At 49.0% G+C, this 57,671-nt stretch carries 38 protein-coding genes (1 of these 38 running past the window's edge); 24 read left to right on the plus strand and 14 right to left on the minus strand.

Annotated elements, in window-relative coordinates; all coding sequences use genetic code 11:
• The 7 genes from GX135_01215 to thrS form a co-directional block, all read left to right on the plus strand.
• Positions 1–623: carbohydrate ABC transporter permease (locus tag GX135_01215; protein ID NLN84707.1), on the plus strand; the 623-nt coding region annotated here is incomplete at its 5' end.
• Between the two features lie 13 nt (positions 624–636).
• The gene (locus tag GX135_01220) at positions 637–3,429 is read left to right on the plus strand and encodes a DUF2723 domain-containing protein (GenBank protein ID NLN84708.1); all 2,793 of its coding nucleotides are present in this window, start codon (positions 637–639) and stop codon (positions 3,427–3,429) included.
• A 103-nt stretch (positions 3,430–3,532) separates the two neighbouring features.
• Positions 3,533–4,261 carry a copper homeostasis protein CutC gene (locus tag GX135_01225; GenBank protein NLN84709.1) on the plus strand — a complete coding sequence of 243 codons (729 nt, stop codon included), beginning with the start codon at positions 3,533–3,535 and terminating at the stop codon, positions 4,259–4,261.
• Positions 4,258–5,679 carry a M81 family metallopeptidase gene (locus GX135_01230; GenBank protein ID NLN84710.1) on the plus strand — a complete coding sequence of 474 codons (1,422 nt, stop codon included), beginning with the start codon at positions 4,258–4,260 and terminating at the stop codon, positions 5,677–5,679. Before GX135_01225 ends, GX135_01230 begins: the two co-directional genes overlap by 4 nt.
• Before the next feature lie 77 nt (positions 5,680–5,756).
• On the plus strand, positions 5,757–6,116 hold the full coding sequence (locus tag GX135_01235; GenBank protein ID NLN84711.1) for a helix-turn-helix transcriptional regulator: 360 nt from the start codon (positions 5,757–5,759) through the stop codon (positions 6,114–6,116).
• Positions 6,113–8,185, plus strand: a complete 2,073-nt coding sequence (locus GX135_01240) for a heavy metal translocating P-type ATPase (protein ID NLN84712.1) — start codon at positions 6,113–6,115, stop codon at positions 8,183–8,185. Before GX135_01235 ends, GX135_01240 begins: the two co-directional genes overlap by 4 nt.
• A 58-nt stretch (positions 8,186–8,243) precedes the next feature.
• Positions 8,244–10,145 (plus strand): threonine--tRNA ligase, encoded by a 1,902-nt coding sequence (gene thrS, locus GX135_01245; protein ID NLN84713.1) that lies wholly within the window; start codon positions 8,244–8,246, stop codon positions 10,143–10,145.
• A 309-nt stretch (positions 10,146–10,454) separates the two neighbouring features.
• Here the strand turns inward: thrS and GX135_01250 are convergent, their stop codons facing one another.
• Together GX135_01250 and GX135_01255 are read right to left on the minus strand one after the other, a co-directional pair.
• Positions 10,455–12,515: a CPBP family intramembrane metalloprotease gene (locus tag GX135_01250; GenBank protein ID NLN84714.1), complete on the minus strand. Its 2,061-nt coding sequence runs from the start codon at positions 12,513–12,515 to the stop codon at positions 10,455–10,457.
• Positions 12,505–13,266, minus strand: a complete 762-nt coding sequence (locus tag GX135_01255) for an ATP-binding cassette domain-containing protein (GenBank protein ID NLN84715.1) — start codon at positions 13,264–13,266, stop codon at positions 12,505–12,507. Before GX135_01255 ends, GX135_01250 begins: the two co-directional genes overlap by 11 nt.
• Before the next feature lie 545 nt (positions 13,267–13,811).
• Here GX135_01255 and GX135_01260 point away from each other — a divergent pair.
• Genes GX135_01260 through GX135_01280 form a run of 5 tightly spaced genes read left to right on the plus strand, consistent with a single transcriptional unit; the run spans position 13,812 to position 21,402 of the window.
• Complete coding sequence (locus GX135_01260; GenBank protein NLN84716.1) at positions 13,812–14,540, plus strand: class I SAM-dependent methyltransferase; 729 nt, start codon at positions 13,812–13,814, stop codon at positions 14,538–14,540.
• 20 nt (positions 14,541–14,560) lie between these two features.
• Positions 14,561–15,820 carry a transcription termination factor Rho gene (locus tag GX135_01265; protein ID NLN84717.1) on the plus strand — a complete coding sequence of 420 codons (1,260 nt, stop codon included), beginning with the start codon at positions 14,561–14,563 and terminating at the stop codon, positions 15,818–15,820.
• A 20-nt stretch (positions 15,821–15,840) separates the two neighbouring features.
• Positions 15,841–17,070, plus strand: coding sequence for a hypothetical protein (locus GX135_01270; GenBank protein ID NLN84718.1), 1,230 nt, complete (start codon positions 15,841–15,843; stop codon positions 17,068–17,070).
• A 40-nt stretch (positions 17,071–17,110) separates the two neighbouring features.
• A complete protein-coding gene (gene mutS, locus GX135_01275) occupies positions 17,111–19,705 on the plus strand; it encodes a DNA mismatch repair protein MutS (GenBank protein ID NLN84719.1) in 2,595 nt (864 codons plus the stop codon).
• Positions 19,702–21,402: a hypothetical protein gene (locus GX135_01280; protein ID NLN84720.1), complete on the plus strand. Its 1,701-nt coding sequence runs from the start codon at positions 19,702–19,704 to the stop codon at positions 21,400–21,402. The genes mutS and GX135_01280 overlap by 4 nt, the downstream gene beginning before the upstream one ends.
• A 261-nt stretch (positions 21,403–21,663) precedes the next feature.
• On the opposite strand, the gene GX135_01285 is transcribed toward GX135_01280, so the two are convergent.
• Together GX135_01285 and GX135_01290 are read right to left on the minus strand one after the other, a co-directional pair.
• Positions 21,664–27,057, minus strand: a complete 5,394-nt coding sequence (locus tag GX135_01285) for a T9SS type A sorting domain-containing protein (GenBank protein NLN84721.1) — start codon at positions 27,055–27,057, stop codon at positions 21,664–21,666.
• 104 nt (positions 27,058–27,161) lie between these two features.
• Positions 27,162–28,190, minus strand: coding sequence for a hypothetical protein (locus tag GX135_01290; protein NLN84722.1), 1,029 nt, complete (start codon positions 28,188–28,190; stop codon positions 27,162–27,164).
• Between the two features lie 205 nt (positions 28,191–28,395).
• On the opposite strand from GX135_01290, the gene GX135_01295 reads away from it, so the two are divergent.
• From GX135_01295 to GX135_01350, 12 genes are all read left to right on the plus strand, one after another.
• The gene (locus GX135_01295; protein NLN84723.1) at positions 28,396–29,700 is read left to right on the plus strand and encodes a hypothetical protein; all 1,305 of its coding nucleotides are present in this window, start codon (positions 28,396–28,398) and stop codon (positions 29,698–29,700) included.
• A gap of 433 nt (positions 29,701–30,133) precedes the next feature.
• The gene (locus GX135_01300) at positions 30,134–30,931 is read left to right on the plus strand and encodes a beta-ureidopropionase (GenBank protein NLN84724.1); all 798 of its coding nucleotides are present in this window, start codon (positions 30,134–30,136) and stop codon (positions 30,929–30,931) included.
• Positions 30,928–32,916: an NAD-dependent DNA ligase LigA gene (ligA, locus tag GX135_01305; protein ID NLN84725.1), complete on the plus strand. Its 1,989-nt coding sequence runs from the start codon at positions 30,928–30,930 to the stop codon at positions 32,914–32,916. Before GX135_01300 ends, ligA begins: the two co-directional genes overlap by 4 nt.
• Positions 32,913–34,241, plus strand: coding sequence for a YjgP/YjgQ family permease (locus tag GX135_01310; GenBank protein ID NLN84726.1), 1,329 nt, complete (start codon positions 32,913–32,915; stop codon positions 34,239–34,241). The genes ligA and GX135_01310 overlap by 4 nt, the downstream gene beginning before the upstream one ends.
• A gap of 4 nt (positions 34,242–34,245) precedes the next feature.
• Positions 34,246–35,334: a YjgP/YjgQ family permease gene (locus GX135_01315; protein ID NLN84727.1), complete on the plus strand. Its 1,089-nt coding sequence runs from the start codon at positions 34,246–34,248 to the stop codon at positions 35,332–35,334.
• 79 nt (positions 35,335–35,413) lie between these two features.
• Complete coding sequence (locus GX135_01320) at positions 35,414–37,219, plus strand: peptidylprolyl isomerase (protein ID NLN84728.1); 1,806 nt, start codon at positions 35,414–35,416, stop codon at positions 37,217–37,219.
• A gap of 7 nt (positions 37,220–37,226) precedes the next feature.
• Complete coding sequence (glmM, locus tag GX135_01325) at positions 37,227–38,600, plus strand: phosphoglucosamine mutase (GenBank protein NLN84729.1); 1,374 nt, start codon at positions 37,227–37,229, stop codon at positions 38,598–38,600.
• A gap of 468 nt (positions 38,601–39,068) precedes the next feature.
• On the plus strand, positions 39,069–40,265 hold the full coding sequence (locus GX135_01330) for an acetyl-CoA C-acetyltransferase (protein ID NLN84730.1): 1,197 nt from the start codon (positions 39,069–39,071) through the stop codon (positions 40,263–40,265).
• 15 nt (positions 40,266–40,280) lie between these two features.
• A complete protein-coding gene (locus tag GX135_01335) occupies positions 40,281–41,525 on the plus strand; it encodes an aminotransferase class III-fold pyridoxal phosphate-dependent enzyme (GenBank protein ID NLN84731.1) in 1,245 nt (414 codons plus the stop codon).
• 146 nt (positions 41,526–41,671) lie between these two features.
• Positions 41,672–43,255, plus strand: a complete 1,584-nt coding sequence (locus GX135_01340) for a CTP synthase (GenBank protein ID NLN84732.1) — start codon at positions 41,672–41,674, stop codon at positions 43,253–43,255.
• A gap of 172 nt (positions 43,256–43,427) precedes the next feature.
• Positions 43,428–44,429 (plus strand): ABC transporter substrate-binding protein, encoded by a 1,002-nt coding sequence (locus GX135_01345; protein NLN84733.1) that lies wholly within the window; start codon positions 43,428–43,430, stop codon positions 44,427–44,429.
• Entirely contained in the window at positions 44,426–46,336 is a 1,911-nt protein-coding gene (locus GX135_01350; GenBank protein NLN84734.1) for a SpoIIE family protein phosphatase, read from the plus strand. The genes GX135_01345 and GX135_01350 overlap by 4 nt, the downstream gene beginning before the upstream one ends.
• A 194-nt stretch (positions 46,337–46,530) precedes the next feature.
• Here GX135_01350 and GX135_01355 read toward each other — a convergent pair whose 3' ends face one another.
• From GX135_01355 to GX135_01400, 10 genes are all read right to left on the minus strand, one after another.
• Positions 46,531–47,274 (minus strand): 1-acyl-sn-glycerol-3-phosphate acyltransferase, encoded by a 744-nt coding sequence (locus GX135_01355; GenBank protein NLN84735.1) that lies wholly within the window; start codon positions 47,272–47,274, stop codon positions 46,531–46,533.
• A gap of 3 nt (positions 47,275–47,277) precedes the next feature.
• The gene (locus GX135_01360) at positions 47,278–48,720 is read right to left on the minus strand and encodes a hypothetical protein (protein ID NLN84736.1); all 1,443 of its coding nucleotides are present in this window, start codon (positions 48,718–48,720) and stop codon (positions 47,278–47,280) included.
• Positions 48,721–48,843: 123 nt separating this feature from the next.
• Complete coding sequence (lon, locus tag GX135_01365) at positions 48,844–51,195, minus strand: endopeptidase La (GenBank protein ID NLN84737.1); 2,352 nt, start codon at positions 51,193–51,195, stop codon at positions 48,844–48,846.
• A 96-nt stretch (positions 51,196–51,291) separates the two neighbouring features.
• Complete coding sequence (locus GX135_01370; GenBank protein ID NLN84738.1) at positions 51,292–51,870, minus strand: hypothetical protein; 579 nt, start codon at positions 51,868–51,870, stop codon at positions 51,292–51,294.
• Positions 51,871–51,906: 36 nt separating this feature from the next.
• The gene (locus GX135_01375; GenBank protein NLN84739.1) at positions 51,907–53,130 is read right to left on the minus strand and encodes a bifunctional 3,4-dihydroxy-2-butanone-4-phosphate synthase/GTP cyclohydrolase II; all 1,224 of its coding nucleotides are present in this window, start codon (positions 53,128–53,130) and stop codon (positions 51,907–51,909) included.
• Entirely contained in the window at positions 53,123–54,163 is a 1,041-nt protein-coding gene (locus GX135_01380) for an RluA family pseudouridine synthase (protein ID NLN84740.1), read from the minus strand. The genes GX135_01375 and GX135_01380 overlap by 8 nt, the downstream gene beginning before the upstream one ends.
• Complete coding sequence (locus GX135_01385) at positions 54,147–54,896, minus strand: hypothetical protein (protein NLN84741.1); 750 nt, start codon at positions 54,894–54,896, stop codon at positions 54,147–54,149. The genes GX135_01380 and GX135_01385 overlap by 17 nt, the downstream gene beginning before the upstream one ends.
• Positions 54,893–55,603, minus strand: a complete 711-nt coding sequence (locus GX135_01390; GenBank protein NLN84742.1) for a TrkA family potassium uptake protein — start codon at positions 55,601–55,603, stop codon at positions 54,893–54,895. The genes GX135_01385 and GX135_01390 overlap by 4 nt, the downstream gene beginning before the upstream one ends.
• A 12-nt stretch (positions 55,604–55,615) precedes the next feature.
• Complete coding sequence (locus GX135_01395; GenBank protein NLN84743.1) at positions 55,616–57,304, minus strand: potassium transporter Trk; 1,689 nt, start codon at positions 57,302–57,304, stop codon at positions 55,616–55,618.
• Positions 57,304–57,671: the 3' portion of a nucleoside monophosphate kinase gene (locus tag GX135_01400; GenBank protein NLN84744.1), read on the minus strand. 274 nt of this gene lie beyond the right edge of the window; only the last 368 of its 642 coding nucleotides appear in the window; its start codon lies beyond the right edge, outside the window — the gene reads right to left on this strand; the stop codon is at positions 57,304–57,306. The genes GX135_01395 and GX135_01400 overlap by 1 nt, the downstream gene beginning before the upstream one ends.

Genomic DNA, 57,671 nt, shown 5'->3' on the forward strand with positions numbered 1-57,671 from the left:
CCTATTTCGCAAACACGCTCTACGTCTCCTTCTTCACGCTCATCGGGGTTTTAATCAGCTCCGTTTTGGCGGCTTACGCCTTCGCGCGGCTGGAATTCAAAGGCAAAGACCTGCTTTTCTACCTCTTCTTGAGCATGATGATGGTGCCGGAACCCATCTATATCATTTCATCATATATTATGTTGGATAAATTCAACTGGCTGGACACCTACAACGCGCTCATCATTCCCTGGTGCGTGAATATCTTCACCATCTTTTTGTTCAGGCAACACTTTAAAAGCTTGCCTCAAGAGCTTTTCGACGCGGCTTCAATCGATGGCTGCAGCACTTTCGGAATGCTCACCCGTGTGGTTTTGCCACTTTCGAAAGGGGTGATGGCCACCGCTGCTGTTTTTTCCGTGATCGGTTCTTGGAACAGCTTCATGTGGCCATTGGTGATGACCGACCGCCCTGAATTACGCGTTTTACAAGTGGGTCTCAGCTATTTCAATCAGGAAGCTTCCACACAGACCACTCTGTTGATGGCTGCCTCCACATTTAGCATTGTGCCCATACTCATCATCTTTTTCCTGGCCCAAAAACAGATTATCGCCAGCTATGCCAAAGCTGGCTTGAAAGATTAAGAGGAATGTTTTAATGAACAAGAAAAAAACTGACGCTCGTCACATCAAAAAACAAATCCAAAAGCAGGACACTGAAAAGCAGAAGGAATACAAAGTCCCCGAAAGGGCAAAACCAATGGAAGACTTCAGGTTCCGTCCCCAGCCTTTGGAAAATCCGAAGCTGAACAACATTGTTGCCTGGGCGGTATTTGCAGTGGTGATGTTGGTTTATTTGCTCACCCAGGCACGCAGTACATCCTTTTGGGATTCAGGGGAATATGCCACCTGTGTGAGCATCCTTGGGGTGCCTCACCCTCCGGGAAACCCATTTTATGTGATTTTTGGACGTGCGCTGGTGACCCTCTTCGGAGGACTGTTTTCCCACGCCCAGATAGCCGCCTTCATGTCCGGTCTTTTTAGCGCTTTTGCCTCAATGTTCACCTATCTCATTACAGTTCAACTGGTCAGCATGCTGCGCGTTCGGGATTGGGAGGCAATGTTTGCGGGAGTTGTGGCGTCTTTGCTCACAGCGTTTTCTTTCACCTTCTGGATGAACGCCGTGGAGGCGGAAGTTTATTCCGGACTGGTCTTTTTTGTGAACCTCATCATCTGGCTCACCCTGCGCTGGGTGCAAAATTCAAGGGATTTTGATCGCCAAAACGACCTTCTGCTCATAGTCTATCTCTTTTTCGTGGCTTTCAGCACTCACCAATCCGCATTGCAAATCGCCCCTGCCATATTGTTCATCGTGGTTTGGCCGCTGCTGTTCCAAGGCTCCAAACAAAATAGCTTCTGGAAAAAATTTGTGGGTTATGGCGCTGCATTGGTACTCAGCTATGTGTTTTTCGGCCTCATTGGGAACGCAGTCAATTTGGACGTTTTGGACAAACTTGGCTTTGCCTTGTGCATCATCGTTTTGATGATCATAGAATTACGTGAAGTATTCGACCCCAAACTTTGGGTTCTGAGCATAGCTTTGGTGATTATCGGAGTATCTGCCCACATCTACATTCCCATTCGCGCTGCCGATACACCTTTCATAAATCTTGGCAATCCCAGCAATGTGGAAAGCTTCAACAAATATCTGGCGCGCGATCAATATGGCCAAACCTCCATGTTCGAACGCCGTGGAAGCGCAAAACACCAGTTGGGGCATCATTTGTTCCGCTATTTTGGCTGGCAATGGTTCAGAACCGAAGGTTTACCAAAAACCACAAAGCTGCCAACCTCCATGATATCTTTCTTTGGCATGTTGTTCGTGGCGGTCATCAGCTTGTTTGGCGCCTGGTTCCACTGGAAAAACAACAAACATAGCTTTGCCTACCTGCTCGCCATCGTGTTTTGCGTGACCCTGCTCTGGGCTTTTGTGCTCAACCTTTCAGATCAAGAGGTCCGCGACCGAGACTATTTTTTTGTGATTGCCTACAACATGTGGGCTATATGGATAGGCATCGGTGCTTTGGCTGTTTCAAGATTGGTAAACAACAAAACCATAAAAATGGCAATCGTGGCGGTGATGCTCTCCCTCCCTGTTTTAAATCTGGCACTCCAATATCGTGAACACGACCGCTCCAAAGAATTCATTGCTCTGGATTATGGGCTGAATTTCCTGAATTCGGTGGAGGAAAACGCCATCATTTTCACAAACGGGGACAACGACACCTATCCTCTCTGGTACGCGCAGGCGATGGCAGATCCTTACGCCAAGGAATATATCCACGAAGCTCGGGACATCTTCCCCACTTCGGAATCCGAAGCCGCCATCCAGCACGCCATGGAATATAAAAACAAGCACCTCAAAGGGATACGCAAAGACGTTACCGTGGCGAATCTTTCACTTCTAAACACAGCCTGGTACATCCGACAACTTCGTGACCGTGAAGGAGTTGTGATAAATTGGACCGAGGATGAGATTAATTCCCTGGATGAAGGTCCAAACGCCTTTCATCAATATTTGTGGCAGGATAGAGTCAATTATATTGCAGGTGACCCAGCCGGCGAGCAAAACTTTTCCATAAACTATCTGGAAAACGCGCAAAACAGCGAAACCACCGGCGCTTTCTACCCTCTCCGTGGTTCGGATTTTGCCGCCCTCAAGATTGTTCAAGACAACTTTGGTAAACGTCCCATCTATTTTGCCGTCACCTGCGAAACCAATGTTGGTTTTGATGATTACCTGCGCAGCGAGGGCATGGTTTACCGCGTCGTCAGCACCAAGGGCGAATATGAAGAACAGGTTGATATCAATCGTCTGCTCACAAACATCGACAAAGTATATCAATACCGCTCCATTCACGATGACAGAGTCTATAAAGACGACAATATGCAGCGCTTGGTAATGAATTATGGTTCTGGTTTCAACCGTGCCGCGATCTGGTTTGCCAAGCAGAGGAATTTTGAGAAAGCCCTTGAATATGCCCAAACCGCGAAAAAATTCATCGATAGTGACCTGCGTCTCTCAGAATTCTGGGTGAACTATTATGCCGGATTGGGACAGCTTGACAAACTTGACGATTTTATCGACCAAAACATCATGCAACACCCTGACGCCATTCGCATCTATAACAGCTATGTGCTGAACACGATGGCCAAAGATTATCCCCAGTATTTCCCGCGCTACATGAAAAAAATGCTCTTGGCTTGGCCCAATGAGATGGATTATGCGGATTTGGCAATCTACTATGGGAGCAACTACAACCTCATGCCCCAGGTGGAGGCTCTTCTGGATACTCTTTGGATTCAAAATAAACTTGGTTACAGTCTTCAAGACCTCAATCTACGCATGAGAGAACTATACCACGAAGAAGATATAAATCAAGGAATGTGATGCCCTGAACTGCTGTTTTCACCAAACACGGGAATGAGATACCTCGTTCCCGTGTTTTTTCCTTACTTGCTCTACATCAAACACATTTTATAAAGGAGCTAAAATGAAACTGGAAATATGCGTGGATTCTATGGAATCCGCCCTGATAGCCCAAGAAGCCGGTGCCGATAGAGTCGAACTTTGTTCTTGTTTGAATTGTGGTGGGCTCACGCCTTCCCTGGGTGCCATCACCTCAGCAAAAAGCTTATTGACCATCCCAGTCCATGTTCTCATCCGGCCACGTGTGGGAGATTTTTGCTATTCGGATTTGGAGTTCCAGCAGATGCTACGAGATGTTCGGCTTGCCAAGGACACCAAAACTGAAGGCGTGGTTTTGGGCATTTTGACCCCGGAGGGAAACGTTGACATATTCAGAACCGGCTTGCTGATTGAGGCTGCCAGGCCACTGAGCGTGACCTTTCATCGTGCCTTCGATTTTTGCGCCGACCCTCTGCAAGCCATGGAAGAGCTAATTTCGCTGGGTGTGGATAGGATCCTCACCTCCGGCCAAAAAAATACGGCAAAGGAAGGCACTGCCCTGTTGAAAGACTTAATCAAACAAGCTGATAACAGAATTATCATCATGCCCGGAGCAGGCATCAATTCGCAAAACCTGCTCGAATTGATTAAAGAAACCCAGGCCAAGGAAGTTCATCTCTCCGCGTCCAAATTTATTCCCAGCCCCATGCTCTTCAAACCGGGCTTGAACCCTCAGGGTTTTGGAAACCCCGAACTTTCTCTGCGCCAGGCCGATGGAGACGAAATCCGTAAAATAAGGAGGCTGCTGTCATGAAAAACATCGCCATCGGCGGCTTCTTTCACGAATCCAACAGCTTCAATCCCATCATCACTCCCAAAGAGGATTTTCTGATTTTTGAAGACGATGAGATTCACACCCAGGGTCAAAACTATCTTCAAGCTCAGGGCATCGTGGATTTTTTTGAGGACAAAAAGGATTGCCGACTCATACCTTTGGTTTTCGCGCGCGCCGTTCCCAACGGTTTGGTGGAGGAAGCTCTCTATTTAAAACTGAAAAAGAGGTTTTTTGAACTGCTGGACAGTGCGCCTCGTCCGGATATTTTTGTGTTGGCGCTTCATGGCTCCATGCGAGTGCAAAACATCGGTTCGGCAGAATCTGACCTTTTGGAATCCATCAAAACCCGCTATCCCGATTTGCCCATAGTTTGCGGACTTGATATGCACGCCACTATCACTCAGAAAATGCTGAATTGTGCCAACGCCATGGTGGGCTATAAAACCGCGCCCCATCTGGACGCTTGGGAAACCGGACAACACGCAGCGCGGATAGCCTGGAAGATTCTTTTTGAAAACATGAAACCCCAGATGGCGGCTGTGAAACTTCCCTATCTGATCGCAGGAGAAAAATCCGAAACAGATTATCCGCCCATGAAGGATTTGATTTCTGAGCTGTGCGAGTTGGAAAAACAGGATGATGTCTGCGCGGCTTCCTACCTGCTTGGTTTTCCCTGGGCTGATGCGGATGAAAATGGCGTCACGGCACTGGTAGTCACCAAAAACGATAAAAACAAAGCCACTGAATACGCAAACCTGCTGGCAAACAAATTTTCAGAACTAAAATCCCAGTTTTCATTTTCCGTTCCAGCGTATCCGCCCGAAGAAGCTCTGCGCCTGGCTTTGAGTGAAAACATCCGCCCCATTTTCGTGTCTGATTCTGGTGACAATCCCACCGCAGGTTCCACTGCAGATAACACAAATATAATCGCCCTTCTATCCGGAATTCTAAAAGAAAAAACCCGGGGGAAAAAGATTGTGGTCGCCGGCATCTTTGACCCACATGCCGTCACATTTTGCAAGGCCAATTTAGGAAAAAAGATAACCCTGAATGTAGGTGGATATTTCGACACAATGTATTGCCAGCCCGTGGAATTAAGCGGCACGCCGGTTAAATTGCTGGAAGGTTTTGGCCCCTTCCGCAGCGATCTCATCCTGTTCAGAACCACAGAATTTGATCTCATCATCACCTCAAAACACATCGGCTTCACCAGTCTGGATATGTTTAAAGCTCTAAAAATCGACTATATGCAGACAGATGTAATCGTGGTAAAACTGGGTTATCTCACCGAGGATTTCAAAGACATCGCGGCGAAATCCTTTCTGGCATTGACCCGCGGCTGTACCGACGAAGTTCTCAGCCGCCTTGATTACACAAATAAATATGAACTGCTCTGAGTTTTTGCGATGATTTAACTTGACAAAAACGCCGTCCTTACGATATGTGAACATATATTCATATAGATGAGGTTCACATGGACGTAACATACATATATAAAGGACTTTCGCAAGACGAAGCCGACACATTACAAGCCGCTCTACCCGATGAACGGACAATTGGCATTTTGAGCGATTTTTTTGGCGTTTTTGCCGATAACACCCGCCTGCGCATTCTCTGGTTTCTTTCCCAGCGGGAACTGCGTGTGGCGGATCTTGCCGCCTTGGTCGGGATGCAGCAATCCGCTGTTTCGCACCAATTAAAAACCCTCAGGCTGCAGCGCTTGGTAAAATTCCGCCGTGAAGGCACCACCATCCATTATTCTTTGGATGATGAACACGTGCGTCATGTTTTTGATGTGGCACTGGAACACATCCGCGAGGGACAACTGCCATGACCGTACGCGAATACGACATCCAAAACCTCGGTTGTGCCGGCTGCGCCAGCAAGATAGAAGAGCAAATCAAAGCGCTTCCGGAAGTGCATGACGTAAACCTCGATTTTGTGAACCGCAAATTGATTGTAAAATACCATTCCGCAGTGGATTCTCCTCTGCAAAAACTAAACAGCATCGCGGATTCAATCGAACCGGGTGTCAGTTTCACAACTGGAGGTGAAACCCAAGCAACAAGCAAGGATACTGCGTTTTGGCTCACTCTTGGCTTTGCCACCGCGTTCACAGTTGCCACTTTTTTCCTGCCCCAGCATTGGTTACCCTGGTTTGGCATCGCGGCATGGCTTTTGGCAGGCTACCGCGTTCTTATCAAAGCAGGGAAATCGCTGTTTTCCCGACAGGTTTTCTCTGAACACCTTTTGATGGCCATTGCCACCCTGGGCGCTGTGATTTTGGGTGAATATGCCGAAGCTGCCGCCGTGATGATACTTTATGAACTTGGTCAATGGCTTGAACACCGCGCTGTGGAACATTCCCGCAGCCTCATTCGCGGCATGCTTTCCCTGAAGCCGGATAAAGCGCATTTGCTCACAGAATCAGGCATTGAGGATGTTTCGCTGGACGACGTTTCCATCGGTTCCCTCATCCAGATCAGACCTGGTGAAAGAGTGCCCCTGGATGGCGAAGTTGTAAAAGGTGAAAGCTCTGTTGATAGTTCCACTCTTACCGGAGAGGCGGAACCGCTGTTTGTGGGACCCGGAGCAAAGATATTCGCGGGTTTTTTGAACCACAGCGGCTTGTTGGAAATGAAAGTTGGCTCCAGCGAGGCGGAAAGCACTGTAAACCGCATTTTGGACCTGATCGACAACGCCGGTTCCCGCAAATCCCAACAGGAAAAATTCATCACCCGCTTCGCCAGAGTTTATACTCCCGCCGTGGTCGCCATCGCTTTTTTGGTCTTTCTCATCCCCACTCTGTTGGGCCAATCCGCCGCTGAATGGTTCCACCGCTCGCTGGTTTTCCTCATCGTTTCCTGTCCCTGCGCTCTGGTGATTTCGATTCCACTTTCCTATTATATTGGCATCGGAGTTGGCGCCAAAAAGGGTATCATTTTCAAAGGAAGCGAATATCTGGATGTGCTTCGTCAGGTTAAAACGGTGGTTTTCGACAAAACCGGAACCCTCACCACGGGCGAGCTGAAGGTTGAAAAAGTGCTGGTGGAAAACGATACTGAACCCGTGGAATTGCTTCATACCATCTGGCTCTGCGAACATAATTCCTCCCATCCTTTCGCCCGTGCCATCCAAGCTGTTTATGATGGTGATTACGACCCCCAAAAAGTGAACGCCTATTCCGAATATCCCGGCAAAGGTGTTTTGTTGCTATATGGCAAAGACAGGCTGATAGCCGGTTCCGTGGATTTTCTTCGTGAACACGGCTTTGTGAGCCTCATCGATTCCGGCGCTCACAGCACCGTGCACGCCGCAAAAAACGACATTTATCTGGGCTGCCTCACTTTTTCCGATGCCATCAAACCCGGCATCCAGGACGCTCTCTCCCAATTGAAAAAATTGGGCGTGAACCGCATGGTGATGCTTTCCGGAGACCGTCTCGCCAAAGCTGAATTGATTGGCACAGAAACCGGCATGGATGAAGTTCAGGCGGAATTGCTACCTTCGCAAAAGCTCGACAGCCTGGAAAAAATTATGGCTGCACACCCCGGAAAAACCGCTTTCGTGGGAGACGGTATGAATGACGCGCCTTCTCTGGCTCGCGCGGACGCGGGTATTGCCATGGGTGGAATTGGAAACCAATCCTCTGTGGAAACCGCCGGCATTGTTCTATTGAACGACAAGCCTGAACAGCTTTCCGCGGCATTTCAGCTTTCCCGCCGAACCGGCGCCCTGGTCACACAAAATATCGTCTTCGCCCTGGGCGTGAAAGCCTTGGTGATGGTTTTGGGTGTCAGCGGCATTTCCGGTCTCTGGGAAGCCGTCATCGCTGATGTTGGCGTCACGCTGCTCGTCATTTTCAATTCCCTGCGCATGTTGCGTTCGGAACGCCGGACTTGACAAAATCCCGCCTCTGAACTGCTTTGACAAATCATCTTAAATTTTATTTGGAGAAACCATGTCCATAAAGATAACTTTGCCTGATGGCTCGATTAAAGAATACGCTCAACCTGTCAGCGCCGAAAAGGTTGCTGAGGATATAAGCCCCCGGCTTGCAGATGCTTCTGTAGCTGCGGAAATCGACGGAAAATTAGTTGACCTGAACCAAATCATCGACCACGACGCCAACCTGATTTTACACACCTTCAAAACTGAAACCGGAAAAGATATTTACTGGCACAGCACCGCCCACTTGATGGCGCAAGCGGTGAAACAGCTTTTCCCGGAAGTGAAGGTCACCATCGGCCCCGCCATCGAACAGGGCTTTTATTACGATTTTGATCGCGACAAACCTTTCACCGAAGAGGAATTGCAACAAATAGAAGGGCGCATGCAGCAGCTCAGCAAAGAATCTTTGCCCTACTCTCGCAAAGAACTTTCCAAAGCTGAAGCCATCGAGATTTTCAAAGCCCAAAACGAAGATTATAAAATCGAAATCCTCAGCGAAATTCCTGATGAAGACACCATCAGCACCTACACCCAGGGCGACTTCATCGATCTTTGCCGCGGCCCGCATATCCCCCACACCGGAAAAATTAAAGCGGTCAAACTGCTCAAATCTTCCGGCGCCTACTGGCGTGGCGATGAAAAAAACAAAATGCTGCAACGCATTTACGGCATCAGCTTTCCCAGCAACAAGGAATTGGAACAATACCTGGAATTCCTGCGCCAGGCGGCTTTGCGCGACCATCGCAAACTGGGCAAAGACCTGGATCTCTTTTCCATCAATGAAGACATCGGCCCCGGCCTGGTTTTATGGCATCCCAATGGCGCGATGATTCGCCACTTGATTGAAAATTATTGGCGCGAAGAGCATCTCCGCCGGGGATACAAATTGGTTTACACGCCCCACGTGGGACGCGCCCAGCTTTGGGAAACCAGCGGCCACCTTGGTTTTTACCAGGAAAATATGTATGCCGCCATGGACGTGGAAGGCCAGGATTACTATATCAAGCCGATGAACTGCCCTTTCCACATAGCGATTTACAATTCCAACCTGCACAGCTATCGCGAACTGCCCATCCGTTTGGCTGAACTGGGAACCGTTTACCGCTATGAACGTTCCGGAGTTTTGCACGGCCTGATGCGGGTGCGCGGCTTCACCCAGGACGACGCCCACATCGTCTGCACTCCCGAACAGCTCAATGACGAAGTGGAAAAGCTCATCGTGCTTTCCTTTGATATGCTTAAACACTTTGGTTTCAAAGAGTTCCTGGTTTATCTCAGCACCCGTCCCGATGAAGCTGTGGGCGACCCTGCAGATTGGGAAACCGCCACTCAAAGCCTGCGCGGTTCCCTGGAAAAAATTGGAGTTGATTACGAAGTTGACGAAGGCGGCGGCGCTTTTTACGGTCCCAAGATTGATATTAAAATCAAGGACGCGCTTGGACGCGCCTGGCAATGCAGCACCATCCAATTCGATTTCAACGAACCCACCCGCTTCAACATGAGCTACATCGGTGCCGACAACGCTCAACATCGTCCCTTCATGATTCACCGCGCCATTTTGGGTTCCGTGGAACGTTTTTTTGCCACGCTCTTGGAATATCACGGTGGAAACCTGCCTCTCTGGCTGGCACCAGTTCAGCTTATTCTGTTGCCCATCACAGAACAGCAGATGGACTATGCGCGCAAGATTGAGGAAGAATTCCGCCTGAAAGGCCTGCGCTGTGAAGTGGATACCCGCAACGAAAAAATCGGCTACAAAATCCGCGATGCCGAAATGAAAAAGATTCCCTACATGGCCATCATCGGCAAAAAAGAAGAAGAAGCCAAAGCCCTGTCCCTGCGCCAGCACACAGTTGGTGACCTCGGCTCCATGAGTTTTGACGAAGCCCTTGAAAAGATGCAGGAATCTTGAGCCCGCGTGTGGATTCTCACACAAGCCTTTTAATTACACTATTTTACGGATAAAAAAGAAGGCGCCAAAAGCAGACAAATTTGGCGCCTTCCAAGTCACTGCCCTTAGTCTTCCTTATGTTTCAAAAGCAAAGTTATGGTAGATAAAGGTTTACGGCCATCATCAGCTTTTTTCAACAGGCTCGTTCTAATCTATGAGGGCGCGATAATTTCTCTTGCTTGATCCCGTGGGCAAAAACCATCTCACCAATGAACCAGGAGCCGCAAAGCCAGGAATAGCTTTGCCTTGAGGCTCAAATCTTGGGTTTTTCTATCTGTTTTCCGCTTCCAGTCCCAACTCCAGGTTGTCAGGTTTTTCTGCCGTAACCCTGTGAAAAGCCCAAAGCGACAGCGCCAAAATCACCAATGCCGGTGCGATTACCCAATAGCGCAGGTTTTCAGCATCCACCACTATGAATTTCATCCAGCTTTGCTCCGAAAAAAGCCCGATGAACAGCGCCAGAGCGTTGTTGATGGTGTGTGAAAGCATGGAATTATAGATACTTCCGGAGCGTGAGCTGAGATAGCCCAACAAGATTCCCAAAATCAAAACCGGGATAAAGCGAAATAGATCAAGATGGAAAACCGCGAACAGCAGAGCGCTGATAATCACCGATTGCCAAAACTTTCCTTTTTCAAAAAAGCGGATTAAAAAGCCACGAAACATCAGCTCCTCACAGATTCCAGGCATCACCGCAATCACCAAAAACATCTGCCAGGTGGGCACATCCAGCTTGAAAAGCTTCCCCAGCCCTTCCAGATATTCCGGCGGGAAGGGAAAAACTTGGTTGATGAGCTGGGCGATAATGGAAACCGTCACAGCCGCGGAAATCGCGATGATGGGCACCAAGAGCAGCTCCTTGGGCTTGGGAGCGTTTAATCTCAGCAGCTTTCTGGCTTCCCCGCCGCGAATCTTCAAAAATCCCAATATCAAAAAGACCGGCAAAAAAATGATGAGCAATTGGGTTTTCACCAAACCGTTCACCAAGTTTCCCATCTGCCATTTCGTGCCCAAATAATAAAGCGCCACCAAAGCCAGGGAAAAATAGACCGCGCCGTTGAAGGGATTGAAAAATCCACGCTTGCTTTTCCGCTGGGAGCGCAGACCGCCGCCATCCTCTTCAGTTCTGAAAAGCACCGCTTCGGAATGGAAAAGTTTCACCGTCAGCCAGATTGCCAAAACGTCCAAAACCAAAGTGCTGCCAACCGTGATCAGCAGATGCGAAAGCTCCCATTCGCCAATCAAGATTCCCTTGAAAAGCAGCGCGATATTCACCACCGGCAGCAGCGCCATCAGATTGCTAATCTGCATGGCAGGAATGAAGCTCACCATGCCTAAAAGCATGGAAACAATCATGATGGGCTGTTCGTAGGTGCGGGCTTCCTTCATGTTTCTGGAAAAAGTGGAAATGGAAAGCAGCAGCGCTGAAAACAAGGTAGCCAGAGGTATCATCGCCAAAAGCAGAATCATGAACGATTTTATGGGCAGTTGCAGACCTTGCTCCGCGAAACCCATCTGGGAAAGCAAAAACTTAACGGAAAAGCTTATGCTGATGAGGTTTATAATCACGTTTATCATCGCCATGCAAAACACGGTGAGATACTTTCCAAGAACGATTTCACCGCGTGTTGCCGACGAAACCAGCAGCGTTTCCAAGGTGCGGCGTTCCTTTTCACCCGCCACGAGGTCTGCAGCCACCACCGAAGCGCCAGTTATCAACATCAATATCATCATATAGGGCAACAACATACCCAACAAATTGCCCATCTTTTTCTCGGTGGACGAGCTGTCGAATTGCTTCACCGTGAGCGGATGGATATATTCTTCTTCCAAACCTTTTTCGCTCAGGCGTTTGGCAAGTATTTTGGAATTTACCTGCGAAAGGCTTTTCTGCAGTTTTTCAAAAAGCAGGCGCCCCTGATCTCCGGACGCGTCAAAGCGGATGCCGGCTCTGTAACTTGGAACCCCGCTGGTTGAAACTGTATCCGAGATGCTCACCACAGCCAGAATTTCTCTTTCTTCATAAAGCATTTCCAGATGTGGCGGATTTTCCAGGGTGGTCACATACGGCGTTTCCTGCAGGGTTTGAAACACGGTTTCATAGATTTCCTTGGCGTCGGGTGTGTCGTATGAAAGGCTGTCCATCAGCGCGATAACGGCACCGCGCTTATCCAAAATATCGGCTTGGCGGCTCATAATGCTGCTGGAACCGATGAAAATCAGCGGATATAGGATAACGGGCAGAACTATGGTGGCGAAAAGCGTGCGCTTGTCACGCAGCATTTCCAGGATTTCTTTGCGGAAAACGATTAATGCTTTTTTAAAATTCATGATTCTCAAGCTCCATGCCGGTTTGGTTCACATAGTGCACAAAAATGTCGTCAAGGTCTTCAAAGCCAGTTTCTTCGCGCATCTGCTGCAGGGTTCCCTGTGCCAAAACCTTGCCGCTGTGTATCATCACAATCCGATCCGCCAAGCGCTCTGCCTCACGCATAATGTGGGTGGAAAACAACACGCATTTGCCATTTTCCCTGCAGGTTCGGATGAAGGAAATGATGTTGCGCGCGGTCAGAATATCCAATCCGGATGTGGGTTCGTCAAATATCATCACAGGTGGATCGTGAATAATGGAACGCACGATGGAAGCTTTTTGCTTCATGCCGCTGGAGAGGAATTCCATCTTTTTATCCAAAAAATCGTGCATATCCAAAAGCGTTGCCATCTCATCAATCCGCTTTTTGATATCTTGTTCTTCCACGCCGTACAGCCTGCCAAAATAGGTGATGAACTCGCGCGGGCTGAGGCGCATGTAAAGCCCTGTGTCGCCTGAAAGGAAGCCCAGATTGCGGCGCACCATATCGCCCTGGGAAACGATGTCGTAACCCTCGATTTGCGCGCTGCCGCCATTGGGCTTGAAAATGGTGGAAAGCACCCGCATTGTGGTGGTCTTTCCAGCGCCATTCACGCCCAAGAGGCAAACAATTTCACCATGTGCCGCCTCAAAACTGACTCCATCCACTGCCCTGAAAGTGTTGCCGTTTTTTTGTGGAAACTCTTTTACCAACGATTGAACCTGGATCATTATTAACACCTTATTCCATGCTGTCTGAAAATTTTTGTGGATGTTTTCCGGTGCTTGTCATCATGTCAAGCATTATCGTTTGTGATACAGGAATCAATCTAAGGTTTAACATTAAGTCACATCATATAACATCATGATTTTCAAGATGTTATCCTTGTATAATTAAAACCAGACATGCTAATCCTGCCTCCCAGCTTTACCCTTCCCTGCCTCCAGCTCATGTGTCTTTCGAACATGCCTCGTGATCATCCCGATTCTTTATCGGGAAGTGCGCGGGTGACTGCCGTGTAACATTGCTGTCTGAACCCAGAGCGAATCAAGAAAGGGGAGGATAAAAAGCCAGGAAGGCCACAAAAAAAAGCCAACCGCAAAGATGGAATTACCGGCATTTTAACAGATTAAGGAAGCTTGAACACGAAAAACACTTGACTAAAAACCGCCGCTCAAAGTAAATGGACACGTATATAATGAAACAGCCCAAAGCGGCTTGAAACCAGCGAGGAGACTATCATCCCAATCACCATATCAAGAGAGGATTATCTTTTATGAAAGAAGCGCTCAGCCTGCTCAATCAGATTGAAGCCAGCCGTGTTTTGGACGCTGCCACAGGAAAAGGTGATTTCATCCAAACCCTGAAACAACACCTGAAAAGCTATGGCCAAATCATCGGCGTGGACGCCTCTGAAAAAAGCGTTGACCATGCTCAAAAGCGCTTTCCAGAGAATGATGTGGAGATTTATCGCATGGATCTTGGCGCGCTGGCTTTCGAAGACGCCAGTTTTGACCTGGTGACGCTTTTCAACTCCCTGCACCATATTGCCGAGCTTGATAAAGCTTTATCCGAGATGATGCGCGTTTTAAAGCCCGGCGGCAGGTTCTTGATTAGCGAAATGTATTGCGATGGCCAGCAAAGTGAACCCCAAAAAACCCATGTGATGATGCACCATTGGCTTGCCCACATCGACCGTGAAAGCGGAATCTATCATCGTGATACCTTTAAACGGGATGAGATAATCGCCATCTTTGATGGCTTGGGGCTGGCAAAGCTCAAAAGCGTGGATTATTATGTCCCTGTGGATGATCCCAAAGCCGTCCTCAACTGCGATAACCTGAAGCGAAACTGTTCCGTGGCGTTCAGCAAAGCCCATAATCTCGAAAAATATGAGGAAATCCTCAGTGAAGGAAAAATGGTTTTGGAGAGAATTAATGATGTGGGATGCGCCGGCGCCAGCAGATTGATGCTTTTGGGCCAAAAACCAAATATAAATATGTAAAAATCCAAGGAGAATGGAAAATGTCTATAGACGAAAATCTGTTTGAACTACCTCAAACCCAGCTTACCAAGCTGGCTAAAAAATATGAAATCCCAGGTTATACCCAGCTCAAAGGAACCGACATGGTTTTCAAGCTGTTGGAATATAAGGCAGCCCAGGAGGGTCTGGCTTTCGTGACCGGCTGTTTGGAAATCATGGACGATGGCTTTGGCTTTCTGCGTTTTCCCCAAAACAACTATCTGCCGGGTCGGGACGATGTTTATGTATCGCTCACCCAAGTGCGGCGTTTCGGACTGAAAACCGGACACATGATTTCCGGTCCTGTGCGTTCGCCCAAGGAAGGTGAGAAATATTACGCTCTTTTGCGGGTTGACGCGGTCAACTATATGGCCCCCACAGCGATGCAGGATCTGCGCACCTGGGACGAACTTACACCTTACTATCCCACCGAGCGCCTGAACCTGGAATTTTCCCCAACGAACTATTCCACCCGCATCATCAACCTCTTCACCCCCATCGGAAAAGGTCAGCGCGGCCTGATTGTTGCTGCTCCCCGCACCGGAAAGACAACCCTGTTGCAAGACACCGCGAACGCGATTCTTTCCAACCATCCGGAAGTCTATCTGATTGTGTTGCTGGTGGATGAGCGACCCGAAGAGGTTACGGAAATGAAAAAAATCCTCAAACCGGGAAACCGGGAGGTAATCAGCTCCACATTTGACGAATCGCCAAAAAACCACACCGCCGTCAGCGAAATGGTGCTTGAAAAAGCCAAGCGCATGATTGAGCTAAACCAGGACGTGGTCATCGTTTTGGATAGTATCACCCGCCTGGCGAGAGCTTACAATAACATCACGCCTTCCAGCGGAAAGGTGCTTTCCGGAGGTATCGACGCCAACGGGCTCATCAAACCCAAAAAATTCTTTGGTGCCGCTCGTAATACTGAGGAAGCGGGCTCGCTTACCATCATCGCCACCGCGCTCATAGATACCGGTTCGAAGATGGACCAGGTGATTTTTGAGGAATTCAAAGGCACTGGAAACATGGAATTGGTGCTGGATCGCAGCATTTCCGACATGCGCCTCTACCCTGCCATCGATCTTGTTAAAAGTGGAACCCGCCGCGAAGAGCTGTTGCTTACCCAAAACGAGATTAACCGCATGTATGTGTTGCGCAAATATCTGAAAACCATCAGCCCCATCCAGGGCATCGAAACCCTGCGCAAACAAATGCAGGCCTCAAAAAGCAATGATGAACTGCTGAACTCCATGAGCAACTAAACCACGCTGGAGGATTTCATATGCCTCGTAAACAAATCTGGAACACCGTATTCACAGAGCCTGAATGCCGGATTTATCCGAATTATATAGAAAAAAAAGCTGTTGCCGTGCAGGTTGATTCTGCTGCAAGTAAACATTTTACCTTCCTTCCCATCTTGCTTTTTGCGGTTTTGACTCTGCTGGTTTTGCCCCTCTGGGGTGTGGAACTGGGCAAGGAAATGAAAGCCTTAGAAACGATGTTTTGGGAAGGAGATTTGGAAGAATTGCCTGCCAAACTCATCAAGAGCAAACCCAAGGGGGATGAGGAGATGGCTCTGCAAAGCTATATCAACGCCATGCTGCAGACCAGCCAGAAAGACACTCAGCAACTCTTGCGGCAAACCATGGACCGTTATCCCTCCACCCATTATGGCCAGATGAGCATGCTGGAAACCGCTAAATTGCTCATTTTTGAGCGCAAATACGCCGAGGCTGAAACCTTGCTGAACCGCATCAATAATCAGGACATCAGCGAGCGTTATTACTGGTTGGCATATTGCTCTCAAGCGCAGGATAAATATGAAGAAGCAGCGGTTCGTGGCAGAGAATATCTGAGGCGACAGCCCAGGGGCAAACACGCTGAAGACACCTATTATCTGATTGCTACGATGAAACAACAGCAGAGGAAATATGCGGAGGGGATTCAGGCGCTGGAAGAGCTGCGCGCCATTCCGGGTTTTCCGCGCAGCAAACAGTATTTCCACCATCTGCTGGGGCGGCTGCACCATCAAAGCGGAAACTGGAGCAAAGCCTATGAAAATTACAAGGAAGGTTTTTTGCTGAACAAAGGCTCCCAACTGGCTTACGAGCTTGAAGACCTGCTTTTCGAGCTGAAGGAAGCCCGCGGTTCCAGCATTGATCTTTCTTTCATGTATCCCTATACAAAGCTTGATCTTCCAGAACTGCAGGAAATCCCCGCGCCGCCGGAGCTACCCGCAATTGATCTAGGTAAAGAAGCGCTCCGCGCTCAAAACAAGCCCAAAGGCAGCAATTATGTCCAGGCGGGGCGTTTCGGTTCCGAGGACAACGCCAAATCCCGTGCCAGCGCGATGCGCGCCCTGAATCTGAACGCCTACTATTATGAGGATAGCGCAAATCGGAGCATCCCCTGGGTTGTTTTCTGCGGACCATACTCAAGCGCCAGCGAGGCGGAAACGGTGCGTCAAATCCTGACCCGAAACTCGATAGATTGCTTTATCACCAACTATTGAAACACGGATGAAGTCTCCCGAACCAGCCAAACTAACCCCCGTGCTCAGGCAGTTTCAAGAGCTGAAAGATGCTCATCCGGACAAACTGCTCCTCTTTCGCATGGGCGATTTCTATGAAACTTTTTTTGACGATGCGCACACAGCGGCAAAAATCTTGAACATCACCCTCACCTCGAGGGATAAAACCAGCGAAAACCCTGTTCCCATGGCAGGTTTTCCACACCACGCGCTGGAAGCTTATCTGGATAAATTGATTAAAGCCGGGCTGAAAATCGCCATCTGCGAACAGACCGAGGACCCCAAAAAAGCGGTGGGTTTGGTGAAGCGGGAAGTGGTGGAAATCATTACCCCGGGCACGGTTTTGGATCATTCCCTGATCGGAGGCAGCGCGAATAATTTCCTCAGCGCAGTGTATTATGAAGATGAAAAACAAAAAGCCGGCCTTGCCAGCCTCGAGCTTTCCACCGGAGAATTCATCTTCACCGAGCTGAAAACCGAGGAACTGGCAAACGAACTTTTGAGGCTGAGACCGGCGGAAATAATCGTGAACAGCAGCGCGTCGGAAGCTTTTATCAAGAGTTTGAAGCTGGAATATAATCCCACCATCAGCATTTTCGACAGTTGGCAATTTCGCCCTTCGGAAGCGGCTTCCGTGCTCAAAAAACACTTTCAGGTTCACTCGCTGGAAGCTTTTGACGCCCACGCAAAACGCTTGGGTGCCACAGCCGCCGGAGCAGCCCTGGCCTACGTTCAAACCCTGTATCAGGTTCCTCTTACCCACATCAGCAGCCTCAGGTTTTATTCCCTGAGCAGCTATATGCAATTGGATGAAATCAGCCGCCGCAATTTGGAACTGATTCGCTCCATCCGCTATGGCGACAGGCATGGCAGCCTGCTGTCTGTTTTGGATCAAACCCAGACTCCGATGGGCTCGCGGCTCATCCAGAACTGGCTGCTGCATCCGCTTTTAGACCCAGACCAAATCGGCAAACGTCAGGATTTGATTCAGGCTTTTCTATCCAACACAGCCTATTTGAAGGATGTGCGCGCCAGCCTGAAGGAAATTGGCGATATTTCCCGGCTGGTTTCCCGCTTGGGTTCGCTGCGCATCAATCCCCGCGAAATGATGGCGCTGCGTTCATATCTGCTTATTTTGGATGAACTTCGCCAAAGATTGAAGGTGTTTAATGAGCCTTTGATTGATGCTCTGGAAAATGCTCTGGGCGGTTTTGAGGATTTGGCGCAATCCATTGGAGACGCCATTCAAGAGCATCCACCCGTTACCATCAGCGATGGAGGCATCTTCAAACCAGGCTATGACAGTGATCTCGATGAACTTTTGGGACTTATCCACGATGGAAAATCCTGGATCGCGCGCCTGGAAGATGATGAACGTAAAAAAACGGGGATAAACAACCTGAAGGTCGGCTACAACAGAGTTTTTGGCTATTATCTGGAGGTGGGCAGCGCCCACACTTCCAAAGTGCCGGATTATTGGGTTCCCAAACAGACTTTGGTGAATTCCCAACGCTATATTTCACCGCGTCTGAAGGAATTTGAGGCCAAGGTGCTCAGTTCTGAGGAAAAGAACAAGAGCCTGGAATATGAGCTGTTCAAAAACTTTCGCGTCAGCGTGGCATCGCGTTTGGAAGAGCTGCAAAAACTTGGTGAAAATATAGCCCTAATCGACGTTCAGAGCAGTCTGGCTTGGCTGGCCTGGCAAAATAACTACAGCCGTCCACAATTTACGCAGGAACGCAGTTTGACCATTGAAGACGGACGCCATCCTGTGATTGAAAAACTGATTGAAGACCAGGATTTTATCCCCAACGATACCCAACTGGATTATCCTGAAACCACCATCGCCATTATCACAGGACCGAATATGGCGGGAAAATCCACCTATCTGCGTCAGGTGGGTCTGCTGGCCATTATGGCTCAAATCGGAAGCTTCGTTCCGGCTAAAAAACTGCTGATGCCCGTTTTTGACCGTGTTTTCACCCGTGTGGGCGCTTCCGATAACCTTGCCCAGGGTCAAAGCACTTTTTTGGTGGAAATGATTGAAACCGCTAATATCCTTCACACTGCCACAGAGGATTCACTAATTCTTTTGGATGAGATTGGGCGCGGAACCTCCACTTTTGACGGGCTGAGCTTGGCTTGGTCCATCATCGAATACATCCAAAAATACAAGCGCACCCTCACTCTTTTTGCCACCCACTATCATGAACTGACGGAACTGGAAAACATCTATCCTGATATCCGAAACTACAACGTTTTAGTCAAAGAATACAACGACGAGATGATTTTTCTGCGCAAGATTGAGCGCGGCGGAGCGGACCAAAGCTATGGCATTCAGGTTGCAAGGCTGGCGGGAATTCCGGACAGGGTGGTACGCCGCGCTCGTGAAATCCTGCGAAATCTGGAAGATCACGAACTTTCACCCCAGGGACTGACCGCTTCGATCCGCCGCAAACTGAATAAAACCCAGCCCCAGATGGAGCTTTTTGAAGTTTTGGCGGACAAAGCCGATGTGCTCGATCCCATCATCGAAGAAATTAAAGACCTCGAGCTGGACGCCCTCACCCCCATCGAAGCCTGGAACAAGCTAAAAGACATTCAGGACAAATTATGAAACCACAGCATTTTTTACTTCTAATCACCGTCGTGGCGGCGCTTTTATTGGCAGCCTGCAGCGCAAACCAGACCGATCTGGCTGGTAAAATTAACGGTCAACCCATCTCACGTAACGCCTTCAACGAATCTCACCGCAGACACTATGAAAACTTCCAAATAATCCAAAACCGCGCGCCCTCCCGGGAAGAACGTGAACAGATAAAATGGGAAACCTGGACGAATTTGGCGCGGGTCACCATCTTAAAGCAACACTTTAATAAATATAATATAACCGTAACTCCCGCAGAAGTTTTGGAATATCTGCAAAGCGACATTCCTGCCTTCATTCGCAGCTCTCCAAGATTTATGGTTGATGGAGTTTTTGACCCCCTGCTCTACAATCAATCCCTGCTGTATGATACACCGGAAAACCTCGGCTACCTGCGCCAGGAATATCTGGAAATGAGGCTTCCCATCTTGATATTGCAGGATAAGCTGATTGCAAACGAGCTATTGACTTCAGCCGAAAAAAAACTGATCCGCAACATCATCCAGAGCAGAGCGGATGTGGATTTTACGGTTTTGGCTTTGGATGATATTCAGCCCCGGATCACGGAAGAGGAAATAAGCACCCACTATCAGCGCCATTTGGGAGATTATCGCCTGGATCCTTCTATCAGCCTCTCTTACACGGGCATTGATGTGCTTCCTTCACGCACTGATATTGCCGCGACCCGCGATTATGCGGATTCGCTTTATCTGGCTCTCATTTCGGGAAAGCCTGTGGAAGAGCTTTTGCGGAATGAACATCCCTTCGCGGCTTTTTTGGTTTTGGAAGATTTTGGTTTTGTTAAAAATGGTGAATTGGACCCCGAACTCTATGCCCTGCTGAGCGTTCTGGAAGAAGGCAGTTGGAGTAAACCCCGGGAGGAACGAGATGGATACAGCCTGATCCAACTGGAAAAACGCACCAAAAGCCTGAGCAGCTTCAGGCGCCTCCTGTTACCATATATTCCTTCGCAAAACGGTATTGACAGAGCTCGTCCTCAAGCGGAAATCGCGGTTCGTCTTGCCAGAGAACAGGGTATGGCTGTGGCTTGCGAAGAACTTTCCCTTCCACGCGTAAAAGCTCTAAAATACACGCCTGAACAATTTTGGCATCCCGATCCTCTGATTGTGCATGCCATTCGCTATGAGCTGCCTGGTAAAAAACCCGGACACATATTTGAGCCTCTTTATTCAACTGTAACCCGGCAGTGGATTGTGGTGGAATTAATCGAAGCGACCTTGAATGAATTTCGCACGCTGGAAGAAGTGGAAACCGAGATTATGGCACTGCTGACGGCAGAAAAGCGTGAAAAGATGGCGCTGCAAATCTCTGATGCGATTCTAAATGGAAATAGCCCCTCTCCAGACAACGCAACCAAGATCAGCATTAAAAACCTTGGTCCCGATTCTCAGGATTTTGGCAAAAACAGCCCTCGCATCGCCTATTCAATCCTGAAGCCCCATCTGGAAAAGCAGGCCCAAAAAGCTTTTATCTGGAACGGCAAAGTCTGGATGCCCAGCGTCATCAGCGTAAACCAGGATAAATCCATTCCCGTTGACGAGGAAAAGATTCAAGCCATCTTCCGCCAAAACCTCGACCCAGATTGGTTTGATGAGTGGCTGAACCAGAAGCTTGAACAGGCGGTTATCAACAAATACGACTTTTAAGGTCTGCTGTCTCTCTAGCCGCCCTTAGTATCCCTTATGTTTATAAAGCCAACTATAAGCCACACATAGTTTTATGGCTTTGAGCCTTTGTTTTCAACAGACTCGTTCTTATATAATGAAACCCCTCAGCTTGGTTCAGATATTTGTTGCCGACAAGTTTGGCGAATTAGGCTGAGAACACGCTCCAAAGAAAAACCCAATTGACCGCCAGGAAACACGTTTGGCAATCAAATGGGTTTTAAGCTTCTGAGCTAAAAGGACTTACTTCAACAACAAGGCCTTGCGGGTGGCGTTCAGAATTGGCGAGCGCAGCTTGATGAAATAGATTCCAGAAGCCGCGGTTTTGCCTCCTTCATCGCGACCATCCCAAACCACACTGTGACTGCCGGCTGTAAGATTGCTGTGTAAAATCTCGCGTACCAGTTGTCCCTTGACATTGTAAACGCAAATCTCCACGTTTGTGGCTTTTTCCAGGTCGAAAGCGATGGTGGTGCTGGGGTTGAACGGGTTGGGATAGTTTTGATGGAGCCGCGATTGCAGAGGCGGCGCTTGCGGATCATCTTGATTCACCCAGGGATATGAAAAACTGGCGGGTTCGCTGCCCACGCTTTCACCGCTTTCATAACAGGCGATGACCTGATAGCGGTAATCCCCTTCAATGATAAGCGTTTCAAGGTATTGCGCGTCCTGCACCTGAGCAATCTGTTCATACTTTCCAGAATTCAGCTTCCGGATGATTTTGTAAGAAACAACTCCATCCTGCGGAGGCTGCCAACTGAGGGTGAGCAAATCTTCCACGATGGAAAATTCGAGCTCTTCCACAGGAGGAAACCAAGTGAGGAAATAGTCCAGTTCCGCGCTGGGATTTTGCAGGTTCAAGGCAATGGGCTGCACACTTTGTTCCAGATAACCAGGTCCTGCGGCTGTAATCTTATGTTCGCCCGAGGGCAGATACAGTTCATAAGAGCCGTCCGGGGCAACTTGGGTTACAATATCTTCATCGTTGAAAACCATAATTTGGCAAAAATCTTCATCAGGTTTTGAGGTTTCCACATTGCCGCTTACTTTTCCCGCAAAAGGAAGGAAGCCAGTGGTTTGAACATCATCAATGAACCAGCCTGCGCCATTTTGGGAATAGTCCGAAGCAAAAGTCCAGCGGAAGCGGACATTTTGATTGCTGTATGGCGCAAGGGAAAACCGGGCTTGCAGCCAGCCATTCGAGTTTCCAGAATAACCAGGACCTCCCAGGGCGGAAACACTGCTGTGAGTGTAACCACCTTCCGGGGTCAAGGTTATCCAGGTGACGCCGTCGTTTGTGGAGATTAAAACATTTCCGCCATCGTAATTGTTTTCCGTTTGGAACCAGTGGTGGAACTCCAGAACAAAACTTTCCCCAACATAAACTGTCGGCGAAGTGAGAGTCCAATTCGCGCTGTTGGAATATTGCTGATTTATCAGGGTTCCCCAAGTTTTACTTCCGCTGTGAGCGCCCGCAGTGGAGTCGCTTCCCCACTGCCAGCCAGTGTTTGTCGGATGCGGAATAAATCCGCCATCCGTGCTTTCAAAATCCTCATACATCCCTGTGGTTCCCACATTCAGCAGGATGCTTTCGTTTTGGGCGTTCACCCCATCGCCCAGATAGGTGAGATAAAAAGTCAGGTTGTTTCCAACAATGACGTTCGGGGAAAGGCTAACCGTGTATGCTGCCTGGACTGTGGCTCCCGCCGGGATGAGAGGTAAAATTTGCTGGGGATTGACGATATCAACCTCCCCGCTGAGGCAGGTGATATTGCTGGTCAGGTTCAGCGCGTCCACATTGCCAAGATTTGTGTAGTTCACCACCATAATGAAGGTCTCGCCTGGATCCGCCATGCCGTTCACGTTGCCCTGAATGTCGTTGATGAATATCCCGCTCATTTGGATTATTGGTTTTTTCACGGTCAAATTGTAAGGATAAGCCCAGGTGTTGTTTGCCGCGCTAACGCTCAATTCCAGAGGGATATTCACGTCGCCGGGACAATCCTGCGAAACCACAACCCTGATGGGGTCAAAGTTTACGCCCGAGCCGCTGCCGGGGATGTTTGGATATGCGCTTTGAGGGTTTTCGATGCTCAGATGCGGGCTGGATGTGGTTACATTTATCTCGACCTGTGTGGCTTCGTCCAAGCCAATGTTGTTGAGTTTGATGCCCAAAAGTGCGCGCTCACCGGGTTCCAACCAGGAATTTCCATTTTCATCATCGATGATAATCTCATCCACCATCAGATGTGGATGTTGAAAAAGAACGGGAGTTGTGGTAATCAGCAGCGCTTTTTGATTTCCCAGTGGCTGAGCCGCCTGGGGGTATTGGTTGTTGTAGCTATATTCCAAGCCGCGGATGCCGCTGTGATCACGGATGCCCACGCTGGCGTATTTTCCGTGTCTGGGCCCGGAGCCGCTGCCGCCCACATCGACGTTGTTAAAAACCTTATATTGAATTTTAATCATGCCGTCGCCCAAGCCAGTGGGGTAAAACATTGGGTCATAAAAGATTACTTGGAAGGTCTCTTCCGAGCTGCGGTTATAGCCATTTTTCAGATTTTGCCATTGGATGATGAAAAGATGGTTTTCCACGTCATGATATTGGTAAATCCCGCTTCCAGAGGGGATGATGAGGTCATCCCAAAACGGCGCTATCATCGGTGAAGGTCCGCCAATTCCAGGCATGCGCGTATTGCGGAAGTCGCCGTCCTCGGTTATTCCCATTGCGATAAAACCGTTAGAACAGACTGTAATCTGGTCGTAATCTATGCCATAGAAACCAAAATTGAATGGCAATTCCACCGTTTTCAACACCGTGCTGCCGTTTGTATCACCCTCCGAACTTGAGGAACCGGGATCACTAAAACCTGATATTATGGAACCAGAGCCGCCCAAACTGGGAACAATCTCAATCCAGTCATAAGTGGGACAATCCGGAAAGGCGGTATCTGAATCATCGTAAATCAGATAACCATATTCATCCGGTCCCAGAGGTGTGTTTTGGCTCACCTTGCCGATGGTGATGGAAAAATGGCAATATTGCTCGAAACCCTGGTCATTATATAGCCTCAGCCTGAAAGGAATTACCATTCCGGGAATCAACAATGGTCGGGCAAAAATCTCAAATCCATCCACGGATGTGGCGTTCATGCCAGCTCCCACCCCGCCAAACCAGGAAATTGGCTGGTTCACCACAAGCAGGTCGTTCAAAGCGGTCAGTTCTCCATAAAGGTCAAAAGCTCCAAAAACTGAACTGTTGCTCAGGGTCAGATTCAGTGTTCCTGTCTCGCCTGGGTCGAGGGTATTGTCACCACCGGCGCTAATTGTGAAGTTAGCCACGTCCAGGTTGGCATTGTAGGCTCCCAAGTGGAAAATGAAGCTCCGCTCGTTGCCATCGGCATCGACCAGATCCAAGCTGAAGCGGCAATCGTGGAAGGAGTCGATATTGTTGTCGAAATGGATTAAAAACGGAGTCTCATTTTGTCCCAAGATATTTGGATCAAGATCCGGATAGGCGCTTTGCGATTGGATGATGCTCAATTTCAGGTCGTCTGTGGCAAGCTGGGCGCTGATGCCTTGAATTGTTTCGGCGCTGCTGTTGCAAATCTCCACAAACAGGGCGATGGTCTCACCGGCATTGATAAAACCGTCGCCATTTCCGCTTGAACCATGATTGCCATTGTCGATTGTGGTTTTGGAATAATAAACCAGCGAACCGGCGGCGTCGATATCAATTGTCTGTTGAGCGGGTTTATAGTTTTGAGCAGAGGCTGTCACCAGAAGGTCGGAACTCACGAAATTGGGCACACTGAGAGCCACCATACCGCTGTTATCTGTAAACCCGGTGGCAACAACATCTCCATATCCGGCGTTGTAGAGAGTGACACAGATATTTTCCAGTGGATTTTGGTCGACATCTGTCACAAAGATTTCCACCAATGGAGTTTGGCGCGGAATGCTGGCAGGTGCATCGATAAGAAGGCTGCCTGGAATGCCCACAAAAGCTTCCACTGTGGGGTCACCCATCAGATTGCACCAATGCGCGGAACTGTTTGCCTGGCTGCTATTGCTTTGCCCATATAGGTTTGAAAGATGGATGCGTCCGTTCAGCAAAGCCTGGCCCATGTTTCTCATCCCGTGCTGAAAAATACCTTCAAATATCCCAGCCGCCAAAGCGTTGTTCAACATCGTGTGGGTGCCTGTGGTTGCCATTCCGATGGCGGTGATGGCACCCTTGGGTTCGGCCTCCGATCCCAGCCGGATAAAGTTTTCCGTCGTGCTGGTGGAGCCATAATCGCCGGTGCTGCAGGTCAACATGACTGAGTGAGGCATCCTGGGTCCATTAGAAAGCGAGTTGCTGGGACTCCAGCCGCTCATGCCCAGCCAGCCACGATAGTTGAAATAAGCCACACCCTGGTTGATACCGGTGTTCATGGTGCTGGAAAAGCCGCTGCTGTAGTTTTCAATGTATTCATAATCCGGATTTGCCCTTTGACTCATTTCACGGATGTATTTGCTATTATAAATGGTTGAAATCCCAGAACCACTGGAAGTATCTCCAATTAAAAGGATACGATTCAGCCAGGCTGCGGCGCCAGCGTTGTTATTGACGTTTTTCTCGTAAACATAGATTTTTTGGAAGAGAGTGATGAGCTGGGAAAGATTTTCCGCCGATATGCGACCAATGAAAACATCCCCCAGAAGGTCGTTTCCAGCCAGATGTGTGTAGGGATAATCGCCAATTCCGCTGTATCCGCTGTAGGATTCGTTCCACGCGGGAATGGCATAGCTGCCGCTGGTATCGCCCACGAGAATGATATAATCCGGCCTTGTGTCCTGGTTGTTAAACTGCGCTTGGATGTAGTTTTTGATGGCGGAACTTGAGCTTCCCGCCTGAGCGGTGCTGGCAACATTCACCAAAAACCCTTTTTGTCGTTTCCAAGCCACAAATTCGTTCAATCTCGCTAAAAAAACCTGGTCACTGCTGTTGCCATGAATCAATAAAATGCGAGCCTGGGTGTTGTCCAATCTCAGATGCCTGTAATCGTCGAAATTAGCGATTTGGGCTTCATAAAGTGCTTCAAAAGCAGGGCTGTAACCCTCAAACAGGGGAAGTTCATTTGGGCCTTCCTCAGGGCTGAAATCCAGGCTAATCCTGATATCGTGATAAACAGCGATTTTCTCTGAAAGCGGATCGTATTGACAGGGATGAACGCTGAGCTGAACCACTCTGAAATCCCGCAGTATTGCTGGTTCTGAACCCAAAACCAGACTGGATGCCTGAAGCAATCCACCCTCCTGCTCTCCCCCACTTTGTGTGAAAAGCTCTGGAGCATCGATATATTCAACGTTGCCATGGCTCCAGGAGAGCGTGTAATTTCCCTGGGCAGGAATCGCCACCAAGGTGCTAAACACGGGTAATTCAGCATATCCCGGTTCGGCATTGAACGCTTTATCCATGCCGATGCTTTGCACCCTTCGTCCCTCAAATTCCACTTCCTCAATCTTCAACTGAGGGACCTCCAACTCCAACTGAACGCGCTGGGTGGATGAACTCCTCACGCTGAAAGGGCTGGTTTGCGCGCCCAACACACACAACCCCAAAAGCAGTGCCAAAATGCTTATCCGCTTCATCAAATCTTCCTTAATCCAAATTGGCGTTTTCCACGCCATTGCCTTTTATTGAGTGAAAAAACCGGGTTTCAAGCCCGGATTTTATGTTTGTGTAAATGTAATTATCATTGAATCTTGTAGATTAAAACACCCTTGTCGCGTGCGGCCACAAGCAGTAGGTCATCACAGAACTTCGCGTTGTTCGTATAGCCCATGTTTGTGAGGTTTTGAAGCAGACGAGGGTTTGCAGGAGTGCTGGCGTCGAAAAGATAAACACCGCCACCGCCAGAGCTGACCACGGCATAATTGTCTTTCAAGTCAACCGTTGTGGCATAGCCGGTGGTATCGAAAGTACTCACCAAAACCGGCCAGGTGGGGTCAGCAATATTCACCACGCAGAGTCCCGCCTGTCTGCAGGCCAGCCAGGCATAATTTCCCTTCACCTTCACAAAAAGCGCTTCGCCGGGAAGTGAAAGTTCGCCCAATTTCTGTTGGCTTTGGCGGTCGTAAATCATGAAACCACGCTGACCCATCGCCAGAAAAACATGAGTATCGTTGGCATCCACGTGTTCCGGAACCCAGGGCGTGGTGATGATATTATAGTCCGAACCAACGTAGGAATAGCCGTTATAGCGTGTGTAACGCGCCCGCGGTTCGGATCCACCCACACTGAAAAAACCTTCGATGATATTCTCGTCTGTCGGGTTTTCGATGGCTTTGAAATATATCGATTTCAAATTATCCGTGCCGCCGGTAATGGAATCCAGCAAGCGCAGAGAATCCGGATTGGAATAATCTATCACGCGTATTTTATCCGCAGCCCAATATTCGCTGGCAAACAACAATTTATGCTCTCCCACAGCCGAAACACCGCGAATCCGTGCCATGACGGCATCCGCGCTGCCTGGAGGGTTGACTTCAGGCCACCAGCGATGGCTGAAATTGGCACGATCAATCACAGAAATGCCACCCTGATCCTGGGCCACAAAAATCAGGTTATCGTCAAACGACAGATCCACAGGGTTTCCCGCCATGCTGATCTGTTTGACTAGGGAAAGCAGGTCCTGATCTTGCCAGGCGGGGTTACGTTTGGCGCACCCGCTCACAAGCAGCAGCGCCACCGCGATCAAAACCACAAAATTTCTCAGCTTCACTCTACCTCCCAATTCATCGTTCTTGTGTGAGTGTTTTATCCATATTTATGCAAAAACCGTTCCGAACCCCAAGTCCTATTTCAGGAATTTGTCACAAGCCCCGTTTCTGTTTGAAAATTCAACATCCAACAAATTGTGCTTGACAAAGCCCCGGCACTTTCACTTTTGGAAATACAAAATAACAAATTTCAGTTTGGGAGGAATATTGACGCCATCCAGAAGGCTTCTTACAGCGGCTTTGGCCATGATGATGCTGTTGGGCATGGCTTGCAGCAAAACTCGAACGGAATATCGCCAGGCTGCCCGCGATTTTCGCAAAGGCGAATTGGAGTCCTCCCTCAATCGTAGCGTGGAAATCCTGAGCCGCAAACCCAAACACAGCAAAAGCCAGGCCCTGCTGGCGAAAACTTGGCCACGCTTCCTTTTTGAAGCAGACGAGCGCATCCGCAAATTCAATGCCCTGCCCCGTGAACAGGCACTGGAATTCATTATCCCAGAATACGAACAACTCATAAAACAGCAAAAACTACTGGAAAGCGTCCATCCCTTTATAAACGCAAAAACCGGTGAACAAATCGAGCTTGAACTGAGGGATTTTGAGCAAACTCTGGCTGATGCCAAGCTCGAAGCCGCGGAAATTCACTATCAAAATGGGCTGCAAATCCTTTCACTGAACAACGATCCTGACGCCCACAGAAAGGCCTTCAACGAGTTTCAAACAGTGGTGGAACTCGTTCCTCAATATAAGGATACCCCCGCTCTATTGGCTCGTTCCAGACAATTTGCCATCAAACGCATCGCGGTGGGAAACTTTGAAGATAAATCCGGCAGCACCTTAAAATATGGCAGCCTTATCGATCTCCTTCCCGACATGCTAATCTCCAAACTCATCCGCGACCCCGAAATACGCAAATATTGGGATATCGTGAGCCGCGAAGACATCGAAGCCATATTGAATGAACAACAATACGGCAATCCCCAAAGTCCGGACTTTGAAGACGAAAATATCCTGGCTAAATTCCTCACCGCCCACGAAATCATTACGGGCAAAATCATCCAGGTGAACTACGTCCCGGAGCGGGAAAGTGAAGTGGATTTGAGGGAAACAAAAAACATCATGTCTGGGAAGGAAGCATATTATACCAACAAGGGCAAGCTTAAAGAACGCGATGTGTACAAAGACGTCAGTTGCGTCTACACAAAATATCTTAAAACCGTTTCCGTCCGCGTGACCGCAACTTTCAGTCTGGTGGAAGTGAGCACCGGAATTTTGAAAGATAAAGACACCGTGACCGCAGAATACGTCTGGACTGGAGAGTGGGCAAGGATTAAAGAAAACGGAGGGGATGAGCGCGCCCTTTCGGAAGAAACCATGGAGTTGATTCGCAAACTGGAACCCTTGCCACCCGAGGAATCCGATATGGTGAACCTTGCCATGAACGAACTCACCGACAAAATCATAGCCAGGTTCCGTCTTCATCTCCAAAACTCGGCCCTTGGCGCCAACTAATATCCTTCCTCGCATCAATCAACCATCATCCTCTGTCCCGTATGGGATGTTCCCGAGTCATGTGCGGGTTAATCATGAGCCAGGGGAAAGGAAGCCTCAATAAATAGCGGATAATACAAGCCATCCATATACTGTAGAACGAGTCTGCTGGGAAACGATGAGCCAAGCCCTATCTCTATATCTGGCTTAAATTTAGCTTTTGAAACATAAGGGATACATAAGGCGGCAAGCAAGAGGATGCTTTCTAATCCATGTTACTCGCGGATTTGGCGATTTAATAATTCCGGTTTTCTTGGCTAAAAACAGGATAAAGACCCGCTTCCCAGAAAATAGCTTGACCAAAATCTGTCTTTCTGAATAAATGCTATTTTGTGGCTTGATTGGCGTCTATTCCCTCCAAGCCTAATAAACACAAGGAGATATAAAAAAAGAAATGACCTACAGGGTTTCCGTTCTGCAGTTTGAACCCGCCTATTTGAATCCGCGGGAAAACATCGCGAAGCTCACCCAGCTTTTGCGTGGTCTCGAGACCGATCTGGTGGTTCTGCCAGAGCTTTGTATTTCCGGATATCTTTTCCGCTCGCGTGAAGATGTGTTGGCAACCAGCGAAGTTGTCCCCATCTCTGAAGCGTTTGTCGCTTTGAGCAATCTTGCCGCTGAAGGCGATTTCAGCATCGTGTATGGCTTTGCCGAACGCGATGGCGATATATTCTACAATTCCGCCGCTTTGTTGAACCCCGATGGAACTTACCACGTTTACCGCAAAACCCATCTCTACTATCGGGAAAAGCTGTTTTTCACACCTGGTAACACCGGCCTGAATGTCTATCCTGCCAAAGGTGGTGTGAATATTGGTATGATGGTTTGTTTCGATTGGTATTTTCCAGAATCCGCACGCACGCTGGCCTTGAAGGGAGCCCAAATCCTCTGCCATCCTTCAAATCTGGTTTTGCCCTGGTGTCAACAGGCGATGATAACCCGCAGTTTGGAAAACCGCGTTTTCTCCATCACCTCAAACCGCATCGGTTCCGAGGGAGAAGGCGAGATGAAGCATTCCTTCACCGGCATGAGTCAGATACTTGCCACCAAGGGCGAAATTTTAACGCGTATGGAGACCACCGAAATTGGGGTGAAAACCGTTGAAATCGACCCCGCGCTTGCTTTGGACAAAAACGTGAGCGAAATGAACGAAATCGTGTCCGACAGACGACCGGCTTTTTACGAATTATGACCCAAACCCTGCAGGAACAGATAAAAAAACTGCGCGCCGAAATCGAGCGTCATGACCTTCTTTATTACCAGATGGCGAATCCCGTCATCTCGGATTTTGAATATGACCAATTGGTGACGCAGCTCAAAGAGCTGGAAGCCAGCCTGGACGAAAATCAGAGGCAAGAACTGCCGCCCCAGGAAGTGGGAAGTGACCTCCGCCCCGGCGCTCAGACCATTCCGCATCTGGTGAGAATGTTCAGCTTGGACAACACTTATTCCACTGATGAATTGCGGATTTGGTGTGAAAAACTGACGGCGGAACTGGGTTTTTTCCCTCCTTTGGTGGCGGAACTGAAGATTGACGGCTTGTCCATCAATCTGTATTATAAAAATGGGAAACTGCAATATGCCACCACGCGCGGAGATGGTCTTGTCGGCGAAGTGGTGACGGCAAATATCCGCGCTCTGGGAATCGTTCCCGAAAGAATTGAACATCTCTCCCCCATGGAAATTCGCGGTGAGGTTTTCATCCCGGTGCAGGATTTTTTGAAGCTAAACGAAACACGCGCCGAAAATGAGGAAAAAACCTTTGCCAATCCCCGCAATGCCGCCGCCGGCTCCATCAAGCTTAAAGACACCGCGGAGGTGAAAAAACGCCATCTGCGGGCGGTTTTTTATGCTTTGGGCGAAGCCGAAAAACTGCCTGTGAAAACTCAATCCGATTTGATTGAATGGCTGGGCAAACTTGGCTTTCCCATCACCTCCACCCACGAGTTATTTCACTCCTTCCCGGCTCTGCAAGAATATTGTGACCGCTGGGAAGAGCAGCGCCACAGCCTTCCCTTCGAAATTGACGGCGTGGTTGTGAAAACCGATGATTTGGAGCTTCAGCGCCGTTTGGGACACACCGCCAAAAGCCCCAAGTGGGCGGTGGCATTCAAGTTCAAACCGGAGGAAAAAGAAACCCGGCTCTTGGATGTGCAATTCCAAGTTGGGCGCACTGGCGCTGTGACTCCGGTAGCGATTCTGGAGCCTGTTTATATATCCGGCAGCACAGTTTCCCGCGCCACACTACATAATGAGGGCGAAATGCAGCGCCTGGATATTCATATCGGGGACAGCGTCCGCCTCATAAAATCCGGCGAAATCATCCCCAAAATCTTGCAGACCCTGCCTGAAAAACGTCCCGCAGGTGCCGTTGCGGCGGAGTTTCCGAAAAACTGTCCGGTTTGCCAAAGCCATCTGGAACGTGATCTTGATGGCGCCATGAGCTATTGTCCGAACGCGTCCTGTCCCGCGCAGTTGCAAAAACGCCTGGAACATTTTGCCTCCCGCAATGCCATGGATATCCGTGGTTTGGGTGAAAGCCTGGTTGCACGGCTTTTGGAAAAAGGCTATGTTGCGTCCCTGCCGGATATCTACCGCCTGGATTATGAAAAACTGGCGGAGTTGGAACGCTTTGGAGCCAAATCCGCTGAAAACCTCCGTGCCGCCATCGAAGCTTCAAAACTCCAGAATTTCGACCGGGTTCTTTTCGCTCTCGGCATCCGCCATGTGGGCGCTGTGACTGCGCTCGGGCTTGCCGAACACTTTGGAAATGTGGACGCGCTCGCCGCGGCGGACGCGGAAGCTCTGGCTCAGGTTCAGGATGTGGGTGAAAAGGTTGCGGCTTCGCTTGTCGCCTGGTTCGCGAATCCGGTAAACCGGGATGTGGTGGCTGCCCTGCGGGATTTGGGACTCAGATTCAGCCAGCGTTCGCAACGCGTTTCCGTCAGTTTGGAAGGAAAAAGTTTTCTTATCACCGGCAGTCTGGCCAGCGCTTCCAGAAAAGAAATGGAGGATCGCATCCGCGCTCATGGAGGCCGTGTGGTTAGCGGCGTTAGCGCAAATTTGGATTATCTGGTGGTGGGCGAAAAACCCGGCTCCAAGCTTGCCAAAGCTCAAAAAACCCCAGGTGTGCAAATCATCAGTGAAGACCGCCTTATGGAGCTTTTCTCCTCGTGAAAATTCTGCCGCGTTATATCTTCAGGGAGCATATCGCGCCTTTTTTTCTGTCGCTGACGGTGGTCACATTCGTGCTGTTGGCAGATCGCGCCATCGACTTGATTAACCTGATTATCGACAAAAGATTGGACGCTGCAACCATTTTCCGGCTTTTCATGCTTTCGCTGCCCTACATGCTGGCTCTTGCCATCCCCATGGCGGTGCTGGTGGCAACGATTCTGGCGTTTGGCCGCATGAGCGTGGATCGTGAAATTACCGCGATGAAATCCAGCGGTATAAACATCTATAAAACGATGTGGATATTGATTTTGGTGGCTGCTCTGATGAGCTTGGGCATGGTTTGGTTTAACCATTTTTTTCTGCCAAACACCAACCACAAGCTGAAAAAACTGACCCTGAAGATTGCCTACCATAAACCGATGACGATTATCAAGGAAAAAGAATTCACCACCCTGGGTGACTACACAATTTACACGAAAAAGAACACCGAAAACGAATTGCAGGGTATTTTGATTTATGACCGCAGCCAAACCCGGACGCCGCGTCTCATTAGCGCGGAAAAAGGCAGCCTGCGCCAGCTTGACGGCGGAAATGTGATTCAAGTGACTCTCACAAACGGTGAAATGCACGAACAAGACGAACGTGAACCCCAAAAATACCAGGTTCGGAAGTTCGAAAGCTTCAGCATCCATATCCGGGATTTGGCACCGGGTATGGAATTTGCGGATATGGGTTTTCGCAGCGACCGTGAGATGACGCATCCACAGCTTTTGGAAGGAATCCGGGAAAAAGAAACTGAGCTTGAACAGGGAAAAAAGGAAATCGAAGCCCTGCAGGCGCGCTTGGAAAAGCTTGAGGCTTTGCCGGATCCGCATGAAAAGGACGTGGAACAGCGACGCTTGGGAATCATGAAGGGAGCCGCTGAAGACCAATTGCAATACAGCTTGGAAAGCCTCCGCTCCCTGCAGGTGGAATACCATAAAAAGTTTGCTCTTTCCGCCGCTATCCTCATTTTTGTGCTGTTGGGCGCACCACTGGGACTCATGACCCGCTCCAGCGGCATCGGCATGGCGTTTTCGGTTTCCAGCTTTATCTTTCTGGTTTATTACGTTGCCCTCACCGGTGGAGAAGAACTGGCAGACCGCGCCATGATGGCACCTTTTTGGGCGATGTGGCTCACAAATATAGTCTTTGCCATTTTAGCGATGATTCTCATCCATCTCTCGCTGAGGGAGAAACAACTGGTGAACCTTAAACTCTTGTCCTGGCGTCTGTCTCACAGACAAGTAAAGGGTAAATCCATGCCCGACGAACTAATCCATTAAAGCTATGCGTATCCTCGACCGTTATTTCACCAGAGAATTCCTGAAAACCTATTTGCTTGTCTTTCTCTCTTTTGGCACGGTTTTCATCGTCATTGATGTGATAGACAATCTTTCCCCGCTCATGCGAAGCGGCACCAGCCTGCAGGATGCCATCCTGTATTACGCGCTGCGCCTGCCTTATCTCATCGTGCTCAGTTCACCGCTCACCATTCTGATAACCGGAATGTTCATGATGAACACGCTCTCCAAACACAACGAAAGCGTTGCCGTGCGCTCGGCTGGAATCAGCATCAAACGTGCTTTGTTGCCACTTTTCATTTTGGGAGTCATCATCAGCATAATGATTGCCGTTTTTGGCGAATATGTGATGCCTCTTGCGGAAAAAACCCGTGCCAATCTCTATGACACACAAATCCGGGGCGCTGAACCCGAAGCTCCGGCAGACAGAGCCCGCCTCTATTTTCAAGGTGAAAATGGGGAGTTTTTCCACATTGCTTTTTATGATGGCAGCCAAAACATCATCCGCGGAATTGACATTGCCTGGGCAGATTCCAGTTTTACGGGGATCAAGAGCCGTGCCATAGCTTCCACCGCCATTTGGAAAAAAGATGGCTGGGAATTGGGAGATTGCAGTCTGCGTGGATTCACAGGCAGGCAAAGCATCGAATATCAGGCTCCGCCGCCCAACGCCGGCAAGCTTTTGGACCTCACACCCCAGGATTTTACCAAAGCGGGAAAAAAGAGCCTGGATTTGGGCTTTTTTGATCTGAGAGACCACATTGCCAGCCTCAAAAAAACAGGCGAAAAAGCAAACCGGGAAACGCTGGATTTACATTTGAAACTGGCTTTTCCCCTCACAAATCTCATCGCCGTGTTTTTCTTTGTGCCCATCGCCACCAGCAATATCCGCTCCCGTGGGCGCGGACTGCTTTTTGCGCTCGCGCTGGCTTTGGGATTCACCCAGCTCATTCTGATTAGAATGGCTCAAAGCTTTGGATACGCCGGCATCATCGACCCCGTTTTGGCGGCGTGGGTGCCAAATATCTGCTTTGCCGCTTTGGGATTATTCCTGCTTTGGCGAGCGGAGACTTAAAAAAACCTTTGCCAAAAACAGCGCCAAAAAATATTGGCTTTTAAAACCATAGAAATTTACCCAACATGGGAGGAAATAAATGCTCGATCAACTGAGAAAAAAACAAAAAGCTATCGTCTATATCGTTGCCGCGGCCTTCATTTTGAGCCTCGGCGCTGGTGGAATCTTTGGCGGTGAACGTCTTTTGCAAGGTTTCAAGGGAAACTATCTGGCAAAAATCAACGGAACCAAAATCAGCCACAACGAATATAACGCCAAGATCCAAGAAATTGTCCAACGCTATGAATCCCAGGGCCAGAGGGTGGACGAACAAATGATGAGCTACGTGCGCCACACTGCCTGGCAGGAACTGGTGGACGAAACGCTTCTGAAACAACAGCTTAAAAAATACCGGATCAAGGTAACTGAAGCGGAAATCAAGCACGCCATGCAAAACGATGCTCCTGCTGAACTTCAACAGAACCCCGAATTGCAGACCAATGGACGCTTCGACAAACAAAAATATCTGGCCGCCCTGAACGCGAACCCCCAGTTGCGCCAGATTCTTTATGATTATATGAAAGATTACCTGCCCCGCAGAAAACTGCAGGAAAAGATAATACAGCAGTCCGGTATCACAGCCGACAGCCTCAAATTTGCGTTTAACAAGGAAAATGACAGCGTGACCGGCAAAGCAATCTGGTTCGACTTTAACATGGCTGAAACTGTGGAAGCCACCGAAGCGGAAATCAAAAAATACTATGAAGACAACAAGAACAAAGAATTCAAAAAAGGCCCCGCTTCCCGCATCAAATATCTGACTTTCCCCATCAAGCCGTCGGACGAGGACTACAGTTTTGTGAAAAGCGAAATTGACGAGCTTTATGAACGGCTCACCAAAGAAAAGGAAGATTTCACTTATTTGGCGGTGGAATATTCCGAGGATCCCGGCTCCGGCGCCAATGGCGGCTATTTGGGTCGTTTTGGCAAAGGCAGGATGGTTCCAGAATTTGAAAAAGCTGCCTTCGCCCTGAAACCGGGACAGATTTCCAAGCCTGTCCGCTCTGATTTTGGATGGCATATCATTAAATGCGACAGCATTTTCTCCACAACCCCGGGTGAGGAAGAAATCGGCGCCAGCCATATCCTCCTGAAGGTGAATATCAGCTCTGAAACCCGCCGTGACCTGGAAGATCAAGCAAAAAAAGCTGGCAAACTGATTTCCAAAAAAGGGATGGACAAAGCTGCCAAAGAACTGAAAATGGAAGCGGTAACCTCGCGTTGGTTGCCACACGACACCCCTCAGATGGAAGGAATCGGAGAACACGGCGGCCTCTTCCAATTCATTACAGCCAAAAAAGCCGGCAAAGTTTCGGAAGTGTTTTTCATGAATATGGGCGGTCAAGAGAGCTATCTCGTTGCCCAAATCACCGATAATGTGAAAACCTATTACGAAGATTTTGGCGAGAAAAAGCTGCAAATCAAGTATGATCTTGAAAAACAGAAAAAGATTGCCAGTGTGAAAGCCAAAGCCGATAACTTCGTCAAACGTGTTTCCAAGGATAATTATCTGAGATCAGCGGTGGAAGAAGGCTGGAAGGTTTTCGACCTCAACGAACACAAGTCCGGCAGCCGCCTTCCCGCGCCCGTGAACGCGCAATTGGAAGATTTCGACAAAGCCGCGCTGGCGCTGAACAGCGGCCAATATTCCGCTTTGTTGAACACGAAAGAAGGCCCCTTCATCATCTTTGCTGAAACCCGCAACAAGCCCGATATGAAGAATTTCACCAAGGAAAAACAGGAAGAAATCCGTGAACGCTTGGAAAACGAAGCATTCAGCCGCTGGTTTATGCAGCTTCGCAAAGACGCGAAAATAATTGATAACAGATATAAATACGGTTATTAAAAAGCCCATGAGCAAACTTATGACCGGCGTGAGCGGGGTCCGCGGTGTCTTCGGTGACAGCTTGGATCCCGCCAATGCCATGAGATTCGCGGCGCGGTTTGGCGAGTTTATGACCCAATATTCGCTGAATCCCGCCCGCGAAGGTAAGCCAAAGATCGTGGTTGGCAGAGATTCCCGCACCACCGGCATAGCGATGTTAAACAGCGTATCAGCCGCCCTTTTGGGTGTGGGCTGTGATGTGATTGACCTCGGAATCGTTTCCACCCCCACCGTCCTTTTGAATGTGAAAAAGCACTCCGCGCAAGGCGGAATCAGCATCACAGCTTCACACAATCCGCCTCAATGGAACGCGATGAAGTTTGTGGATGGAGATGGAATGTTCCTCGCCGCCCAGAAAGCCGCTGATTTCCTTGGCTCGATTGAAGAGGAAATTGCGTGGAAGGATTGGCAAAATGTGGGCGCTCTGTCCCAGGATGAAGATGCCATCCGCCATCACATTGAAAAAGTTTTGGATATCCCCTGGCTGAATCTGCAAAAAATCCGGGAGAGAAAATTCAGGGTGGTGGTTGATTCGGTGAATGGCGCGGGTGGGTTGATTTCCCCGCTATTGCTGAAAGAACTGGGCTGTGAGGTGGTGAGCATTAACGGCTCCCCCACCGGTATTTTCGCCCATCCTGCCGAACCGCAGGCCGTGAATTTGGAGCAGTTGGAAGTGGAAGTGAGACGCCAGCAGGCGGACCTTGGCTTTGCCACCGATCCGGATGTGGACAGGCTTGCCATCGTTGATGAACACGGCGTTTGCATCGGTGAGGAATATTCCGTGGCGTTGGCGGAGCTTTTTATTCTGCCAAAAGCCAAGGGCGATATCGTTGTGAACCTCTCCTCTTCCATGCTCAGCGATTATATCGCGAAACAGTTTGGGGTTAAAGTTCATCGCACCAAGGTTGGCGAGATTAATGTGGGCAAAAAGATGCTGGAACGCGGCTCCCCGGTTGGCGGCGAAGGAAACGGCGGTATCATCTGTCCTGCAGTGAATTACACCCGCGACGCTGTGGCAGGAATGGCGCTGATTCTGGGGCTTTTGGCCGAAACCGGAAAAACCCTTTCTGAGATTGTGGCTGAGCTGCCCCGCTATCATTTTGCCAAGGGAAAGCTGGAGTTGGAACCCTCGCAAATGGATAAGGCGATGCAACGCGCCCAGGAAGCCCTGCAAGATTATGAAATCGACCTGCAGGACGGCGTGAAAGCCACCGCCTCCGACCACTGGATTCACATCCGCAAGAGCGGAACCGAGCCCATCATCCGGGTGTATGTGGAAAGTCCCAGCCTGGAAAGTTCCGGAAAGCTTTGCCGGGATATTATCGACAAAATCAAAAATTAGATAATCGAAATAAAAGAAGAGCGGTTTTTCAAAATGTCAATGGACTATAGAAAATCCGCTCTTCAGTTTTTTTTCAGCAGTTTATCAGGTAAAAATTGGCTGTCTCTGGGTCGCCGCCTTTAGTCTTCCTTATGTTTTAAAAGCTAATCATAAGTGATATATAGGTTTAGGCACAAATGAGGACGTTACAACCAACTCGTTCTTATGTATGGTGCTTGATAATTCTCTTCGGACATTGGGATGTGGTATAAATGGTGAGAGAAAGCAAGGCAAGCTTGGATGGAATTGTAGGATTATTCGGGAATTCAGCATATTTGAAAACCATATTAACGATTCCCAACATACCAAAATATCCCCAATTCATCCGCTTTCCCAGCCAATTTCTCGCGCGAATCATAAATAGCAGTTGACCGAATATGGCGGGAAAATTATGGTGCAAGAAAACAAAATAAAAAGATGGAGGAAGCCATGAGAAAGACCGTTGTGGTGAGTGCAAAACGTACTCCCATCGGAAGTTTCGGAGGTGCTTTCAAAGATGTTTCGGCAGTGGAATTGGGCGTCGCAGTTCTCAAAGCCATTTTCACTGAAACCGGCTTGAAGCCTGAACAGATTGATGAAGTTATCCTTGGCAACGTATGCGGAGCCGGACACGGGCAAAACATCGCCCGCCAAGTGGCAATCAAGAGCGGAGTTCCAGACTATATCCCCGCCTACACCGTGAACAAGGTTTGTGGTTCAGGGATGAAAAGTGTTGCCTTGGGCGCAATGATGATCGCCGCTGGAGAAGCCGATATTGTTGTGGCTGGAGGAACAGAAAACATGAGCCAAATCCCCTACGTCTCAATGGACATGCGTTGGGGCGGAAAAATGGGCGAGAAAACCATGACCGACCTGATGATCCGGGACGGACTCAGCGATATTTTCAACAACTACCACATGGGCGTCACCGCCGAAAATCTGGCGGAAAAATTCCAAATCAGCCGCGAGGAGCAAGACGCCTTCTCAACGGCCAGCCAGAATAAAACGGAAAAGGCGATTGCTGAAGGACGTTTTAAAGACGAAATCGTGCCCATCGTGATTCCTCAACGCAGAGGCGACGCGCTGGTTATCGACACCGACGAATTTCCCCGCAAAGGTGTGACCGTTGAAGCTTTGGGCAAATTGCGTCCAGCCTTCAAGGCCGACGGCAGTGTCACCGCTGGAAGCTCTTCCGGCATCAACGACGGTGCCGCGCTCTTGCTTTTAATGAGCGAGGAAAAAGCTCATGAACTGGGGCTGCCCATTCTGGGAACCCTGGCTGGAACCGCTTCAGGCGGTGTTGACCCTGCCATCATGGGTTACGGTCCCGTTCCCGCCATCAAAAAACTGTTGCAAAAAAGCGGCTGGAGTCTTGGCGATATCGAACTTGCCGAACTCAACGAAGCTTTCGCCGCGCAATCCCTTGCCGTTTTCAAAGGACTGGAAGCCGAATCTGTTGGAAAGCTCAATCCCGACATTGTCAACGTCAACGGCGGCGCCGTCGCGCTGGGTCACCCCATTGGAGCCAGTGGCGCCCGCATCATCGTGACTCTGCTTCATGAAATGCGCAAACGCGGCGTTCATAAAGGATTGGCGGCGCTTTGCATCGGAGGCGGAATGGGAATCGCTTCAATCTGGGAATTATAATAAGGAGAAAAATAAATGGCTGAAAAACTGAAGCTCGACAAAAGTATGGCCCTCTTTGCCGAGGCCAAAACCCTGGTTCCCGGCGGTGTGGCCGGTATCCGCAGACCCTACAACTTCGTTGAAGGCGAATATCCAATCTTCTTTGAAGAGGGAAAGGGCGGGCGCATCATTGACGTCGATGGCAACGAATACATCGATTACCTCTGCGCCTACGGACCTGTGATTATCGGTTATCGCGAAGAAGAAATCGACAACGCCGTGATGGAGCAGATTCGCAACAAAGGTTTTTGCTTTTCCCTCACTCAGAGCGTGCAAAATACCTTGGTGCGAAAACTGCAAGAATTGATCCCAAGCTGTGAGATGGCTGCAATTGTGAAAACCGGCAGTGATGCCACAACCATCGCCATCCGCGTCGCCAGAGCCTACACCGGCAAACTTAAAATTGCCCGTCACGGCTATCATGGCTGGCACGATTGGTGTGTTGAAGTGAAAGGCGGTGTTCCGGAAAAACTCCACGAAGACACGATTGAATTTCACTACAACGATCTCGACCAATTGGAAGACATCCTGAAAGCCAACGCCAACGATATGGCCGCCATCATCATCACGCCCGTGGGCCATCCTCTGGGCGCGGAAGTGGAAATGCCCAAGCCCGGATACCTGGAAGGCGTCCGCAAACTGGCAGACCAGTATGGCTGCGTGTTGATTTTTGATGAAATCCGCAGCGGTTTCCGTTGTGACATGGGTGGTGCCCAAAAGCTTTTTGGCGTCACTCCTGATCTCAGCACTTTTGGCAAAGCCATGGCCAATGGCTACGCTGTCGCCGCCTTGGTTGGCAAACGCGACATCATGAAAGTTCTGGAAAAAGAGGTTTTCCTCTCCTCCACCTATTTCCCGAATTCAGACGCTCAGGTTGCCGCCCTCAAAACCATTGAAATCCTTGAACGCGACAAAGTTTTGGAAGTGATTGCTCAAAAAGGCCAGCGTTTTGCCGAAGAGGTCTCCAAGGTTGTGGCAGACTCAGGAATTCCCGCCGTCTTTTCCGGCGCGCCCTGGATGCCATTCATCACCTTCCCCCGTGACGATGCAGGAATTTACAAAAAACTGCGCGTGGAATTCTATACCCAGCTCATTCGCAGGGGAGTGTTCCTGCAGCCCTATCACCACGGTTATATTTGCTATCGCCACACTGATGAAGATCTTGCCTACACAGTTGGTGCGATCAAAGAATCACTGGCAGAGCTTTCCAGCATCTGCTGATGGGATTTTGATAATTCTTCCGCCGAGACAGGCGAAACACACAGTATTAACAAGCTGGATTCCGGGAGAATCATCCTGGAATTACAGACAACCTCGGGGCCGGTTTCAAAGGCTGGCCCCAACATTTGATTTTTCTTTTTAGATTTATGGCAAAATATATTTTCGTTGTGGGCGGCGTTCTGTCCTCTCTGGGAAAAGGAATCGCCGCTGCGTCCATCGGTGTTTTGCTGAAAAGCATGGGCCACAAGGTTCAGATCCAGAAGCTGGATCCCTACCTTAATCTTGATCCAGGACAGATGAGTCCTCTGCAACATGGTGAGGTTTTCGTGACCGACGATGGCGCTCAGGCGGATCTGGATCTTGGTCATTATGAGCGCTTTTTGGATCAGGCTTTGAGCCGCAACAGCAGTTGTAGCGCGGGCCAGATTTATGAAAGTGTTTTGCGCTGTGAAGCCGAAGGCCGTTACCAGGGAAGAACGGTGCAGGTTATCCCCCACGTTACAGACGAGATAAAACGTCGCATTCTGGAGCTTGGGCCACAGGCGGACATTGTAATCGTGGAAATTGGGGGCACTGTTGGCGACATCGAAATCCTCCCCTTTCTGGAGGCGGTTCGTCAATTGCGCCTGGATCTGGGAGTGCAAAACACCCTCTTCGTGATGCTGACATATATTCCATGGATTCGCTCGGCGGGAGAGCTGAAAACCAAGCCAGCACAGCATAGCGCCTACAAGCTGAGGGAGATTGGTATCCAGCCGGAAATCCTGCTTTGCCGCAGTGAAAAACCTTTTGGACCTGAAATCTATGACAAGATTGCGCTGTTCACAAACGTTCCACGAGCCAGCGTGATCAACGCCATCGATGTGGATAGTGTGTATGAATGCCCACTGATATATCGTGAAGCCGGCTTGCACAAGATTGTCTGCCGCCATTTTGGATTTGAGATAAAACCGCTCAGGCTTGCCGCGTGGAAACGTTATCTGCGCTGCACGGAAGTGGAGGAACCAAAGCTAAGGATCGCGGTTTGCGGCAAATATGTGCAACACCGTGATGCCTATAAAAGTGTGGGGGAAGCACTCACACACGCTGCCGCCTTCCACGGTGTAGCACTGGATTTAAACTGGATTGACAGCAGCCAGCCCCTGCAGCGATCAGCCTTGAAAAAAGCCTTGCAGAATATGGATGGCATCCTGGTGGAAGGCGGATTGGAAGCAGCGGGCTTGGAAGGTGAAGTGGCAATAGCCGAATTCGCCCGGAAGGCTGGAATCCCGTTTTTGGGTATCTGCTTGGGAATGCAGGCGATGGCAGCCGAGTTTGCCCGCAATGTCTGTGGTTTGAAAAAAGCCAGCAGCCAGCTTTTTGATCCCAATACGCCACATCCACTTTTTATTCCATTAGAAGGGGGCACGCGTCTGGGCGCAAGGGATGTGGAACTTGAGGTGGGCAGTCAGGCGAGGAAGATTTTTAAAAGAGCCAGGATCAGCGAAAGACAACGTCACCGACAGGGCTTCAACCTGGCCTACCGGGAGGCGCTGGAAGCAAAAGGGCTGAGTTTCAGTGGGTTTTCACCGGATGAAAAAACAGTGGAGGTCATCGAACTTCCCTCCCAAAGTTTTCACATTGGGGTGCAGTTTCATCCGCAGTTTAAATCTCGTCCGAACAAGGCCCATCCGCTGTTTAAGGAGTTTTTACGAGCAGCACTGGAAATCTTCAACACCAAAAAAAGCTGAAGCTTGGCTCGCGCTTAGTGTGCTTTGTGTAAAATTTTCCACAGTTTTGTGTTTTTTATTCCATTTACCGCTTGACTTTGTCAAAGCATTTTCTTTATTTGCCTAAGATGTGTCGGGGCGCTGCCCTTCAAAACCATAAAAAAGATTCAGCGAAAAAAAGGATGCCAAAGCAATGAGAAAGACCTTGAGCCTGTTGTGTGCCCTGCTACTACTTTTGGCTGCATGCCCCAGGCAAGAAAAACCTGCCTCAACCCCCAAAAACGCAGCTATGGACAGCACGGAATTGGAGAAGGAGGGTCTCTTTAAAATGCGCTATAGGCTGAAATGGCTGGATCAGGCACAGTTTGCCGGGGCTTACGTAGCCTTGGAGAAAGGTTTTTATCTCAAACGTGGCTTGGATGTGGAAATTTTGGAAGGCGGTCCGGATCATCTGCTTTACGGCTCGCTTTTGGATTCAAGCGCGGATGTGGTGAGCTTACACCTCCTTTTGGGGATGAACTATTTCAACAGCCCAAGACAGGTGGTGAACATCGGGCAGACCTTTCAAAAAAGCGCCACCCTGTTGGTGGGAAAAAAGAGCTCGGGGATTCGAGATCTGAAAGATTTGGCAGGGAAAAAAGTTGGTGTCTGGCGAGGACAAAGCTATGTCCGCTATTTTTTGGACAGGCAAGATTTGGGCATCCGGGCCATTCCAATCGATTGGAGCGTTAACCTTCTTCTCAGCAACGCTGTGGACATGATGAACGCCACCTCCTACAACGAATATCACCGCATCCTGATGGCAGGATTGGACGAAGAGGATCTGACTGTTTTCAGCCTGGCAGAACTGGGATTCAACGTGGTTGAGGATGGGCTGTATGTTTTGAAAGATTATTATCAAAAACACCCTCAACAATGCAGGGATTTTGCCGAGGCAACTCAGGAAGGCTGGCTTTACGCCTTTGAAAACCAGGAGGAAACTCTCCAAATCGTTACCGAAAGAATGCGCAGCAACCATCGCCCCACAAACATCGGACACCAACGATGGATGCTTCAACATTTGCAAGACCTTGTTTTGGGAGCCGGGGAGCCGGGAATACTGCAAAAAAGCGATTTGGATTTTGCAAACCAGATTCTAATGGAAAACGGAGAACTGGACAAACCCATCCCCTATGAGGAGTTCTGCCCACGATGAAAATGAAGAAAAAGACCCAGAGATTGAGCTCTCAATTAATCGGACAGCTTTTATTGTTCATGGCGGTTCTCTTCGTTTCTCTGCTTTTTGTGATTTTGAGAATGCTTTTCGATGTGGAAAGAACAAACCAGGAAGAGTCAATCTCAAACCTGGTGGAAAGCAATGTCCAGATTATTGATCGCAATCTTTCGGGGATAATTTCGTTGGCAAAAAATCTGCAAAGTGTGGTGAATGATGGGGTTTACGATGATGCTCAAATCCAGCGCCACATCCACCATCTTTTGCTGGATAACCCCGTCCTGACTTCGGCTTGCCTGGCTTATTTTGAACCAAATTCATCACATGCCACCACTTTCACCCTGAAAGAACAAAGAATTAATGCTAATCAAAGCGTGAGCGACGATTTTTTGTTCAAAGATTGGTACCAGATTCCATGGCTGACGGGACGACCATACTGGAGCGATCCATGGTATGACGGCGAAGGAACAAAAACCATTGTTTGTTCCTACAGTATCCAACTGACCAAAAAGGGAAAAAACCTTGGTATTATCAGGTTGGATCTGCCCTTGGCAAACCTGCGCAGAATTGTTGTTAAAATGCGGGTCAAGGAAAGCGGGACGGCTTTTTTGGTGGGCTCAAACGGCATGATTATGGCCCATCCCCGCGACAGCCTGGCAATGAACTATACAGTCTTCGACCTGGTTAACCTCACCCCCACAAAAGAGATGAGGGAAGTGGCAAAACGAGTGGTGAGAGGAGAGCAAGGTTTTGAGCGTGGCCGAGACCTGGGAAACATTGACGACAGTTGGATTGCGTTTCATCCCCTGCCCTCAAATAGTTGGTCACTGGTGGCGATGGTTCCTCATCGCGAGGTTTTCGCGCATTTGCGCTATCTAAGCATCATTCTTTCTCTGGCAGTCCTGTTTGGGTTTTTGGTTTTGGCGTTCATGCTCTGGTTCAGGGTCCAAACGTTGAATGAGCCACTCATGGATTTGGTGGAGGGAATCAAACTGGCAGGCGCGGGAGACCTGAGCCCATCGCCACCGATTGAGTCAGAATCCTATGAAGTCCAAGTGATTGCTGAAAACTTTGAAGCGATGAAGAGTTCACTAAGCACGCATATTGAAAACCTGAAAGAACTGACCCAGGAAAAGAATCGCATCAGCGCAGAACTGGCTTTTGCCTCCAACGTTCAAAGAAGCCTGATCCCAAACGGTAACACCAGCAAGCCCCCCAACCTTGATGTTTATGGACTTCTGGAGCCAGCCGGCATGGTAGGAGGTGACCTTTTTGACTATTTCATGGTTGATAATCGACGCTTCCTTTTTGCAATCGCGGACGTTGTGGGCAAGGGTGTAGGCGCCGCGATGACCATGACCATGGCCACCACACTTCTGCGCAACATCGCGCCCAACCATGAAAAACCGCAAACGATTTTGAGCGAATTGAACACCTTTTTCATGAGCCACAAGTTGGAAGCTGGCTATTTGACCATGGCGTTGGGAATTATCGATCTTGTTAGCGGAGTTTGCGTATTTTCAAACGCGGGACACCTGCCACTATATATTTTAGGTAATGATGGCCAAATCCACAAACACGAGCGCACACACTCCACGGCGCTTGGCTTTTTTGAGAATATCAAAATTAAAAGTGAGGAATTCACACTCACAGCCGGAGATAAAATTCTGCTGGTGACAGACGGTGTAACAGAAGCCACGAATCCAAACGAACACCTCTTTGGAACTCAAGGGCTGGAAAGAACCCTGGCACAGTTGAAGGGCGTCTCAGCCGAGAAAACAACCAATGCAATCCTGGAAGCAGTTTTAGATTTTGCCGACCCGGAGAAGGGACGCGACGACATCACCATCCTGGCAATAGAATATCTGGGCAACTTGCAAGAGTCTTAAAATTTTCGATTAACCTATTGTCGTTCATCTTGATGCGAAGATGAACTCATCCGTATTGCTAAATAAAAACCTTCGCTCTTGGCTGCCGCCCTTAGTGTCCCTTATGTTTTTCAAGCAACCTTAAGCCAGATATAAGTTTAGGCTCAGAAATAATCTTTTACAACAGACTCGTTCTTATATTATAACCCCATAATTCAGAGTCTTGGCTTTTGAAGATGGGCTTGGATGGTGCTGCGGAGATGCTCTGCCAAAGCTTCTTTATCCTGATAAATCGGATCCTGCGGAGTGATGGGTGGAAAAACAGTGAGAATTACTTTATTGCGGTGAATGTTTCCATCAAATTCATACATCTTCCTGGTGCCGTCCAAGGCGAAGGGAACGATGGTTGCGTCAGCCATTTGGGCAAGCTTGAGACTGCCAAGTTGAAAATCCCCAACTTTGCCATCAGTGGCACGCCTGCCTTCGGGGAAAATCAGCATGGGCAGGCCTTCCTTCATCACTTGAGCGGCTTCCTTGAAGATTGTGAGAGCCTGACGGGCGTTTTCCCTATCCAGAAAAAAGCTTGGCAATTCCTTCATCCAAACATTCAATACAGGTACTTTTGCAAGTTCCTGCATGGCGATGAAACCCAGCGGCCGCCCCATAAAGCCCAACAGAACAGGGATATCGAAATAACTTTGGTGGTTCCCCATAAAGCAAATGGAGCCATCGGCAGGAATGTTTTCCAGGCCAGTGACCTTCAGCTTGGAACCTGTGGAAAGGAAGGTTACCCTCCCCCAGGCGCGGGCGACCCTCCAAGCGTTATGACGCTGGCGGCGTTTGGAAACAAAGAGCCGGCTCAAATATTGAAAGGGTAAAAGAAGGGAAACAACCAGCATCACAAGAATAAAAAAGGCTTTCCAAAGGAGGCTGGTCACAAAGTTTAAGGCTTTTTTCATAATCTATTCCATATTAATCCATTCTTTGGCAATCTCGTTGAGAGAGGTAATCCAGGCTTCCTTGCGGACAGCCCGGCGCAAAACATTCCAATAAACACTGCCCCAAAAAGGAAAATCAATTGGATCGAATGTGTTGTTGTGCCAAAGAAGCGAGAGATGAGACTGATATTTCTGCGCCATATCCAACATCCTGCCCAGCGTCACTTTCGCCCAAAAAGGGTTCATATTCATGGCTTTTTGCGAATGCAGAGTGGTGTCCATCACGATAAGCGGTATTTCAAGCACCCGGAAGGGTCGATTTTCCTCGATGTTAAACGGGTAAAATGGAAAAGAGATGCCAGCACGGAAACCGATGTTTTCCCAATATCCAAGCGTGGAATCATATTTAATCCCCGCCCTTTCCAGGATGTTAAAACTCTTTTGATAATCGAAATGGAGGTAGTGGGAACGATAGCCCTTGATTTTAAACCCAGCCTGTTTCAACCTGTCCAGTTCTGTCCACAACACACTTTCATCAAACGCGGATTCGGGACTGCCATGAAGGCCAATCTCCTCTCCCTCAAGCAATTTCTTAAGTCGACCCAATACCTTGGGGTTTGAGATATAATTCTGGCGTTTATCCTTAAAATCGTTTTTGGCAAGGAGGAACCAAGTGGATTTGACACCCAATGCCCGCTCTTTTCGAACCATCCAGGCAATCTGGCGGCGCGGGTTATGTATCAGGTTTTTGTGGAAACTGTGTCCCAGAATCTTGTACGTGGCTGTGAGAGGTCGACGGAACCAGGTTCGCAGGTTATATTTAAATGTGTCGGTCTTTTGAGTCCCGCTCCAGTAGTTCCAATAATCAATATCGTGGGAAAGCGAGAGTGCGAAACGTCGGTCTTCATTCCAATTCACTTCCCGGATAAACTGGGGCAAAACAGTCTCAATGGTGTATAGCAACATCTGGCAATATACATCCACCACAGGGATTTGAGTGAAATCCCAACGATATTGCAGGGATTGACGAAAATCCACACGTCCACGCGGCTCGCCATGACGACCCAGAATATATTCGTGCCAGCAGGTGAGGAAATAGAAGGCGCTGGCGACAATATCTTTATGGAAAGAAATTGTATTTTGACCAAAGGCAAAAATGGGGCCCGGCTGTGAAAAAAGGAAGGGGATATATTCCCCTTGGTAGCGGTAAAAATCCACCTTATCAAGAGGATACAGCTCCAGGCTGTCGAAAAAGGATGGCGTGGCTGGATCGAAATAAATCTTCAATGGGTATTCATGATGCGTGGGTGGTCCGTAATACAGATGCACACCTTCAATCCTGTCGCCATAGGTAAATTGAGGATGAAGGCGCAAAATCCGACAAAAAGTCCTCAACACAAATTCCGCTTTCGGAATGAAAGCGGATGGTAAATCCAGCAGGATGAGGATATTCGGAAAACGGTCCATCAGGTCAGGATGCCAGGTTTTAGAAACTCAAACCGAAAATCTCTATGGATTGCGGTTTTTGCCGGATTTCAATCTCTAAAACCCAGCCAGGCATGGCCGGAACAGAGGCTTTGAGTTCCATCTTCAGCCAGCTTTTTTGTCTGTCCTGTCACTTGCGGAAGGCAGCAAAACCTTATCCAACACTTCTTTCACCGTATCAACCCAGATAATCTGCATCCCTTCCAGAATATCGGGCGCAAAATCGCTGATGGATTCCTGATTTTCACGGGGCAGGATGAGTTGTTTGATTCCCGCTCTTTTCGCGGCGAGGATTTTCTCCTTCAATCCACCCACAGGTAAAACCTTACCGGTGAGGGTCACCTCGCCCGTCATCGCCAAATCATGTTTCACTTTTCGGCCGGTGAAAAGCGAGGCGAGTGCCGTCGTAAGCGTGATTCCTGCTGAAGGGCCATCCTTGGGAACGGCTCCGGCAGGTATATGTATGTGGAGATCGTATTTCTCAAATTTATGAGGCTCAATGCCATAAAAATGTGCATTTGCCTTCAGGTGGCTGAGCGCTATGCGGGCAGATTCCTTCATCACTTCACCCAACAATCCGGTCAGCGTGATGATGCCCTTACCAGGCATACCCGTGGTTTCACAAAAGAGAATCTCGCCACCATAACTGGTCCAAGCCAACCCCGTGGCAATTCCGACCTCAGGTTTACGATTGGCAAGCTCCAGGCTGAACTTGCGGGGGCCGAGGTATTTTTTCACCGTGGCGGCGTTGATGACGCTGGTTGCCTCATCTCCATCCGCAACTTCCTTGGCAATTTTGCGATAGATGCTTCCAATCCGCCTCTGCAGGTTTCGAACCCCTGCTTCCCGCACGTAATAGCGAATGAGCTCCTGCAGGGCTGATTTATGAAAGCGAATCTGATGGTCTGCCAAACCATTGGCTTCCTTTTCCTTGGGGATGAGATAATGTTTGGCAATCTCGACTTTGTCGTTCTCCAGATAGCTGGTGAATTCGATTATTTCCATTCTGTCCCGCAAGGCTGGAGGGATGGTGTCCAAAGAGTTTGCCGTGGTGATGAACATCACTTCGGAAAGGTCGAAGGGAAGGTTCAGATAGTTGTCCACAAAGCTATGGTTCTGTTCTGGATCCAACACTTCCAAAAGCGCTGAGGCTGGGTCGCCCCGGAAATCCCGTCCCAGTTTGTCTATCTCGTCCAGCATGAAAACCGGGTTTGCCGTGCCTTGGCGCTTGATTTCCATCATAATCTTTCCAGGCATGGCACCGATGTAGGTTCGGCGATGTCCGCGGATTTCAGCTTCATCGTGGATTCCGCCCAGGCTCATGCGGATGAATTTCCTTTTAAGCGCGCGGGCAACGGATTGACCAATGGAGGTCTTGCCCGTTCCGGGAGGCCCCACAAAACAGAGGATGGGACCCTTCAGGTGTCCCTTCAGCTTTTTCACCGCGATGTATTCCAGAACCCGTTCCTTGGGTTTTTCCAGGCCATAGTGGTCTTTGGTGAGGATTCTGTCGATGCGCTTCAAATCCAGACTGTCTTTGCTGTGCGTGTTCCAGGGCATGTTCACAATCCAATCCAGATAGTTGCGCACGACGGCGTATTCACTGGCGGCTGGCTGCATTGATGCCAGGCGTTCCAATTCCTCATACGCCACTTCCTCCACATAATCCGGGAGTTTATTCTTTTGAATCAGTTCCCGCCATTTGAGGATTTCCTTGCTAACTTCATCGCTTTCACCCAGTTCCTTGCGAATGGCGTCCAGTTGTTCACGCAGGTAATATCTGCGCTGGTCTTCGCTCATCTCAAGCTGAATGTTGCTGCGAATGGTGTTTTCCATCCTCATCTGACGAATCATTTCCGCCAAACAGTTGTTCAGATATTTGAACCGCTGTTTGAGGTCAACCGTTTCCAGAATTGCCTGACGGTCTTCAATCTGAAGGTCCAGGTTTCCGGCGATGATATCTGCCACACGCCCGGATTGTTTGATACTGCTGAGCCCGGCAATCATCTCGTTGTTCAAAATCGTGCTTTCAGAGGCTATCTTCTCCATGAGCTCAATCGCGATGGTGCGATAGGCATGAACCTCGGTATCCTCGGATGTTTGTTCCGGAATGCTTTGCACGTCCACCATGATAAATGGTTCCCGCTGGGCTGTTTTCTGCAGGCGAATCCTGGAGGTTCCCTGCAGCAGAAGGCTGATGGAACCATCCTGGTTTCTCAGCATTCTCAAAATGGTTACGGCAGTGCCATATTCATGCAGGCCAATATCGTTTGGACCGGTTTTGTCCCGATCCAGGAAAAATGCTATTGTTTTATCATGAGCCAGAGCATGGTCAATCACCTGTCTGGACTCTTCATCTGCCACCACCAGAGGCATCAGAAGGTATGGGAACATCACAACGTTGTTGATGTGCAATACCGGCAATGTTCTGGGGATCCGGCTGTTTTTTTCTTCCATTTTGCGCTCCTGAATTGTCAATTGGAATTATTATCTGCGTCAAAGCAGATGCACTCATTATGAGCTATTATAATATGTATAATGCCTCTGACCCACTTAAGCCAATACTAAAAACATCACCATATTCAAAATACCAAGCACCAGATTGATGGCACCCACAACCTTCAGAACAGGTTTATGGAGATATTGGTTGTAATATTTTGTGAAAAACTCCAGGTCGAACTTCTCATCAAAATCATCGATGCGGTGTTCAATCCGCCATTGCTGAACCAAATGGGGCACGGTTTTACGAAGGAGTTTTGCGGCAAGACTGCGTGCTCCAGATGCAATCAAATCTCGGATTTTTGCTTTCAAACCTCTCGGTAAAAGGGGCCAGTTGTCCACAAAAGACATCTGTTCCCATGTCCATTCCCGCAAATCCTCTTCCAGTTTAAACAGATATCCGGAACTTCTTCTTGGGTCATCCGCCTGTTCCAGATAGTCCTGCAAAAGGTCCCTGGCTTTGTTGAACACCCAATCTCGCTTACGCACCAAAAAACCGGGAGTGAGCGGATTTGTGAAACCAAATATCTTTTTTTGGCGGGGGTTGAATAAGAACCATTTTACCAGCCAAACCAACAACAGGCCGAAGCCGACATTCAGCACGATGAACAATAGTGATTTTAGAAAAAGCATCGATCCTCCTCAAGGATGGGATGATGGGTTTCTGGTTCACACCTGTTTAAGGATGTGGCCCATTTTATTTTTCTTGGTTTGCAGATATTCAAAGTTGGAATCGCGAGGCTCAATCTCGATTGGCACCCGCTCGGTAATCTGAATTCCATAACCCTGCAATCCGACAATCTTTTTGGGGTTATTCGTTAGCAAACGTATTTTTCTGAGGCCCAAATCCCGCAGAATCTGAGCGCCGATTCCGTAATCCCGCTTGTCGGCGGGAAAACCCAAATCCAAATTTGCCTGCACGGTGTCCAATCCTTCGTCCTGGAGGTGATAAGCGCGCAGCTTGTTGACGAGACCAATTCCTCTACCTTCCTGGCGCATATAGAGAATCACGCCCTTTCCTTCTTCGGAAATCAGCTCAAAAGAGCGTTTAAGCTGTTCGCCACAATCGCAGCGCATGGAATGGAGTGCGTCTCCTGTGAGACATTCGGAATGAACCCGCACCAAAATTTCTTCATCGGGGTTAATCTCCCCCATCACCAATGCCAGGTGATATTCATCAGAAACGGTGCTTTTATAGGTACATATGTCAAAATTTCCATAAGGTGTGGGCAATTTTGCGCTTGTAACACATTCCACCAGTTTTTCCCGGTGACGGCGATAGTAGATTAGGTCTTCGATGGTGATAATTTTCAACTGATGTTTTTCGGCGAAGGGAATCAGGTCGTCCAAACGCGCCATTTGACCATCTTCACGGATAATCTCACATATCGCTCCAGCTGGAACACGCCTTGCCAGTTTTGCCAAATCCACCGCCGCTTCCGTGTGTCCGGCGCGCTTCAACACGCCGCCTTTTTCCGCCCTAAGAGGGAAAATGTGTCCGGGACGCATAAAATCCTGAGCCTTGCTTTTGGGGTCAGCCAAAGCGACAATAGTTTTCGCTCGTTCCTGCGCGGAAATTCCCGTGGTGGTTCCTTCCCGCAGGTCAACTGGAATAGTGAATTTTGTGCCATGCCGGTCTGTGCTTTCCTCGGTCATCAATGGCAAATCCAAACGTTCCATCGCCTCCGCTTCAAGAGGGACACAGAGCAGACCTTTCCCTTGGGAAATCATAAAGTTAACATCCTCAGGTGTCACAGCGTCTGCCGCCATCAGAAGGTCGCCTTCGTTTTCACGATTTTCGTCGTCCACCACAATCAACATTCCGCCATCCGCGATAACCGCAATGGCTTCCTCAATGCTGCTGAAAGGGCTTCTATCTTGTTTATCAGTCATTTGGTTTTTCCTTTTCCTTGTCCAGGATCGAATTTAAATCCCAGGCTTCTGTGTCAATGGCAAAATAATGATCCAGCCATGCCAGGGTATAATTAAAATCCGCGGGAAGCTCCGCCCTCACATCCAGATGTCTGCCTGTGATGGGATGTTCCAGCTCCAGCCGCCAAGCGTGTAAAGCCTGCCTCAACAGATGTTTGGTCAGCAATTCTGTCACCTTGCGCTTCATGTTGTCTGGAACCAAGGCGTGAACCTGCCTGCGTGTATTATAAAGCAAATCACCCAAAAGCGGATAGTTACGGTCGGCAAAATGAACCCGGATTTGGTGCATCCGTCCGGTTTCAAGTCCAATCTTCACCAAAGAAAAATAGTGATAGAATTTCACAACCTCGTAATGGGTCAAAGCCCAGCGTCCCTGCGGGGTCACACACATCTTGCGCGGATTGCTGGTACAGCGTCCGATGTGGCTTTCAATGCTGTCCTCCGCGGGGTCTGGAACCCCGGTGGTGATTGCCAGATAGGTCTTTTTAATCTGCCTGCGGGCAAACATATCATTCAGAGCGCTTTGAGTGGGGTCGTTTTTGGCGATTATCATCAAACCCGATGTGCCTCTGTCAAGACGATGCACGATTCCAGGTCTGTTTGCTTCCCTCCCACTGGAAAGGTCTTCCCGCCAACGAAAAACAATGGCGTTCACGAGGGTTTGGTCAGACGCCCCAAAACCAGGATGGACAATCATTCCCGCGGGTTTATTGATGAAGGCAAGGTGCTCATCTTCATAAACCACATCCAGCGGGATATTTTGTGGAACCACTTCCTCAGTGATAAGTTCGGGCAGGGAAATGTCCACTTCGTCGCCCTTGGAAAGCAGAAAACTCTTTTTCACCGGGATATTATTCACCAGGATGCGGTCTTCCTCAATCAATTTCTCGATGAAGCTACGACTGTAGAGCTCTTGTATCCTCAAGTCCACCAGATGTTTATCCAGACGGCTGGCTTCGTCTTTGTCGTAAACTACCTTAATCCTGTTTCGCATGTTCTGAAAAACTTAGTGTATAAACTCCGCCGATGGAATCACCAGCCGCGTTTCGGACGATTGCTCCATTCAATATGGTCAGTTTATGATAGTCCGAGGAAGGAATCCTCTGGTCGTAAAGGTTATCCCCGTGATTCAGCGATTCCATTAGCTTGCTAAAAACCCGTTGGTCAAATTCGTCTTTCAGCCTCAGGTCGCGAATGTTCAAACACTCCACCAAGGAGGGATAGCGCCGTCTCAGGGTGTCGTTGCAATAGCTAATATCACCGTTGTTCAGAGCGATAATCACCCCCTGGGGAAGCAGGTTGATGAGCTGTTTTATGCGCTGGTCATGCTCGTAAATTTTGTTTTCCTTGGCTTGGTCAAAACCGTGGATACTGCGCAACATCTGCTTCAAACCTTCTAGAAGGCCGATGATTTCCCGGTCTGAGCCCAGCTCCTTGATTTCTGCATCCAAATCCACATCATAATTCCCATGCGTGATTTCGCTGATCAATTTCTCCGTCCGGCGCAGGTTCTTTTTGAGCATCAAGGGGACAATGTTATAAATCACAACGCTATAGATGAATATGACCAACACAGACAAAATCAGCGCCGTCTGCAAATCATTCACCAAGGAATCAAACTCCCTGCCGCGAAGCGTGATAGCGAATAGAACCGCGCTCTGCAACAGGATTAACCCCATCAACACTGCCCAAAAAAGATGGTAGCGACCCACAATCGATTTTTTCATTTCAACTCCCTTCGGCGCGCCACATCGCCAATCAGTTTATCCATCGCGTTTTTGCGTCCCATCAACATCAAAACATCTCCTTCCTTAATCACGTCATTCGCTCCAGGCATATCGTTAAGCTTTTGTTCCACAATGTTTTTACCTTCGTCGGTCACTGCCAGATAGCTATATTTAATCGCGATGACATTTATCCCGCGGTTTGTAGGCAAAGCCAACTCTTGCAGCGATTTACCCACAAATTCCTGTGGCGCGACCAGTTCAATCACGACGTGTCCGCTGGTGAGGTTGTAATATTCCAAAATATGTTTGGAGATGAGCGTGTTCGCCAATTGCGAGCCAACAGTTTCTTCCGGCAGAATGGTACGCTTGACACCGATAAGCTCCAAAATCCTGCCGTGCAGATGGTTCTCAATTTTGGCGTGAATGATGCCAACTCCAATCTTTTTCAAAATCGCGCAGCTCAACACAGATTCCTCAATGTTGCTGCCAATGCCGACAATAACGGCGTCCACTTCGTTCAAATTCATGTTCCGCAACGAGTTCTCATCCGTGGCGTCCATACAAACAGCCTGTGAAACCTGACTGCTTATCTCATCCACCAAATCCTGGTCTTTATCGATGGCCAAAACTTCCATCCCGTTTTCAGCCAAAATATTGGCTACGGTCATGCCAAAACGCCCCAATCCAATCACTGCGTAACGTGCCATAATTTCATCCTCTTAGCCGATGGCTATGGTTTCCTCGGCAAATTTGATGTTCGTTTTCTTTGACCCCACCGCGAACGCGTAAATCAGGGTCAAAGGACCAATCCTGCCCACATACATCAAAAACGTAATCAGGATTCTGCCCAGCGGGCTGAGATAGGGAGTAATGCCCATGCTCAAGCCAACCGTCCCAAAAGCTGATACAGCCTCAAATAGCAGCTTGTCAAGCGAAAAAGGCTCCACCAACAGCAGCGCCAAAACAGCGAAAAACAAAATCGCGGCGGAAAGAAAAACCAAACCTGCCGCTTCCCTGAAATTATTGGAGGGGATGCGCCTTCCAAACACGCTGATATCCTTGCGCCCCTTCAGCAGGGAAACCATTGTCAGCCCCAAAACCGCGAACGTTGTGGTCTTAATCCCGCCTCCGGTGGAACCAGGCGACGCGCCGATAAACATCAAAATCATACTCACAAAGATGGACGCCTTGCTCATCGCTCCAAAATCCAAGCTGCTAAAACCCGCTGTACGCAGGGTGACAGACTGGAAAAATGAACTCAGAAAGCGCTGCGGTGCCGTGAACCCTTTCATCGTAACGTGATATTCCATGGTCAAAAAAGACAACATCCCGCCCAAAATCAGCACGGAAGTGGTCACCAACACAATCTTCGTGTGCAAATTAAGCGAATTAACCCTGTCCTTTTTGAAAAAATAGCGAAGCAAATCAATGATGGTGGTAAAACCCAAACCGCCCAGAATGATAAGTGCCGGGATGACAAGGCTCACGATGGCGCTGCCTCCAAATCTCGCCATATTATCCGGAAACACCGAAAATCCCGCGTTACAAAAAGCGGAAACTGAATGAAACACGGAAAGATAGATGGCGTGGCTCAAGGTGTTTCCCCTCAGGAACTTGGCCATCAAAATCAAGGCGCCAACCAGCTCCAGACTCACGGTCAAAATCACGATATTCTTCAAAAGATGCAAAACGTTGACCTTGTTCGTCCCACCCACCACCTGGCTCATCACATTTTTCAGCTTTAAATCGATATTCCTGCCCAAAAGAAGCGCGAAAGCCGTGGAAACCGTCATAATCCCCAGCCCGCCAATCTGAATCAGAATCAGGATTACAATCTGCCCAAACTTGCTGAAATACGAGCCGACATCATAAACCGTGAGCCCTGTGACGCAGGTTGCCGAAGTGGCGGTGAAAAGCGCGTCCACAACCGGCGTAACTTCCTTGCGCGTGTTCGCCACCGGTAACATCAACAACACCGATCCAATCAGGATTACAAGCAGGAAACTCAACATCAGGCTCACCGGCGGGTTTTTCGACAGCCATTTATAGACCTTTCCCTGATACAGCCTGAAAATGAAAAAATCCAGGATGAAAAAAGTCTGTCGGATCAACAGGAAAAAGATGACAATCCTGGCATAAAATACCATCAATACCGTGCCCAGAACCAACATAACGAGGTCGAACCACACTGTTTTGCCAATTCCTCTCCCAGTTTTCAAAACCAAGCGGCTGAGAATTGCCAAACCCAAAAACACCAGATTTGCCCCCGCTGTCCAGTTTTGAACCACGTTATAATCCGCGTAATGGCTGATTACCGGCTCCAAAAACAGAACCAAAAGGCTCCAAATCGCCAACAGGTAGGCAGCCCATTCCACTTGGGAAAGAACCGCCCGGATAAATTTACGCATTATCTGTTGCCGGTTTCGGTATCCACAATCGAATTGATGGCTGCCGAAACTTCATCTATCTCCAGGCTGGCGTCCACTTCCGAGAGCAAGCCTCTTATTTGGAAAAACTCACGCAAAGCCAGGGTGCGCTTGTAGAATTTTTTAAACCGCCGGGCGATGGCGGCTGGTTTGTCGTCGTCGCGAACCACCAGTTTTCCCCCACAATCATCACAAATTCCCTTCCGGCTGGGCGCTCCGCTCACCAGGTTGTAATTCAAGCCACAGGAAGCGCAAACCCTTCGGGATGAGATTCTTTCGATGGCTTTCTCTTGGTCCAAACGCAGGAAAAACACGTGTTTCACCTCAAAATGCTTCACCAGATACTCTG

Source organism: Candidatus Cloacimonadota bacterium (assembly GCA_012522635.1).
In the GTDB taxonomy this organism is placed as follows: Bacteria; Cloacimonadota; Cloacimonadia; order Cloacimonadales; family Cloacimonadaceae; genus Syntrophosphaera.

What these genes read in the sequence shown, in the direction of transcription:
- GX135_01315 (NLN84727.1), top strand. Translation starts at nt 34,246, where the DNA reads ATGCGTATCCTCGACCGTTATTTCACCAGAGAATTCCTGAAAACCTAT.
- GX135_01230 (NLN84710.1), top strand. Translation starts at nt 4,258, where the DNA reads ATGAAAAACATCGCCATCGGCGGCTTCTTTCACGAATCCAACAGCTTC.
- thrS (NLN84713.1), top strand. Translation starts at nt 8,244, where the DNA reads ATGTCCATAAAGATAACTTTGCCTGATGGCTCGATTAAAGAATACGCT.
- GX135_01380 (NLN84740.1), bottom strand. Translation starts at nt 54,163, where the DNA reads ATGCGAAACAGGATTAAGGTAGTTTACGACAAAGACGAAGCCAGCCGT.
- GX135_01280 (NLN84720.1), top strand. Translation starts at nt 19,702, where the DNA reads ATGAAACCACAGCATTTTTTACTTCTAATCACCGTCGTGGCGGCGCTT.
- GX135_01395 (NLN84743.1), bottom strand. Translation starts at nt 57,304, where the DNA reads ATGCGTAAATTTATCCGGGCGGTTCTTTCCCAAGTGGAATGGGCTGCC.
- GX135_01355 (NLN84735.1), bottom strand. Translation starts at nt 47,274, where the DNA reads ATGAAAAAAGCCTTAAACTTTGTGACCAGCCTCCTTTGGAAAGCCTTT.
- GX135_01390 (NLN84742.1), bottom strand. Translation starts at nt 55,603, where the DNA reads ATGGCACGTTACGCAGTGATTGGATTGGGGCGTTTTGGCATGACCGTA.
- GX135_01300 (NLN84724.1), top strand. Translation starts at nt 30,134, where the DNA reads ATGACCTACAGGGTTTCCGTTCTGCAGTTTGAACCCGCCTATTTGAAT.
- GX135_01260 (NLN84716.1), top strand. Translation starts at nt 13,812, where the DNA reads ATGAAAGAAGCGCTCAGCCTGCTCAATCAGATTGAAGCCAGCCGTGTT.
- GX135_01360 (NLN84736.1), bottom strand. Translation starts at nt 48,720, where the DNA reads ATGGACCGTTTTCCGAATATCCTCATCCTGCTGGATTTACCATCCGCT.
- ligA (NLN84725.1), top strand. Translation starts at nt 30,928, where the DNA reads ATGACCCAAACCCTGCAGGAACAGATAAAAAAACTGCGCGCCGAAATC.
- GX135_01375 (NLN84739.1), bottom strand. Translation starts at nt 53,130, where the DNA reads ATGACTGATAAACAAGATAGAAGCCCTTTCAGCAGCATTGAGGAAGCC.
- GX135_01240 (NLN84712.1), top strand. Translation starts at nt 6,113, where the DNA reads ATGACCGTACGCGAATACGACATCCAAAACCTCGGTTGTGCCGGCTGC.
- GX135_01265 (NLN84717.1), top strand. Translation starts at nt 14,561, where the DNA reads ATGTCTATAGACGAAAATCTGTTTGAACTACCTCAAACCCAGCTTACC.
- GX135_01330 (NLN84730.1), top strand. Translation starts at nt 39,069, where the DNA reads ATGAGAAAGACCGTTGTGGTGAGTGCAAAACGTACTCCCATCGGAAGT.
- GX135_01320 (NLN84728.1), top strand. Translation starts at nt 35,414, where the DNA reads ATGCTCGATCAACTGAGAAAAAAACAAAAAGCTATCGTCTATATCGTT.
- glmM (NLN84729.1), top strand. Translation starts at nt 37,227, where the DNA reads ATGAGCAAACTTATGACCGGCGTGAGCGGGGTCCGCGGTGTCTTCGGT.
- GX135_01270 (NLN84718.1), top strand. Translation starts at nt 15,841, where the DNA reads ATGCCTCGTAAACAAATCTGGAACACCGTATTCACAGAGCCTGAATGC.
- GX135_01220 (NLN84708.1), top strand. Translation starts at nt 637, where the DNA reads ATGAACAAGAAAAAAACTGACGCTCGTCACATCAAAAAACAAATCCAA.
- GX135_01350 (NLN84734.1), top strand. Translation starts at nt 44,426, where the DNA reads ATGAAAATGAAGAAAAAGACCCAGAGATTGAGCTCTCAATTAATCGGA.
- GX135_01255 (NLN84715.1), bottom strand. Translation starts at nt 13,266, where the DNA reads ATGATCCAGGTTCAATCGTTGGTAAAAGAGTTTCCACAAAAAAACGGC.
- GX135_01285 (NLN84721.1), bottom strand. Translation starts at nt 27,057, where the DNA reads ATGAAGCGGATAAGCATTTTGGCACTGCTTTTGGGGTTGTGTGTGTTG.
- lon (NLN84737.1), bottom strand. Translation starts at nt 51,195, where the DNA reads ATGGAAGAAAAAAACAGCCGGATCCCCAGAACATTGCCGGTATTGCAC.
- GX135_01235 (NLN84711.1), top strand. Translation starts at nt 5,757, where the DNA reads ATGGACGTAACATACATATATAAAGGACTTTCGCAAGACGAAGCCGAC.
- GX135_01250 (NLN84714.1), bottom strand. Translation starts at nt 12,515, where the DNA reads ATGAATTTTAAAAAAGCATTAATCGTTTTCCGCAAAGAAATCCTGGAA.
- GX135_01335 (NLN84731.1), top strand. Translation starts at nt 40,281, where the DNA reads ATGGCTGAAAAACTGAAGCTCGACAAAAGTATGGCCCTCTTTGCCGAG.
- GX135_01225 (NLN84709.1), top strand. Translation starts at nt 3,533, where the DNA reads ATGAAACTGGAAATATGCGTGGATTCTATGGAATCCGCCCTGATAGCC.
- GX135_01340 (NLN84732.1), top strand. Translation starts at nt 41,672, where the DNA reads ATGGCAAAATATATTTTCGTTGTGGGCGGCGTTCTGTCCTCTCTGGGA.
- GX135_01370 (NLN84738.1), bottom strand. Translation starts at nt 51,870, where the DNA reads ATGCTTTTTCTAAAATCACTATTGTTCATCGTGCTGAATGTCGGCTTC.
- GX135_01345 (NLN84733.1), top strand. Translation starts at nt 43,428, where the DNA reads ATGAGAAAGACCTTGAGCCTGTTGTGTGCCCTGCTACTACTTTTGGCT.
- GX135_01385 (NLN84741.1), bottom strand. Translation starts at nt 54,896, where the DNA reads ATGAAAAAATCGATTGTGGGTCGCTACCATCTTTTTTGGGCAGTGTTG.